This is a genomic window from Campylobacter concisus, assembly GCF_003048985.1.
GTDB classification, from domain to species: domain Bacteria; phylum Campylobacterota; class Campylobacteria; order Campylobacterales; family Campylobacteraceae; genus Campylobacter_A; species Campylobacter_A concisus_AY.
The window spans coordinates 1-57,671 of record NZ_PIRS01000010.1; the positions used below are offsets into that span (position 1 = coordinate 1).

General features: G+C 37.0%; 43 protein-coding genes, 6 tRNA genes and 1 pseudogene (1 of these 50 running past the window's edge). 38 read left to right on the forward strand and 12 right to left on the reverse strand.

What is annotated here, in order from left to right; all coding sequences use genetic code 11:
- Nucleotides 1-58 precede the first annotated feature (58 nt).
- From CVS91_RS07320 to CVS91_RS07345, 6 genes are all read left to right on the forward strand, one after another.
- Nucleotides 59-134 (forward strand) — tRNA-Lys (locus tag CVS91_RS07320).
- Nucleotides 135-148: 14 nt separating this feature from the next.
- Nucleotides 149-224: transfer RNA gene (locus tag CVS91_RS07325), tRNA-Glu, on the forward strand.
- A gap of 16 nt (nt 225-240) precedes the next feature.
- Nucleotides 241-316: transfer RNA gene (locus CVS91_RS07330), tRNA-Val, on the forward strand.
- Between the two features lie 11 nt (nt 317-327).
- Nucleotides 328-404 (forward strand) — tRNA-Asp (locus CVS91_RS07335).
- Nucleotides 405-520: 116 nt separating this feature from the next.
- Nucleotides 521-596: transfer RNA gene (locus CVS91_RS07340), tRNA-Lys, on the forward strand.
- A 5-nt stretch (nt 597-601) separates the two neighbouring features.
- Nucleotides 602-676, forward strand: a tRNA-Glu gene (locus CVS91_RS07345).
- 588 nt (nt 677-1,264) lie between these two features.
- Here CVS91_RS07345 and CVS91_RS07350 read toward each other — a convergent pair.
- Nucleotides 1,265-2,017 (reverse strand): DUF4198 domain-containing protein, encoded by a 753-nt coding sequence (locus CVS91_RS07350; protein ID WP_107831311.1) that lies wholly within the window; start codon nt 2,015-2,017, stop codon nt 1,265-1,267.
- A gap of 412 nt (nt 2,018-2,429) precedes the next feature.
- On the opposite strand from CVS91_RS07350, the gene CVS91_RS07355 reads away from it, so the two are divergent.
- From CVS91_RS07355 to CVS91_RS10330, 17 genes are all read left to right on the forward strand, one after another.
- Nucleotides 2,430-4,202: a ShlB/FhaC/HecB family hemolysin secretion/activation protein gene (locus tag CVS91_RS07355; RefSeq protein WP_107831313.1), complete on the forward strand. Its 1,773-nt coding sequence runs from the start codon at nt 2,430-2,432 to the stop codon at nt 4,200-4,202.
- A gap of 9 nt (nt 4,203-4,211) precedes the next feature.
- Nucleotides 4,212-8,849 (forward strand): hemagglutinin repeat-containing protein, encoded by a 4,638-nt coding sequence (locus tag CVS91_RS07360; protein WP_107831315.1) that lies wholly within the window; start codon nt 4,212-4,214, stop codon nt 8,847-8,849.
- Nucleotides 8,850-9,466: 617 nt separating this feature from the next.
- Nucleotides 9,467-10,597: a hypothetical protein gene (locus CVS91_RS07365; protein WP_107831317.1), complete on the forward strand. Its 1,131-nt coding sequence runs from the start codon at nt 9,467-9,469 to the stop codon at nt 10,595-10,597.
- 8 nt (nt 10,598-10,605) lie between these two features.
- On the forward strand, nt 10,606-10,926 hold the full coding sequence (locus CVS91_RS07370) for a hypothetical protein (RefSeq protein ID WP_012001138.1): 321 nt from the start codon (nt 10,606-10,608) through the stop codon (nt 10,924-10,926).
- 335 nt (nt 10,927-11,261) lie between these two features.
- Nucleotides 11,262-11,630, forward strand: coding sequence for a hypothetical protein (locus CVS91_RS07375; RefSeq protein ID WP_107831319.1), 369 nt, complete (start codon nt 11,262-11,264; stop codon nt 11,628-11,630).
- A gap of 270 nt (nt 11,631-11,900) precedes the next feature.
- The gene (locus CVS91_RS07380) at nt 11,901-12,383 is read left to right on the forward strand and encodes a hypothetical protein (protein WP_107831321.1); all 483 of its coding nucleotides are present in this window, start codon (nt 11,901-11,903) and stop codon (nt 12,381-12,383) included.
- A 70-nt stretch (nt 12,384-12,453) separates the two neighbouring features.
- Nucleotides 12,454-12,765 (forward strand): hypothetical protein, encoded by a 312-nt coding sequence (locus CVS91_RS07385; RefSeq protein WP_159071406.1) that lies wholly within the window; start codon nt 12,454-12,456, stop codon nt 12,763-12,765.
- A gap of 190 nt (nt 12,766-12,955) precedes the next feature.
- Nucleotides 12,956-13,750, forward strand: coding sequence for a hypothetical protein (locus tag CVS91_RS07390; protein WP_107831325.1), 795 nt, complete (start codon nt 12,956-12,958; stop codon nt 13,748-13,750).
- 1,843 nt (nt 13,751-15,593) lie between these two features.
- On the forward strand, nt 15,594-15,932 hold the full coding sequence (locus tag CVS91_RS07415; protein ID WP_107831335.1) for a DUF2614 family zinc ribbon-containing protein: 339 nt from the start codon (nt 15,594-15,596) through the stop codon (nt 15,930-15,932).
- A gap of 123 nt (nt 15,933-16,055) precedes the next feature.
- Nucleotides 16,056-16,505 carry a hypothetical protein gene (locus tag CVS91_RS07420; RefSeq protein ID WP_107831337.1) on the forward strand — a complete coding sequence of 150 codons (450 nt, stop codon included), beginning with the start codon at nt 16,056-16,058 and terminating at the stop codon, nt 16,503-16,505.
- 5 nt (nt 16,506-16,510) lie between these two features.
- Complete coding sequence (locus CVS91_RS07425) at nt 16,511-16,906, forward strand: hypothetical protein (protein ID WP_107831339.1); 396 nt, start codon at nt 16,511-16,513, stop codon at nt 16,904-16,906.
- A gap of 49 nt (nt 16,907-16,955) precedes the next feature.
- Nucleotides 16,956-17,783: a hypothetical protein gene (locus CVS91_RS07430; protein ID WP_107831341.1), complete on the forward strand. Its 828-nt coding sequence runs from the start codon at nt 16,956-16,958 to the stop codon at nt 17,781-17,783.
- Between the two features lie 74 nt (nt 17,784-17,857).
- The gene (locus CVS91_RS07435; protein ID WP_107831342.1) at nt 17,858-18,616 is read left to right on the forward strand and encodes a hypothetical protein; all 759 of its coding nucleotides are present in this window, start codon (nt 17,858-17,860) and stop codon (nt 18,614-18,616) included.
- On the forward strand, nt 18,607-18,729 hold the full coding sequence (locus CVS91_RS10580) for a hypothetical protein (RefSeq protein ID WP_257784944.1): 123 nt from the start codon (nt 18,607-18,609) through the stop codon (nt 18,727-18,729). The genes CVS91_RS07435 and CVS91_RS10580 overlap by 10 nt, the downstream gene beginning before the upstream one ends.
- 237 nt (nt 18,730-18,966) lie before the next feature.
- The gene (locus CVS91_RS07440; protein ID WP_107831344.1) at nt 18,967-20,196 is read left to right on the forward strand and encodes a lysozyme inhibitor LprI family protein; all 1,230 of its coding nucleotides are present in this window, start codon (nt 18,967-18,969) and stop codon (nt 20,194-20,196) included.
- Complete coding sequence (locus CVS91_RS10325; RefSeq protein WP_199906248.1) at nt 20,196-21,314, forward strand: hypothetical protein; 1,119 nt, start codon at nt 20,196-20,198, stop codon at nt 21,312-21,314. The genes CVS91_RS07440 and CVS91_RS10325 overlap by 1 nt, the downstream gene beginning before the upstream one ends.
- Nucleotides 21,268-22,980, forward strand: a complete 1,713-nt coding sequence (locus tag CVS91_RS10330; protein ID WP_199906249.1) for a hypothetical protein — start codon at nt 21,268-21,270, stop codon at nt 22,978-22,980. Before CVS91_RS10325 ends, CVS91_RS10330 begins: the two co-directional genes overlap by 47 nt.
- Nucleotides 22,981-23,040: 60 nt before the next feature.
- Here the strand turns inward: CVS91_RS10330 and CVS91_RS07450 are convergent, their stop codons facing one another.
- The 3 genes and pseudogenes from CVS91_RS07450 to CVS91_RS07460 all read right to left on the reverse strand — a co-directional run bounded on the left by CVS91_RS07450 (nt 23,041) and on the right by CVS91_RS07460 (nt 25,903).
- Nucleotides 23,041-23,796, reverse strand: a complete 756-nt coding sequence (locus tag CVS91_RS07450; RefSeq protein ID WP_107831346.1) for a DUF4198 domain-containing protein — start codon at nt 23,794-23,796, stop codon at nt 23,041-23,043.
- A gap of 16 nt (nt 23,797-23,812) precedes the next feature.
- Nucleotides 23,813-24,733 (reverse strand): annotated as a pseudogene (locus tag CVS91_RS07455) (TonB-dependent receptor); the annotation flags it as partial.
- A gap of 18 nt (nt 24,734-24,751) precedes the next feature.
- Nucleotides 24,752-25,903, reverse strand: a complete 1,152-nt coding sequence (locus CVS91_RS07460; RefSeq protein WP_159071407.1) for a TonB-dependent receptor plug domain-containing protein — start codon at nt 25,901-25,903, stop codon at nt 24,752-24,754.
- Between the two features lie 437 nt (nt 25,904-26,340).
- Here CVS91_RS07460 and CVS91_RS07465 point away from each other — a divergent pair, with 437 nt between their 5' ends.
- Nucleotides 26,341-28,860 carry a pentapeptide repeat-containing protein gene (locus CVS91_RS07465; protein WP_107831352.1) on the forward strand — a complete coding sequence of 840 codons (2,520 nt, stop codon included), beginning with the start codon at nt 26,341-26,343 and terminating at the stop codon, nt 28,858-28,860.
- A gap of 138 nt (nt 28,861-28,998) precedes the next feature.
- Here CVS91_RS07465 and CVS91_RS07470 read toward each other — a convergent pair whose 3' ends face one another.
- Nucleotides 28,999-29,520: a DNA-deoxyinosine glycosylase gene (locus CVS91_RS07470; RefSeq protein WP_107831354.1), complete on the reverse strand. Its 522-nt coding sequence runs from the start codon at nt 29,518-29,520 to the stop codon at nt 28,999-29,001.
- A 65-nt stretch (nt 29,521-29,585) separates the two neighbouring features.
- Nucleotides 29,586-33,164 (reverse strand): pyruvate:ferredoxin (flavodoxin) oxidoreductase, encoded by a 3,579-nt coding sequence (gene nifJ, locus CVS91_RS07475; RefSeq protein ID WP_107831356.1) that lies wholly within the window; start codon nt 33,162-33,164, stop codon nt 29,586-29,588.
- A gap of 157 nt (nt 33,165-33,321) precedes the next feature.
- Between nifJ and CVS91_RS07480 the strand changes: the two genes are divergently transcribed.
- From CVS91_RS07480 to fldA, 4 genes are all read left to right on the forward strand, one after another.
- Nucleotides 33,322-34,488 carry a sugar transporter gene (locus tag CVS91_RS07480; RefSeq protein ID WP_107831358.1) on the forward strand — a complete coding sequence of 389 codons (1,167 nt, stop codon included), beginning with the start codon at nt 33,322-33,324 and terminating at the stop codon, nt 34,486-34,488.
- Between the two features lie 136 nt (nt 34,489-34,624).
- Complete coding sequence (locus tag CVS91_RS07485; RefSeq protein ID WP_002939277.1) at nt 34,625-34,936, forward strand: DUF2325 domain-containing protein; 312 nt, start codon at nt 34,625-34,627, stop codon at nt 34,934-34,936.
- Between the two features lie 3 nt (nt 34,937-34,939).
- Nucleotides 34,940-35,653 carry a UDP-N-acetylmuramate--alanine ligase gene (locus CVS91_RS07490; protein ID WP_107831360.1) on the forward strand — a complete coding sequence of 238 codons (714 nt, stop codon included), beginning with the start codon at nt 34,940-34,942 and terminating at the stop codon, nt 35,651-35,653.
- Nucleotides 35,654-35,664: 11 nt separating this feature from the next.
- A complete protein-coding gene (fldA, locus tag CVS91_RS07495; RefSeq protein WP_107831362.1) occupies nt 35,665-36,156 on the forward strand; it encodes a flavodoxin FldA in 492 nt (163 codons plus the stop codon).
- Between the two features lie 169 nt (nt 36,157-36,325).
- On the opposite strand, the gene CVS91_RS07500 is transcribed toward fldA, so the two are convergent.
- From CVS91_RS07500 to CVS91_RS07515, 4 genes are all read right to left on the reverse strand, one after another.
- Nucleotides 36,326-37,267, reverse strand: a complete 942-nt coding sequence (locus tag CVS91_RS07500) for an ABC transporter permease (protein ID WP_159071408.1) — start codon at nt 37,265-37,267, stop codon at nt 36,326-36,328.
- Nucleotides 37,260-38,006 (reverse strand): ATP-binding cassette domain-containing protein, encoded by a 747-nt coding sequence (locus CVS91_RS07505; RefSeq protein WP_107831366.1) that lies wholly within the window; start codon nt 38,004-38,006, stop codon nt 37,260-37,262. The genes CVS91_RS07500 and CVS91_RS07505 overlap by 8 nt, the downstream gene beginning before the upstream one ends.
- Nucleotides 37,993-38,946 (reverse strand): substrate-binding domain-containing protein, encoded by a 954-nt coding sequence (locus CVS91_RS07510; protein WP_107831368.1) that lies wholly within the window; start codon nt 38,944-38,946, stop codon nt 37,993-37,995. The genes CVS91_RS07505 and CVS91_RS07510 overlap by 14 nt, the downstream gene beginning before the upstream one ends.
- Before the next feature lie 172 nt (nt 38,947-39,118).
- Complete coding sequence (locus tag CVS91_RS07515) at nt 39,119-42,571, reverse strand: acyl-[ACP]--phospholipid O-acyltransferase (protein WP_107831370.1); 3,453 nt, start codon at nt 42,569-42,571, stop codon at nt 39,119-39,121.
- Between the two features lie 171 nt (nt 42,572-42,742).
- On the opposite strand from CVS91_RS07515, the gene mnmG reads away from it, so the two are divergent.
- From mnmG to CVS91_RS07535, 4 genes are all read left to right on the forward strand, one after another.
- Nucleotides 42,743-44,605: a tRNA uridine-5-carboxymethylaminomethyl(34) synthesis enzyme MnmG gene (gene mnmG, locus CVS91_RS07520; RefSeq protein WP_107831372.1), complete on the forward strand. Its 1,863-nt coding sequence runs from the start codon at nt 42,743-42,745 to the stop codon at nt 44,603-44,605.
- Between the two features lie 362 nt (nt 44,606-44,967).
- The gene (gene petA / locus CVS91_RS07525) at nt 44,968-45,471 is read left to right on the forward strand and encodes a ubiquinol-cytochrome c reductase iron-sulfur subunit (protein WP_103612822.1); all 504 of its coding nucleotides are present in this window, start codon (nt 44,968-44,970) and stop codon (nt 45,469-45,471) included.
- Nucleotides 45,472-45,481: 10 nt separating this feature from the next.
- Nucleotides 45,482-46,726, forward strand: a complete 1,245-nt coding sequence (locus tag CVS91_RS07530; protein ID WP_103558652.1) for a cytochrome b — start codon at nt 45,482-45,484, stop codon at nt 46,724-46,726.
- A gap of 2 nt (nt 46,727-46,728) precedes the next feature.
- The gene (locus CVS91_RS07535) at nt 46,729-47,769 is read left to right on the forward strand and encodes a c-type cytochrome (RefSeq protein ID WP_107831374.1); all 1,041 of its coding nucleotides are present in this window, start codon (nt 46,729-46,731) and stop codon (nt 47,767-47,769) included.
- A gap of 1,181 nt (nt 47,770-48,950) precedes the next feature.
- Here CVS91_RS07535 and CVS91_RS07545 read toward each other — a convergent pair.
- Complete coding sequence (locus CVS91_RS07545; protein WP_107831378.1) at nt 48,951-49,238, reverse strand: hypothetical protein; 288 nt, start codon at nt 49,236-49,238, stop codon at nt 48,951-48,953.
- A gap of 44 nt (nt 49,239-49,282) precedes the next feature.
- Entirely contained in the window at nt 49,283-50,368 is a 1,086-nt protein-coding gene (locus CVS91_RS07550) for an MBL fold metallo-hydrolase (protein ID WP_107831380.1), read from the reverse strand.
- A 417-nt stretch (nt 50,369-50,785) separates the two neighbouring features.
- Between CVS91_RS07550 and CVS91_RS07555 the strand changes: the two genes are divergently transcribed.
- The 6 genes in view from CVS91_RS07555 to CVS91_RS07580 are tightly spaced (at most 9 nt apart) and all read left to right on the forward strand, a layout consistent with a single transcriptional unit that may run on beyond the window.
- Nucleotides 50,786-51,355 carry a 4Fe-4S dicluster domain-containing protein gene (locus CVS91_RS07555; RefSeq protein ID WP_009294859.1) on the forward strand — a complete coding sequence of 190 codons (570 nt, stop codon included), beginning with the start codon at nt 50,786-50,788 and terminating at the stop codon, nt 51,353-51,355.
- A 1-nt stretch (nt 51,356) separates the two neighbouring features.
- On the forward strand, nt 51,357-53,324 hold the full coding sequence (locus CVS91_RS07560) for a proton-conducting transporter membrane subunit (RefSeq protein WP_009294858.1): 1,968 nt from the start codon (nt 51,357-51,359) through the stop codon (nt 53,322-53,324).
- A 9-nt stretch (nt 53,325-53,333) separates the two neighbouring features.
- On the forward strand, nt 53,334-54,254 hold the full coding sequence (locus CVS91_RS07565) for a respiratory chain complex I subunit 1 family protein (protein ID WP_002939300.1): 921 nt from the start codon (nt 53,334-53,336) through the stop codon (nt 54,252-54,254).
- Between the two features lies 1 nt (nt 54,255).
- The gene (hyfE, locus tag CVS91_RS07570; protein ID WP_012001181.1) at nt 54,256-54,900 is read left to right on the forward strand and encodes a hydrogenase 4 membrane subunit; all 645 of its coding nucleotides are present in this window, start codon (nt 54,256-54,258) and stop codon (nt 54,898-54,900) included.
- Between the two features lie 2 nt (nt 54,901-54,902).
- Nucleotides 54,903-56,384: a hydrogenase 4 subunit F gene (locus tag CVS91_RS07575; protein ID WP_103612818.1), complete on the forward strand. Its 1,482-nt coding sequence runs from the start codon at nt 54,903-54,905 to the stop codon at nt 56,382-56,384.
- Nucleotides 56,381-57,671 carry the 5' portion of an NADH-quinone oxidoreductase subunit C gene (locus CVS91_RS07580; protein WP_009294856.1) on the forward strand. Its footprint extends 446 nt past the window's final position, so the window shows 1,291 of its 1,737 coding nt (coding positions 1-1,291); the start codon lies at nt 56,381-56,383; its stop codon lies off the right edge, out of view. The genes CVS91_RS07575 and CVS91_RS07580 overlap by 4 nt, the downstream gene beginning before the upstream one ends.

Below are 57,671 nucleotides of genomic sequence, written 5' to 3' on the forward strand. Positions count from 1 at the left end.
TTTTCTTGACATATAATAATGTTTTTTGTATAATCTCAATTCTTTTTTAAATAATCATGTCTTGCTAGCTCAGTCGGTAGAGCATCTCACTTTTAATGAGGGGGCCGTTGGTTCGAATCCAACGCAGGACACCATTTTTTGGGTTTATGACCCTTTCGTCTAGTGGCTCAGGACTCTACTTTCTCTGTGTAGGAACAGAGGTTCAAATCCTCTAAGGGTCGCCAGATATTTTAAATTTTAGGTCGCTTAGCTCAGTTGGTAGAGCGCCACCCTTACAAGGTGGATGTCATAAGTTCGAGTCTTATAGCGACCACCATTGCTTTAGGTGCAGCGGTAGTTCAGTTGGTTAGAATGCCGCCCTGTCACGGCGGAGGTCGCGGGTTCGAGCCCCGTCCGCTGCGCCATCTACTAAGCCTTAGGTTAAGGTTCTTGATTCTATTTTTCTTGTTTTTTGAGTGATCAAATTAAATTTTAAGATTATAAGTTCTAAGATAACACTTTGTTATTGATATTTAATCTTGCCTCGTTAGCTCAGTTGGTAGAGCATATCACTCTTAATGATGGGGTCGTAGGTTCGAGACCTACACGGGGCACCATCTTTGGCCCATTCGTCTAGCGGTTAGGACACCAGCCTCTCACGTTGGTAACACGAGTTCGAGTCTCGTATGGGTCACCATTTTTATTCTAAATTTAACTCAAATTTTGAAATTTACTGGTAATGCGATAAATTTGACTAATAAATATTTAACCTGTAATAAATTGAACTTTGATGTAAAAATGTGTAAAACATCTTTTTTCTTTATAAAAGGTGAATTTGTGTTAAAAACTACCAGAGTACCCATATAGAAAACGACGAAACGCTCGTTTTTTACATCTATGGATTATGATACTTTCTTGATTGCTTGCTGGTATGCGAAACAATTTTGGTATTTAGATAGCAGAAATTATATTGAAATACTGTATTCAAAAATCTCAGAATTCTTTACTGAAGCTCTAAAAACTTGTTTTAATAACTAGGTGCTTGAGTTTAGTAAAAGGTTTTAGGCGAAAACGGAACAGTAATTTATAAAAGTTTAGAGATTACAAATAATGATGACATTATGACTGCTGGAGTTTGTCATTTCAATTTTTAGAAATACATAAATTTGATACATTTGCTGATTTTGTCTTGATAAATTTGACTTATAAGGTAAAAGAGCAGGGCGCATTTGACTACGCCCTTTTATAAATTTAAGATGAAAACTTGCTTGATCTTAAATTTGATCTATTTTAGCTCAAATGCAAGCGTTGCAGCAATCGTCTCATCATCGCAAATTTTTGAGTCGGCAAATGGCATTTTATGCACTGTTTGTAGCAGCCATTTTCCAGGTTTAAGTGCAAGTACTTCTATCGTGCCGTCTGGCTCAGTTTGGCCGTGAAATGCGCTTTTTTCTTTTAAAAATCCATCAAATGTTCCATCAAGCGTGGCATTTTCTAAAGGTTTGCCTTCAAATAGAATTTTTACTTTAAATGGCACGCCAACTTTGAAATTTGCTGGATTGTCAAGCGGGACTATCTCTAAGCGCTGCTGTGAAGGCTTTGTTACAGAGTCGTCCTTGGCGTTTTTGTTTATGATGCCTTTTGCGCTCATGCTCGCTTTTTTGCAGTATTTGGCGTCCTTGATGTCCTCTTTGGTTTTGCCCATGTGCCATGTGCCATCGCTCGCTTTTGTCCAAAACGTAGGCTTATACTCGCCAGCTATAAGGTATGAGCCGTCTTCTAGTTTGGCCCTTTCATAGTGGTAGTTTTCGCCGCTTTGTTTTAAGCTCAGTTTTTCGCCATTTTTGTTTATAACGTATGGGGCTTCAAAAAGGGCGATCCTATTATCTGGTATCTTTTCAACAGTTGGGAAGTCGTCTGCGTAGCCGATATCAACGCTAGTTACGTCCTTGCTGCTTCCAAAAAGCCAAAATTCGTGAGCTAAAGAGTGGCTGCTAAGTGCTGCCAAAGCCAAAAGTGCAAATAAATGCTTGTTCATTGCCTATCCTTTCAGATTAAAATGTCTATTTTCTATTTCTAATATATATCACAAAAATATTGTTAAATTTTTATAGATCTAAATTTTGTTAAGTTTTAGAAAATTTATAAAAACAGCACGTCTATAAAAATAGTTTAATCACTGAAATTACGAAATATAAATCAGTTGCGCAATTATATCAAAATAATAATCATTGTCAATATAAAATTAAATTTTACATACAAGAGGATAAACCAAGATAAATTTATTTTTGCCGTTTATGCAGCCAAAAAAGTTTCATTTTTGAAATATTTTGTATAAAAATTATTTTTTCTCATTATATTTTAATATTATATTAAGATTAGCTCCTTTATAATGTCACTAAATTATTTTAAAAAATATAACTTTATAGTTATTTCCAAGGAAGGTTAAGATGAGAACTCTCTTATCTTTAAGCATGGTGTGTGCTGCGCTACTTGCTAATGAGACTAATCTAAAAAATGAGTTAAACAACGAAGAGATTAGGGCGAATATGGCAAGCTCTTTTAACGAAAGCTCCAACATAAATTTGCTTAACGAAAAACCAACTTCAGAAGGTAAGCTAAATTTAAACGAAACCCCATGCTTTAAAATAGATAAAATTTCACTCTTAAATGAGAACGAAGTAGCTAGCTTTAACGCTAGTAGTGGTGCTGATGAGGCTATAATAAGAAAAGCATATCAAGATAACTTTTCTAAATTTAGCTCTATTTTAGAGGCTAGCTTAAACAAGCTTGACTTTAAACCAAGCAGCTGTCTTGGCAAAAACTCTATCAATCTAATCATAAACTCTTTTAACAACGAGATAATAAAAAGTGGCTATATCACTTCAAGTGCGAGCCTAGTTACAAAGAGTCTAAAAGATGCCAAGCTAGAGTTTGTGATAAATCTTGGTCTAATAGATGATATAAGCATCAATGAGCTTGACACTCAAAGAAATAGAGCTAGCCTATTTAGCGCATTTGGTGAGTACTCTCATAAAAATAAAGTGGCAAATATAAGAGATATCGAGCAGGCTCTTGAGTCACTACAAAACGTCTCGAAAAATGATGTTAGCATTAAATTCTTACCTTCAAATAGAGCTGGCTTTTCAAACATAGTGATCACTAGAGTTGATAGCTTCCCACTAAAGGCTGCTATTAGCCTTGACAACCTTGGCTCAAAACAAAGCGGCAAGTACCAAGGCATGCTAAATTTAAGCATACTAAATTTACTTGGATTTAACGAAATTTTTAGCTTCTCGCGTGGCAAGGATGTGCTTAAAAAGTATGAGGTTACAAATAAATTTAATGGCGCCACTGATCACGGGGCTTCAAATAACTACTATTACGGCTTTAGCATCCCGTTTGGCTACTTCATGCTTGAATACGAAAAGAGCAAATATGACTACGCCCAGATCATAAACGCAGCCTATAACCTCTACACATATAAAGGTAGAAGCGAGAGTGACTCACTAAGCCTTGCTTATACATTTTATAGGGACTCAAATTTTAAAAATAGCGCTTATGTAAAGCTATTTAAGAGAAAAAATAAAAACTACCTAGAGGACTACGAGCTAGATAACCAAGCTAGAAGAAATGCTGGATATGAGGTAGGCGTAAAATCAAGCTGGAATTCTTACAACCAAGCTTTTAGCGCCAAGCTAGCTTATAAAAAAGGCACTGGGATATTTAACTCACAGCCTGATCCTTTGGAGGATAGCGGGGAGGCTACATCTAGGTTTGCTCTAATAAATTTAAACCTAAACTACAAATATAAATTTAAACTTCCACTAAGCTATGATCTAAATATCAACGCAAGATATGGTCTAAATAAACTAAGCTTGCAAGATCGTTTTAGCATAGGTGGATACTACAGTGTTAGGGGCTTTGACGGGGAGAGCTCGCTTGTTGGAAACCACGGAGTAAGCGTAAGAAATACCCTCTCATATAACTACTATAAGAGCAACTCTGTCTATGCAGGGCTTGACGCTGGCATGGTAAGAGCCCCAAGTAGCGGCATAAAGGATAAAAACACCCTTGCAGGATACGCCATAGGTCTAAGAGGCAGCATAAAAGCCTACAACAACCTAAACTACGACATATCAGTCTCTAAACCTCTTTATAAACCAAAGAGTTTCGAAACTAAATCAACAAATGTAAATTTCATCATAAGCTACGAATTTTAAGGATAAAATATGCTAAAGAACAACCAAATTTCAAATGCACAAAAACCTAGCCTTTTAAAAAAACCTAGCCTTTTAACCATAGGCTTAAATTTCTACGTAAGTCTCTCTTTGCTACTTGGCACTATGCCAGCATTAGCAAATGAGCCAAGCATCATAGCTGACCCAGGTGCTAGCAACCGCCCTGATATACTAAAAGCTCCTAATGATACGCTAATAATAAACATCACAAACCCTGATAGCAAAGGCGTTTCCATAAATGAATATAGCAGGTTTAATACGCCAACCACTGGCACTATCCTTAATAACTCTAATAAAAATATAGATACAAAGATAGCTGGTCAGATAGATGCAAACTATAGACTTACAAAAGAGGCAAGCCTTATTATCAACAAGGTAAATTCGGCTGAGAAATCATCTCTAAAAGGAAATTTAGAGGTTGCAGGTAGTAGAGCCGACGTAGTCATAGCAAACCCAAATGGCATAAGCGTAGATGGTCTAAATATGATCAACTCTCGCTCACTCACACTAACAACAGGTAGTATCAATAAACTAAGTCCTAAAGAGATAGAGCTAATATCTAATAACTCTATCGACATCGTAGGAGACGGCCTAAACGATAAGAGCAGCGACTATACAAATGTCATCTCAAATGCTGTAAATTTAAACTCAAATATCCACGCAAATGAGCTAAACATCATCGGTGAAAAGGCGGTTGCTTCAAGCAATGGCAAACTATATAACGACGTAAAAACTAAAAACCAAGAAAACAGCTTTAGCCTAGATAGTAGCGCGCTTGGCGGTATGTATGCTAATAAAATCAAACTAGTTGGCACAAGTAACGGCGTAGGCGTAAATAATAACGGCCTAGTTATAGCAAATAATAACATAGAGATAAGCCTTGATGGCGATATAGTTAATGCTGGCGCTATCGCTTCTAATAAAGATACAAGCATAAAAGCAAATACTATAACAAACAAAGATGAAGCGCTAATAGCAGCCAAAGAGAACCTTAATATAAAAGCAGATACTTTGGTAAATACATCTAGTCAGATTTATGCTAAAGATATAAACGTAGAGGCTAAAAAGCTGGTAAATAACTCAAGCTCGCAGGCTAGGGTAGATACAGTGCATAAACAAGGCACTATGCACCTAAAAAAAGAGGGTGTCAATAGATATAAGCTTGGTGTAAATTTAAAAGAACTAAAAGAAAAAATAATCACCAGACTAGCTAAAAAACTAGGCAAAGATATAAGTGAGCTAGATGAAAACGAGGTAAATGAGCTAGTATTAAAAGAGGCTGCAAATAAAGATGGCGCTCTATATGCTCTAAATTTACACAAAGACTCCCATCTAGTAGGCACCAGTCAAAAGATATTTCACAACCTAAGACTAGACTATGATACAAACGAAGTTCTAGTTGATACTAGTAGAGCAAAGAATAATGAACAAAAAAGAACCATCACATATAGCATAGTTAAAGATGTTCTAAACGAAGATGATAAAGCTAACTTCATCCCAGGCAGCATAATAGCTAATAATGATATAAATTTAAATGTAAATGATGTCTTAAACGATAAGAGTGTTATATATGCTGGTGGAGATTTAAAACTAAATAGCGATAATGTAGAAAACATAGCTCTAATGCTAAATAACAATGTAAATAGCTATAGCGTTTATAAATGGAAAGAGAAAAAGAAATGGTATAGAGGTGGAGGATGGAAAACTAAGGGCGGAACAGGAAAAGTTTTTAACTTCTCATACACTGATGTTGGCCTGCCAGCAGTCTTTGCAGCGGGTAATAACATAGTAGGAAGCACTCAGGACTTTTCAAGCTACGCACTAAATGATGATATAAAGCTAGCAAATGTTGATCTGGATAAATTCTCTGAGCCAATATTTAATAGCCCAGTTATTAAAAACCTAAATAGAAGGGTTAAAAACCAAGGGTATTACTACAGCCTTGATAGTATAAACTCTGCTTATATAGCAAATATCCTTGATGGCCTATATGAAGCAAGAAACGAGAGCATAAGCAAATTTAAAAAAGAAGCAAAAGATAAAAACGTAAAAGCCTCAGCTCTAGTAATGGCTAACAACATAGACCTAGACGCCAAAGGCAACATAAGCCTAGCTGGCAGCGTAGTGGCTGATAATATCAATCTAAACTCACAAAATTTAAACCTAAATCACCTAGAGCTAAACTCTAAAGATCTAAATTTAAAAGCAGGCGCAGCAAGTATCAACTCAAGTGAAATTTCAGCCAAAAGTATAAATGTAAATGCCAATAATATAAGCTTAGACAAAGAGTCATCTCAGTTTAGCAAGGCTTCAAATTTAAAAGCAGACGAGAGCCTTAACCTAAACGCTAAAGAAAATTTAAACATCACTGGCTCAAATTTAGAGGCTGATAAGATAAATTTAAACGCAGATAATATAAATATAAACGCCAAAGAGTTTGCCTACAGCCATAGCGCAAAAGAAAAAGGTGTGGAATTTAACCAAAACATCCAAACGCTAAATAGCGCAAACCTAGACGCAAAAGATATAAATTTAAACTCTAAGTCAAATACACAGATAAGCTCAAGTAACTTAAGAGCTACTAACAAGCTAAACATAGAAGCTGGAAATGATATATATGTAGTTGGAGCAAATACAAACGAGAGCACGGAGACTAAAGAGAAGTCAAAGGGCTTTTTCTCTAAAAAAGAGTCACAGCTAATGGCTATAAATCAAAAGGTAATTAGCTCAAATTTAAATGCAGGTGATATCAGTCTAAAGGCTGGTGGTAATGCAATAGTAACTGGCTCAAATTTAAGTGCCAAAAATGATATAAATATAGATGCGAATAATATAAGTATAAATCCTAGCGCATATGAGAGCTTAGAGTATTCTCAAACTAATAAAAGAGGCTTTGGTGGGCTTAAAAGATCTATTGATATGCACTCTTTATCAAATTTAAATCTAACCTCTTCATCGCTATTAACAAATAGTGGCAACATAAATTTAAATGCAAATAAAGATATATCTATCATCTCTTCAAATATAAACTCAGCATCAGCTCTAAATTTAAATGCCTTAAATACCATCTCTATACTAGCAGCCAAAGAGCAAAGCAAAGAGATAAGTATTCACAAAAGCTCCACTTTTAATCCTCTTGGAATTTTAACCTATGTGGCTACTCTTGGAACCAGTGGCGGTAAGATATATAGTGCAAAACATAACGAACAAGGCACTCTTGATGGTATATCAAAGCTTTCAAATATATCAGCTAAAGATAACATAAACTTAAACACATCTGATGCGACTATCACAGCAAATTTAAGCTCAGATAAAAATATAGAGGTAAAAGCAAACCAAACCACCATCTTAAACGCTACTAATACTCATGAAAGCTACAGCATATCTAAAAGCAAGAGTGTAAGCATAGCTAGATTGCAAGATATATTAAAAGATATTAAACCAAAAAGCCTAAGTGAGCTTAAAAAAGATACTAGCATAAAGCTAAGAGTAGCAGACGCTAAATATAAAGAAGCTACCAATAACACCTCTTCTTTAAATTCCATCAGTTCTACCCTAAATGCCAATAATATCAATATAGATACTAACTATGATATAAGTGTAAAAGGCTCAAACCTAAACGCAAAAGAAGATATTAGCTTAATTAGTAAAAATGGCAACATCTACATCTCAAATAGCACAGATACAATCGATTCCACCTCCACTTTAAAAGAGGCACAGGCTGCCCTCTCCATCACTGCACAAAACGAATATGCACAGATCGCTCCAGCCACTATAGCCCTACAAGAAGCCGTCAAACAACTAAATAGCGTAAAAAAAGAATACGAACAATATAAGAATGAAAAATCAAATTTACAAACCAAACTAAATGAACTAAAGCAAAGATATAAAAACAAAGAAGTAGGCATCAATGCTTCTGACATAGAAGATCTAAGTGATATATTAGATAATATAAAAGATGAAGAGAGATACTACATAACAAACGTAGCACTAGCTACTACAAATGTAGCCTCTAAAACAACAGCTCTAATATCTCAAATAGCAGCAGCATCTGCAAGCTCAGGAACATATGGCTTTAGCGTAGGAGTAGCGGCTGATATTAGCGGTAGCGATACAAAAAGTAGTAGCAAGCAAATAACTTCCGTCGCTTCAAACCTATTAGCTAATAACATAAATATCTCGACTAATACACATAAAGATACTAGCACTAACATAACTGGCTCAAATCTACTAGCTAATAATAATATAGATATAAACACTAAAGATCTAAATATAAACTCTAGCCAAGATAGATTTGAATCAGATGAAAATAGTAAGGCTCTTAGTGGAAGTGCTAAATTTACTGTGTATGGTGGAGGAGGTGGAAGCCTAGGTCTAGATCACTCACAATCAAACAGCTATAGTGAAAGCATCATCAATAATAACTCAAAGCTAATATCTAATAAAGATATGAATATAAACACAGCCAATGACACAACCATAAAGGGGGCAAATTTAAGAGCTGATGGAACACTAAATTTAAAAGTAGGAAATAATCTACTCTTAGAGAGTCTAAGAGATAAATATACTTCTAATCAAAAAGACTTTAGTATATCAGCAGGAGTTGGCTTTAGTGGTAAAATACTATAGCCAAGAGTAATGGTATAACTACAACAGGATTATTTGATAAAAACCATTTCGTAGATATTAACACCATAGATAAATCTAGCACCAATGCAAATTTCTCTAGATCAAGATCAAATACAATAACCAAACAAACCATTCTCTCATCTATAACAGCAAATGAGCTAAACGTAGAGGTAGGTAAAAACACTCATCTAAAAGGATCACTACTAGCAGCAGGAGAGTATGATAAAGATAATACCTTTATAGATAACCACAACCTAAATTTAAAAACAAATACCCTAAGCTATGAGAACCTATCAAATACAAGCTATAACAAAGGAACAAACTTTAGTATAGGAGCTAACTATATCCTAGAAGATAAAAACAATAAAGATAGCAAATCAAATAACAATCAAGAAGATAAATTTACAGGTCTTAAATCAATAGATCTATCTAACCATAGAAATTTAAGCTACAGCTTATCTAAAAACCTAGCAACTCTAGGTAGTGGCAACATAGAGATAGCAGATAAGCAAAACTCTGATGATCTAACAAGACTAAATAGAGATACTACTAAACTAACAAAAGATCTAATAAATACTAGCATAAGCTCAAATGTAGATGGTAGTATGGATGCTAGGGTGCTAACTAAGAGTGGGCAAAAGGATATAGCTAAAGAGATAACATCAGTGGCTAATAGCCTAGATAACCTAAATAGATATATAAAAGATAGTTTACCTAGAAATAAACTAAGTGAAGAAAAAGCCAATGAAATTTATAAAGAAATAAGTAATAATGGGCTAAGGGAAACTATAGTAAATATTTTTAAGCAGCAAGGACTGGACAATGAGCAGATAGAAAATTTAATGTCCGATAGGGATATTATTAGTCTAATAAAAAGCTACAACACCATATCTAGTAAAACATTATATTCTTCAACAGACAACTTGGTAACGTTCGATAAAGATGGTATACCAACTATAAAAGTTACTAATACGAAAGAAGAGAATTTCTATGACTTTGTTATAAAAGGTGCAAAGGCTGTAGACACTATATCTAAGGCGATAGGCGAAAGTAATGCAGTAGCTGGTATATTTGTAATACAAGTAGCAACACAAGGACTACTTAAAACAGCTATATCGGTAGCTAGTAATGAAGTAAAAGATAGCTTTACAAGGGGGATAAAAGAGGGGCTTAGTGAATATATAGCCAATGATTTATTAGATATAAATAATAAAGGTAATGATGAACAAAGAAAAAAAGATATAAAATTAGCTTCTGATTTATCAGCTAGCGTTAGTATAGATATATTCGTTGGTGGAGCCTACTCTATAGTAAAAGGCTCAAAAAATGTAGTTAAGGCTGATGAGAAGTTAAAAGAAAGTAATGTAAATAGTAATACTATTGCAAAATCTAATGCCGATTTAAAGCGTAACGAGCATAATTTAAATAATAAAAATAGTAGTGATGGGGTTGCTGAAAGTGATATTAAGGCAACTAGTGAAAAAATAGTAAATGAATTTTTTGATATTAAAAATATAAATACATTTAAAAATGCAAATATCAAAGATGTTGAAAAATTTTTAGACAAAGAGTTACAAGGTTGGACAAAAGAAGCCCTTAAAAAAGGTGATGGTGTGAGATATACAAACGGTAAAGGCGGTTCGTTTGAATTAAATAAGGGATATGCAAATCCAAAAGATGATATTCATGGTAATCCGTATCTGAAAGCAACAGTCGGTAGTGAAAAAGTAAGAATTCCATTAAAATAAGGAAAAATATGAGAAAAGAACATATTATAGAGTTGTTATCTTCGGCAATAGAAGGCGACGGAATTATTTCGGTTGTTTTTAATTTTTTTCACAATGAGTGGCATTATTCATTAGATGAGTTAAACGAAATAATACATTTTGGTGTAAAAAATGGAGATTTAACAATAGAGAATGTAAAGAATGCAAACATACGCTACGACACAATAGATTGGCGATTAGATAATATTTATCAAGAAATTGTAATGGTCGATATTTATAAATATATGCCACTTTTATTTAATAAAAACCCACAAGTGCCAAAAGAGTATGAAAAATTTATAAGTGAGTAGGTATTATGAGCAGTTATATAGGAATTGGTTTTATATCTAAATGGACTACCAAAAATATTTTTATTTCACTAGACTAAATGATGGTAGTTACAATATTGAAAGGATAACAATTGTCAAATAGTGCTAGGCATATTAAAAAATGAAAAATTATTGGTGGATGTTTTATTAAAAAACAAAAATGATTTTTATAAAAATATAGATTTCATCTATTTGGATTTAATAGTAGAATGGGTGATAAAAGCGGCAGTTTTGATTATTTTAGGGATAGTTTATTATAGTAAAATGGTGCGCACATAGTGCCTAGCAAACCAAATTAATATTGATAAGGATTAATTATGGACACCAAAATTCTATCGTCAACCAAAAGAGCACTACAAGGTGAAATTACGCAAAATATGCGTGCGTTATATGTAGCGTTGGAAAATTTTACTATTAAACTATTATTTATATATAATGGTGAAATAACAGACGACGATCAGGATAATATAGGATATATTAGTAGTTTGATTATCGCAGATTTTAACGAATATAAAATCGATGAAAAAGCAATTAGAATAGATTATCCAAAATCATTTATGCTATCAAAGAAATATGTTTTAGCATATGAAAGTCAAGAAAATATTGCATCAAATTCTGATAAAATTTTTGTGGATTTGGATAAATTAAAATTGGATAAAGATTGGTGCATTTACAAACTAGACTAATAGCTGTTGGCACAAGATATATAAAAGAGTAAAATTCTTAATGTAGATAGTTTTATGGTCTGACTAAAATCAATAAACTACCCAAACAATAGAAATTTAAGCTACACACTATCTAAAAACCTAGCAACTCTAGGTAGTGGTAACATAGAGATAGCTGATAAAGAAAACTCTGATGATCTAACAAGACTAAATAGAGATACAACCAAACTAACAAAAGATCTAGTAAATACTAGCATAAGCTCAAATGTAGATGGTAGTATGGATTTAAGAGTGCTAACTAAGAGTGGGCAAAAGGAGATAGCTAAAGAGATAGTAGATACTAGCACCATAATAGACGCCATAAAGCAAATATCAACTACAGATAGAGCAAATATATTCTCATTCTTTAAAGAAGTAAGCAAGCAATACAAAGTATTAAATGGTGTTAGAGAAGAGGTGGCAAACTCACCAGAACTACAAGCATTTTTATCTAGCAGCACTACAACCGAAGTACAAAGAAAAGAGACTATGACACTAATAACACTTGCTGTTATGAAGAATTTAGGATATCTACCAAATGATATAAAGTCTATATATACAGATGAAAGAGGATATAATGGCGAAGAAGTAAAAGGTTTTACAAGCTTGCAAACTGGAGCTAGCTATATAAATTTCAAAAACATAACCAATATGAAAGATCTTGTAAAGACCATAACTCATGAAAACCAAAGATCTATGGATATAAGAGATAAATTTAGTAAAACAAAAAACTAGAGAATATGCAAATTTAAAAGGCATTTCACAAGACGAAGCGTTAAAGCTACTTTTAATGGCTGTTGCTAGCATGACAGATATGCTATGGAATAACTCGTTTGACGCAAATTCTCAAGATTTAGCACAGGCAAAAGAGTATCTATCGCAGTTTAAAGATCAAACCTATATAGATAAAGAGGGAAAAGTTCAAAACTACTTCGTAGCTAAAGAAAATGACTATACAAAGCCATATATAAATTTATACGAAGCTGCATTTAGCGGAGTTTTAAATGTTTCTGATTATCTAAAAAGTGGCATAACTCAGTCTCCTTATCAGGGCATAATGGATAAAATAAAAAATGCTACTGACCATGCTTTAAATAATAAAGCAGTAGGAAGTTAGATAAAAAAATCTCTAAGAAATTGTTCTAATGGTTTTATGCTTTCAACTGAAGGTGAATGGAAAGAATATACTGGGAAGAAATTCAATGAGCCTAAAGGTGCTATTTTATTTAATCTACTTGAAGCCTAATTTTAGTACAATGATGTAGAAAAATCTAATTTAGAAAGGTACTTAGGGTAAGGGGATTAAAATGAATAAATTTAAGTTAGCAATGTTAGCTGGAGTTGTCGTAGTTGCTATAACTGGATGTGGTAGAGAGCCAGTTGTATTAGATGAGACTAATACCTATGCGTTTTATAATGACTTTGGTCTAAATATTCGTATGATAGTTAAAAGAGAGAAAAAGGAGATTAAGGATAATTGCCCTGAATATATCTTAGTTAGTGAGGTATCTAAGTATATTGAAAAGGACCCTAAACATAGAGACCCTAAGATTACTTGTTCAGTTATTTCTTTTCCAGGAAATGCATTTTATTTCCCATATAACTTCAAGGATGGTAAATTCGTTAGAGGTGATTTATTATCTTCGAAGGCACCTACAATTCCTATATTTGAACAGGCAGTAGGTTTTGATAAATCAAATAAATATCTGATAATCAAACTTACTGCATACGAGTCATATGCAACTAAAGTATATGACGATACTCCAAATAAACCAGTTAGTGTGATTAGACCATTAAATGAAAATAATCAGATGCCACTAATTGCACTTAAGGAACTTGAAAACCTGTTTGTTGACTATAATGATAAAGTAGATCCAGCTGATTGGAGACTCTTAATGGTTACGTCAAGTGGAAAAAGAGAATGGTTTAGGATAGAGATTAGTGAAGTTAGAAAAGTATTTATTATAGTTCCAGATGACTCAGTTGAAGGAAGAGAAGATAAATATTTTAGAACACTTAATGATATTTATGGATTAGATAGATATTTCAATAACGAGTATTCAGCACCTAAAGAAAGAACAACTGCAGATAGGATGAAATAGACAAAGGATATAAAATGAGTAAGATAATATTCTTAGATGTAGATGGTGTATTAAATATCTATAGTGAATCATATAGAACAAATGACACTAAATATGATTACCATTTTCCAACTGATATAACTAGACTAGAGTTTCACTTAGTTAAGAGACTTGAATACATTAATAGATAAAACTAATGAAAAACACTTCATAATTACAAAAATGCCCGAGTAATGCAAATTTTAGTTTTATAGCACCAAAATCCAAAAATAGAAATCAAAAAAAGAAAATCAAGAATTTGCTAAAGGTTAAAAATGTAAAATTAAAGGATAAAAGCAAAATGTTGGTGGATTTTGAGCTAATGGGCAAGGTTTGGAGTAAACCCATTTTCAGCTTACAAAGTGGCAGGATAATAAGTGGAAGTAATATCTATTTTTTTTTAATATCAAATTTAGTGCTTTATCTAATACTATATATAAGTAAGCGATTTATGCTAAATTTCATATATAAATTTCTGAGATTTTTATCTATATTATGTATTGTTATAGGTTTTGCCATACTTATCTATTTTGCTTGCCATATTGTCTATTATCACAACAATTGGTCAGAAATGAGAACTGGAATATTCATGGCTGTGATAGTTGTTTTTTTTATGAATATGATCTGGCCAGCCATTATATTGATAGATTGGCAAAATAATCCTAAGCACTTTTCTGGCTATTATCAACTATTTTTGAATATATTTCTGATAGTTACTGTTTTTTTGATGGGGGATAACGTTGGCTTTTAATAATATTGGTCTAATTTTCGGATCTATTGCAAGTTTTATATTTTTGATTTTTTGGCTAAAAGAGTCTAAAAACAAGGGTCGAAAATTTATGATTAGATACTTGTTTGTTTTTGTTGGTGCTATAATGATCATCCTGACAAATTTTATAAACATTCCTCAATTTTTTGCATACGACCTAGGTGATAGAAATTTACTCTATATCGCATTTGCTTGTTTATGTCTCCAGCTCATAGTTGATATTTGCTATGTTATCTGTGCTATTTTTCGTAAAGTTAAACAAGTTGATTTATGAATATAAATAATTCTTTTAAATTTGGCAATGATGCGTTTTGAAATATTTTAATGGGTAGTTTTATTGGCAGGATAATCGACATTGGTTTTATGCCAAACGCTCCGTGGCTGTATTGGCTGGTATTTGACACTGTAGGATTACTATTTTTAAAGATGTTTATAGAGGATGTTATTTCAAGTTTATATTATTTCAAATTTAATACAAGGGGTAATATCCAGTCTATTTTATATATCTTGTTTGACCTAGTGATTATATTCTTGATCGCTTTTTTGTTTTATAGGCTATATTTTAGTGTCACTAGATCGGATGGCATTTTGCTCCTAACAGCAAATTTCTCACTTTTTCTTGTTGTTGCGGTTTTCATTTATGCTATTGTTGAGGCAATTAGACATTTAGCAAAACCACAAAACAATGCTATAGAAGCCAAACCTAAATTCTTTAGAATTTCTCGATTAAAAAGCCATAGGGAGAAATTTAGGGAATGGATATGATAGTAAATAAAAATGATAAGCAGCACCGTCTAACAAATGGACAGTTAGTGGAAAAGTGAAAAATAAATGAATTATTTAATAGGTTTTATTATTTTTGCCGGAGGGCTGTCTATCCTAGTGGATCCGGCCCCACCGATAAATATTTTTGGTCTGCCAAAAGGAGATGTTATCCCTCATGGTCTAAATATACCAGTGGGATCTGTCATGGTGCTGTTTGGCTTGCTTTTTATATACAGGGAGCTAAAAAAGTAGTTTAAGGGCTACAAATTTGGCTTTTAAAGGCAATGAAAAATGAGTAATTTCTTTATATCTATTGGATTTTTGATAACTGCTATTCAAATTTTTACTAGCAAGAAAATAGCAAGAGCATATGATAGTGCCGACTACTCTTTGATGGGAGATTTCTACTTGCTTTCTGGTGTGACGGCATTGGTGGGCGCCATATTATTTTTTTGGCTCGGATATAGGTCTCTTAAATTTAAAAATATCAAGAAAGAATTTGAATACAAATGGTGTAATAGCTGTGGCAGAGCCATTAAAATCAGCAAAGATACCTCTTGGTGTCCAGATTGTGGCAAGCCACTAACTAAATTTAACGACAAGCACGGTAAAAAAGCATCTAAAATATAGCACTCCTTCATTGGCTCTGTAAATTCCATATAAATTCATTTAAAATTTAGGCGATATTGCCAAGATAGGAAGTGGTTTAAGGTTTATATTTGCCGATCCGTTTGGTTAAAAAAGGAAGTTTGGTTGGGTATATTTTGGGATGTTTTCATAAATGTCTTAATTGAAATAACAATAAAAAGTGGATCGCCACTATTATATTGGGTGTTGTTTGATGCGGTCGGGCTAGTTCTTTTTAGTGTTCTTTTGAGTATGATTGTGTTTGACCTGTGTTGTTTTGTTAAATACAGATCTGTTAAATGGTTTGATAAAAACATAATAACATCTTTTATTTTTATATCTGCCATTTTTGGTGTGTTTTGTTTTTTGTATATTAATTACAGCTATGGAACCTTGCGATATGTAGCAAATTTTTCACTTTTTCTAGCTGGAGCGGTTCTTGTTCGGACTATCTATAAGGAAGTAAAAGCAATGTCAAGGAATTACGACAATACCACAAGAGCTAAACCAAAATTCTTTAGAATGTCTCGATCAAAAAGGCGTAAAGAAAATTTGAAAAATAATGCTAGAAAGTAGAAAATATGTTTAATCGCATAGGTGGCTTTTTTATAGGATTTATGTGCTTACTTTACTGTATCTCTATGCTAGCTAACAAAAATGTAAAAGTTGGTGAGAAGTTTTTTAAATTTGACGATACTGGTTATTTATACTTGCTACCAGCATTTGGATTTTTGGTGCTAAGCATCTATGGTTTTTGGATGGCTTTTAGAAAAGAGCCGCCAATAGTGCAAAGGCTAGAGGGCATGTGGTGCCCTGACTGCATGAAATTTTATAATATAGGTGAAACTACATGTGAAAAGTGCGGACAAGAGCTACTAAAATGCTACAACACGCACTATGAAACAAGGCCAAAACCAAAGACCGAGCCGCTATTTAGGTCAAAACCTAGAAATAAAAAGCGAAAGTTAAAGAGATAGGAAAGCAATAGCGATCGAGAGGATGTTATAGTAAAGCGAAAGAGAATAGATGAAATTTAGAAATTTTATATTATTTATAATCACTCCGTTTGATGTATTGGTTGCTACTTTAAAACCGCAACTTACGAAATGTTTATTTATTATCTTATTTTTGTCGGGATGCGGTATTGTTACGAGTGTAGATGATGACAATAAAGAATCTAAAATTTTGAGTGTAGATCAAATAATATCTACCAAAGAGGGATTGCTCTCTTTGATGGCACCTATACATAAGGATATAGGCGTTTTTTATGGAGTATATAAAGTAGAGGAAGGCATGGCGTTGACTTGGGCTGTAAAAAATATGATGGCTTCAAAGCTTATTATTTCGACAGAGTCTTATCCTGGGCATACTTTTGAATCTGCAAAATATCTCAATCCAAAAAATCTTAAAATTTTTGAAGAAGAGACAAAAACTAAAGAGAGTTTTTACAATACTACTACTAGTGCTATATATAAAAAAGCATATCTTGATTATATAGATGGAGTTAAATGCAGGACATTTGTCCATGCGGATTTGAGACAGATTTATCAAAATGTAATTGATGGTGAAAAGACATATACGCAATACTATGATACATATTGTTCATTTTATCAACCAAAAAACATTAAAAAACCAACAAATATGGTTAGACTACAATATGAATATAGTTTTAATCGCCAATCAAAAGCTTTTACAGATAGCAACAAAACAGAGCAGGAAGTCTTAAATGATATACATAATATATTTAGGCAAGACATACAAGCAATATTTTCTACCATAAAGCTTGGCATGGATAGAGAGAAGATGAGAAAAGAAGGGCTTTTGTTTGATAAACCATATAGGGTTCAGTTTTAGATAAAATTACAACTGCAAACTATATGCAAAGAATTTGATAAAAATAGTGGCTATACATAAAGGAGTGTAGTAAGGTGAAGATACTAATAATTTCATTTTTAATAGCTTTCATAACAGGATGTAGTTTTGATAATACATATAAAAGTGATATATATGATCGCGACTATATAAAAATGGATGCAAACACTACACTTTATAGCTCAAATAAAACATTTTCAGTAAAGGCGCCGATAAATAGAGGCATCTTATTTGAGGGTTTAGACAAATATGATGATTTTACAGTGTTGCAGCGCCGTATCATCGGGGAGATAGTTGAGATATTTTATCTTGAAATAGATAAGATAGATACATTCGATGGAGAAAAGTATCTTGACTTGGAAAATATAAATTCTTTTGAGCTAAATACTAATAATCCAAATATAAAATATAAAAATGAAACATTTGGACAGTATTATGATAGGGCTTTTGTCAATATCATAGATGGTATAAAATGTAGAAGCTTTCCCAAAGAACTAAATAAAAAATATAATCATCAAAACAAGGGTGATGGCATAATTCAGACGCAAGAGTATGAGACATATTGTAGCTTTTATGGTGCCAATGGTGTGCCAAAGGTGCTTCGTATAAGATCTGAGTATAGTTTTAACTTATCAAGTGAGGTATTTAAAAAAAGCACCCTCTCAGAAAAAGAAAAGTTAAATAAAATAACAAGACAATTTAGGCAAGATACGGAAGAAATTTTTTATAATATAAAAATCAATATGGATAGACAAAAGATGCGTCAGCATGGGTTATTATTTAATACAAAATCAAAGGAGATAAAATGGAAATAAAAAAATTAATCATGTTTGCTTTGTTGGCATTTGTTTTTACGGCTTGCGCTGAAAAAGAATATATATGTCAAGACCATGAAAAAGATGGCGCAGTATGTGGCTATAGACCATAAGTAGCCATAAATATTTAGAAATATAGAATTTAAATTTATAGGACGGACTCAACAAATCCTTGTTTGCATGGAAAGTTAGATACAAGCTGGAGCTGAGCCATTTAACGAATTATAAAAAATGTAACGACAAATACGAAATAGTAGATGATTTGCGTTAAAATAAGCTTTTAAATTATAATAGATAAATCCCATAAAAGATACAATAACAAGATTTTATTACCATAAAAAGGAACTCTAATGAAAAATTTAAAACTTATTTTTATATTCACACTACTAACCACATCAAACCTCTACTCAAGTGAAAAAATTCAGCCTAGCTTTGATTGTTCTAAAGCTAAAACAAGAGTAGAAAAGTTGGTATGTTCTGATGAAGATATATCAAGAGTAGATAGAGATATGCAAAAAGCTTATGATCTAATGATGGGAAAATATGACATCCCTTATATGAATGAAGAGGCCAAAGAGGAGATAAAGCCATATTTAGAAAAGCTAAAACAAAGTCAGATTGACTGGGTTAAGTATAGAGATAAGTATTGCAACACAGAAAAAGATAAAGAAGAATTTAGAAGGTGTGTCCTTAACAAATATTATAATAGGATAGAATCTATAGTTCCAAGCTACGATTGGAGAACAGGTTTTTCAATAAATGATAAAAATAGCACAAATGATCTATGCTATAACTACTTTACGCAAAAATTCTGGATGGACTCTCCAAAGCCTGTAAATAAAGATAATCCACCTTATGGGGAAGATAAAGAGTTTTATGAGAAATTTCTAATAGATGCTCTTGATGAAGATGTTGCAAAAAGAGAGCTAAACACCACCAAGAACTACTACTACACTAAGCTTGACTTTGCTCCAGTTGGAAGCTTTATTATGTGCGTAGGTATAGGTGGAGAGGAAAAAGATATATATGATCTAAGAAGTAAAACATATAAACCTTATTGCACAAATTCTAGTATGCAGTTTGGTGATTTTTTAAATGGTGAGTACATAAAGCCTGGAAAAAAACCAGAATCTGGACTTAAATTTAAAGAGGTAGAAGAGACCAAGGAAGAGTTTAAAAAGAGAGGCTTAGATTATTTTGTAAAGGAAAATTATGCTGATTTTGCAACAGAAGTCTATAAAAAGACAATAAAAAATGATATAGGTGGCTTTAGTAATGCAATATATAATACTAATGATAAAAGCTATGATGCAAATATACTTTCAGATGGAATAGTTAGAATACTGTATGCTTCAAATTTACATGGAAAAGAGAGAAAAGATAAATTCGGAAGATATGCATATCCTGATGGCTATTCTAGTTCACCCACTTTTATAGTTGCTGATAAATTCTTCTTTAGGGTCTATATGAATAAATATGGAAATTATCTGGTTTGTAGAATGCCTATCCAAAGCAGATTTAAAGATAGAAATGATACTAAGCTTGTAAGAGAGTATCTTAATCAGTTTAAGGAGTTTTAATGCCAATCAATGAGAGAAATGCTAGTAATTTTAAAAATGAGCTTGGGAGTACATTAAAAAAAGCTGAAGGCTTTATATATGAGCTATATTACGATACTAATAAAATAGCGACTATAGGTTGTGGTTTTAATGTAACCTTAAAAGAGATACTAAAAGAAGTTTGTGATAAGAAATATTCTGAACCTAAAATGAGTGAAGAAGAATTTGCTGGGTTACTTAATACTATTAACGGGATAGGGGTAAAAACTAATGGAAATTTGAGATCTAAGGTATCAGAGTATCTAGAGAGCATAAAAACAGAAGACGGAAAAAGTACGAAATTTGGCGAATTTAAGTTAGATGATAAACAAATCGGCGATATATTGCCAGAGGTTGTTGAAATATTTAGAGATGGTCTAAATAAAAAACTAGCTTATACCTCTATAAGCCCACAAGAGAGTAAAATAGATAAATATAGCATAGGTAGTAGAGAATATATAGCTCTAATGAGCATGACATATAATAATCCAAGCCTTGTAGGAAATGGACTAAAAGCTCACTTAAGAGCTAAAAACCGCTTTGGAGCTTGGTATGAGATAAGATATAAGAGTAACGCAGATAATGATATAGGTATAGCTAAGCGCAGATTTGCAGAGTCAAATGAATTTGGGCTTTTTGAAAGTAATGAAAACAATAACGCGGTCAAAGAAAACGAACTAGGAGATATAAGCATAAACGCAATATCCTTTGAAGAGTGTTTGGATCTATTCTCTCTTTTAAATGTAGCAAAGATAAAAGAGAAAGATGAGCCATCTATAACCTATCTACAAAACGCTATAGCCTATGAGACTACTAAGGAATTTAAAGGCAATAGAACTATAGCTGGCTACTCAAATGGCAATGCTGACTTTAACGAACACTACAGAAAATACAACACTATCTTGCAATTTTTTGCAGATAAGATAAATGCTCTTTTAAAAAATGTCACCTCAAAGACCTTTAAGCTAGAAGATATCTATGTGATCACCACAAAAGATGATAATAGTCATAATATCTCAAGGATAAATAAACTTTTAAAAATAAGAGCAGAAAATGGTGAGTTTAAGCCTGAAGCTAAAAGAGATATCTTGCTTATATAATCCAACAGCCTCAGCCCTTCCTGTAATGCCTATCCAACCAAAAAACACAACCTTTACTATCGTTTTAGCAGATAATACATCGCTTGATTGTTCAAATTTAAACCCAGATGGGAATAGCAATGAGAGTGAGATAGTGCTTATGAACTATAAGCAAGATGTAAGAGAGCCTAATAAAAACTCAAGAGATGAAGAGATAAGCTTTATAAAGCCCTCTACAAATGGTGAGACTATCATATATAAAAATGCTAATGGAATTTTTATATCACAAGATGAGAGATATGCCTTTAATAGCGGCAATGTAATAACTCTTAACTTCTTTGAAAAAATGAACTTTAACCTCTTAAATTTTGCTAAAGAAAACAGCTATAGCATAAGAAGCGACAAGGCTTCAAGCATGTTTGATATAAAGCTAAGGCTACCAGACGCTACTGATAGTATCTCTACAAAAAATGAAGGAAATTTCAACATAGTAGTGAGTGATCTGATCATAAAAGATGAAGAGGGCAAAAGCTGCGACATAAAAGAGGTGTATCTTCATAATGGTGAAGATAAAAGGGTCTATCCCTCATACTACCTAAAGAAAAACGATGATAAAGACTCAGATAGTAATAGTAGCTCTAAAAACTCATATACGGCTAAATTTAGAATAAATATAAATTTAGATAAAAACTTTTCAGGCTTTAAAAAGACTTCAAAATTTATCATAGCTACATTTGATCTAAGCAAAGAGTATGACACTGGCGAGATACATGCCAAAGAAGATACTGCTGTTGTCACTTTAGCTAGCAAAGATAAAAAAGATGGAGGTGCTGAGTTTGATATCAAAGTATCTACAGTCGCTTATCAAAAAAATATAACTGAGATCAGGCTAAATACTTCAGAAAACACTAACGCTACAAATCTAAGCATAAAGGATACTTTAAATTTAGAGGCTGTTTATCTACCAAACAAGGGAGATGATGACTACAAAGAGGTAAACTGGGCATATAAGGTGATAAAAGAGGATAAATATAATAGTGAGGTTATGGTAGATAAGCCAATAGGGACAATAAATTTAAGTGAAGAGAAATTTAAAGGCAAAAAGATCACCTTTAGCCCAAAAGATGATATAAAAGATAAAGAGCTACTAAAGAAGCTAAATCATGGCAACCATATCATAATGTTTTTTGCCTATCTAAAATCACCTGCGTTTAATACTAATTTTGGAAAGACGCATATTAGAGTAGATATAAAAGCACCTATATATTTAAAATACTCTAATGGCAAGCTTTGTATATATGAGTTTGGGCATACTGATGCTACTATGTGCTTTGATACAAGCTTGTCTGATGATATCTTTGGTAAAGAGGGCAAAGATGAGAAAGTAGAGCATATGCCTAATGGGGTTTATTATATAAACTCAAATTTAAATAGCGGGGATATAGATATATATGAAGATGATAAGCTAAGTGAGACATGCTACCAAAGCATAGATGGCAAAGATAGATCATATATAGAGCCATGTAAAATTTATGCAAGAGATAACAATATACAAAGAGCATCATCTACAAAAAGTGGGATAAATTTGATAAATAGCGAGAATAAAAACAGATTTATCCAAAAATTTAACGAAGTAAAGCAAAGAGTTGGACTAGACAGCAAAGAGGTTAAGCTAGAAGTTGGGTAGGGATGCGATACCATAAATATATAAAAAGAGCGCACCAAACTGATACGCTCACTGCTAAATTTACTCTTTTATCTCAAATGCAAATGTAGCTTTTGCTTTTTCTTCATCACATATCTTTGGATCACTAAAGGCAAATTTATAGACCGCTTCAAGCATCCACTTGCCTGGTTTTAATGCTAGTACCTCGGTAGTGCCATCATCTTCAGTTTCACCATGAAAAGCACTCTTTTCTTTTAAAAATCCCTCAAACGTTCCATTTACAACAGCTTCTTTTAGCGGCTTGCCCTCAAAGAGCACCTTTACTTTAAATGGCACGCCCACCTTGAAATTTGCAGGATTATCAAGTGGAACGATCTCTAGGCGCTGATGGGCTGGATTTGTGACAAAAACATCTTTTGCATTTAAATTTATTATGCCCTTTGCACTCATCGTCGCATGCCTGCAAAATTTAGCCCCTTTTATATCCTTTTTATTCTTATTCATGTGCCAAGTACCATCGCTAGCCTCCGTCCAAAAAGTAGGCTTGTATTCGCCTATGATAAGATAGGTGCCGTCCTCTAGCTTAGCTCTTTCATAGTGGTAGTTCTCGCCACTTTGTTTTAGGCTGAGCTTTTCACCGCTTTTTGTAAGGATATAAGGAGTCTCGAAGTTGTTCACCCTTTTTTCATCGATCTTTTCAGGATTTGGAAAGTCATGCCCAAAGCCGATATCGACACTTGTCAGCTCTTTGCTATCTCCTAGCAGCCAAAAGTCGTGAGCCAAAGCATGGCTAGAAAAAGCCGCCAACACCAAAAATGCAAATAAATTTCTCTTCATAAATTCTCCTTTGGAATTAAAATGTATATTTCACGCCGATGCCAAATACTCTGCCGTCGCCATAGGTCGCAAGGACGTTTCTACCCTTGTCTCTAGCGTAAGAGAAGTACTCTTTGTTGGTTAAATTTTTTACATAAAAGTATATGTCAAAGCTGTCTTTCAAGTAGCCGACCTTTGTATCGATCGTGCTGTAGCTCTTTTGATAAATTTCATTTTTTGCATCAAAAAATGTCTTACCGATCAAATTTGTATCAAGCCTCGCATAAAGCCCAAATGGCGCGTAGTATGATGCGCCTAAAGAGAGCTTATACTCAGGGTTGCGCTCAATCCTATTGCCTTTATTATTTGAGCCATCTTTGTTGAGGTAGTCGCCGTATTTTGTCTTAAGCAAACTAGCCGCAAAATTTAGTTCAAGCTCATTTGTCGCCCTTAAGACGCTCTCAAGCTCAACTCCCATTGATTTGGATTTTTTAGCGTTTGAAGTGGCATAAGAGTTTGGATTGGCTGGGTCGTTGTAGATGATGTGGGTATTTTTGATATCCATATAAAATACATCAGCCAAAAATCTCAAATTTTCATAAGCGCCCTTCACTCCGATCTCGTAGTTATCACTTGTTTGTGCCTTAAATTTATTATCTTCTACGCTGCCACCCATAGTGTAGAAGTTAAATCCACCAGCCAAATAGCCTTTTGAATACATCGCATAGATGTTTAAATTTTCGTTTATGTCGTATCCTAGTGCGACTTTTGGCAAAAAGGCGTTAAATTTAGCTTTTTCATCTAGCGAAAATTGCGGCGCGCCTTTGTTTGAGCCCATGTTATAAGAGTAATAATCAACCTTTGTGTGTTTTCTTATTTGTTGAACCCTTGCGCCAAGCATTAGATCAAGCCTGCTAGTAAGAGGGTAGGTTATCTGACCAAAAGTAGAGGCTGTTTTGGAGCTGGTAGTTGAAGGCTAGTCTTCGATCACTGTGTTGCCAGTGTCTTTATACTGATCGCCCGAGCTTTTAAAATTTTGCTTCTCATCTTCTAGGTAAATTCCTCCGACCCATTTTATCTCTTGCTCGTCATTGCTACTTAGCCTAAGCTCTTGCGAGAGTGTATTGTCTTTTAAATTTAAAAAGGTGATTAAGCCGTTATGGTCAGGGTCTAGGTAGGTTTTCTTGCTACCAAAATCCTCATCATAAATGCCATCTTTTCTAACTTCTCGGTAGGTTGTGGTTGATGTTAGATCAAATTTGTCAAACTCGTATTTAAGATCGATCGCGCCTTGGTTGGATCGCTGTTTAACGTAGGCGTCATTTTCAAGATCGATGTGCTTAGCGTCATTCTTTTTTATGCTAAAAAACTGAGACTTTGCTATCAAAAGATCATCAAGGGATTTGTCTTTGCGATTAAAAAAGTCGCCGTAAAGCTTGATGCTTAGCCTATCTATTGGAACGATCTTTAAATTTAGTCCAAGATTATAGTTTTGCTTGCCGTTTGCGTATTTAGAATTTAGATCGTTTACGATCCAGCCATTTTGCTTTGAAACTGATCCATTTAAGCCAAGAAATAGCTTATCAGGGATGAGAGCACCACTTGCGTCAAATGTTGCTAGGCGGTATTTTCTAGTGCCATACTCCAAGCCAGCGCCACCGTGCCAGTCATTGCTAGGCTCTTTTAATACGACATTTATGACGCCTCCTATTGAATCTTTACCATAAATCGTACTACTTGGACCTCTTAAAATTTCAACTCTTTCGATGTTTGAAAGAGGGATGTAAGAGGCGTCTTTATTGCTTTGAGCCACACCCCCAACATAGATAGTCACTGGGTTTGAGCTAGTAAATATCGAAGGATTAAGCCCTCTTGTGCTGATGCCCTCATACATTCCAGTTTGCCCGTTCATGTTTGGCACGGATTTTAAAAGCTCGCTTACATTTTTTATCCCTTTTTCCTCAAGCTCGGTGCCATTTATCACATCGATACTTTGTGGGACGTCTTTTAAATTTTGACTGATTTTATTTGCTGTTACCTCCACGCCCTCAAGCGTGACCTCTTGTGCCTCAAGCGCCTGGCTCGCTGTAAAAGCTACCAATAGAGCCGAAAAATACAAAACTTTCAAGATAAACTCCTAGTTTTAAATTTAACAAACAATATAAATAATTAAAAATAAAGAACGCTAAAAAATACAAAATGCAGAGACAACAAAGTTATGAAATTATATCAAAATAATAATCATTGTCAATATAAAAAATTTAAGATAAAATTTATTTTTACAAAAAGTTTTTAAATTTTGTACTTGGAATTAATTTAATTTTTATATTTTTGGCTCCAGCGCCTGCGCGCCGATGGCTAGAAGCGGAAGTAAAAATAGAAATTTTAGGATTTTCACGGTTTTTCCTGCTTTGTTTGATTTGGGTAATTTTAAAATTTGAAGCTAAATTTAAGATGAAAACAGGCTAAAATCCGTTATCTGTTTTTGTTTCTTAATAATTAATTCGCAAGTTGGTTTTTGATAATATTTCACAAATATGTATTTAAAATGTAAAGGTGCCAAATATGGATGTAAACATAGAAGAGCTATTAAATTCAAAACGAGATTTGAGCGAAGAAGAGTTTAATGAAAACCCAGAGCTAGCATATCTTGTAGACAATTTCGGTTTTGATGTTCTAAGGGACAAAATTTTTATTGCGGATGACTGGTATATTTTGGATCAAGTTACGTTAGGGAGTCGTGTTAATAAAATTACGACTCCTTATTTTAGTAATCCATCATATGATAGTGTTAATTTTATTGACTATATAAAAAATGCAAAAACAAAAATTTTATTCGATAGTTGTACTCTACATTGTTCTCCAGTAGCTGATACGGTAGTAGAAATTAATACAGATATTATTTTTAATAATTGTATTAGCACAAGTACTAATGTAAAAGCAATTCACGGGTACATATTTAAAAAAAGGGTTTATCTAAATAACTCAAATATTAATTTTACAGATTGCACCTTTGAAGATGATTTTAAATGCGAAAATGCAAATTTTGATGTTGATTTTTCTCAAAGCAAATTTCTTAAAAATTTTACGTTTCACTTGCTACAAAGTCACAATATAAACTTTGAAGGCGCTCTATTTTATGCAAATGCATCATTTAAAGTAATACAAAAAATCGAAAGCGCAAATTTTTACCAAGCAAATTTTAAAAACACGGTAAGTTTTTCACCAATACGATTCGGCGACGGTCTTGTCAATTTTAGCAAAGCTAAATTTGATAAAGCTGTGTCATTTTATAGATGTACCTTTGGCGGCGAGACTAAATTTAATGGCGCCATATTTGGCGGTATAGCAAAATTTACTAGAGTGACATTTAATAATACAGTAAATTTTGATAAAGCAAATTTTAAAAATGAATCACGATTTTGTAAAACACAATTTAGTAAAACTGCGATACTAAAAGAAACAATATTCAAAAATAAAGCTAACTTTTCAAATGCAGTATTTAACGAAAAAACATATTTTACAAATGCTATTTTTGAAGCAGATACAGACTTTAGTTCTACTGCTTTTAACGATGAGGCACGGTTTTTTGATACGGACTTTAAAGATATAGCGACTTTTGAAAATACAAAATTTGAAGGGAAAGCAAACTTCAAAACAGACAAAAATCTTACTTTTGGGAAAGATGCAAATTTTAGCAATACGACTTTTCAAGATAATGCTTATTTTAATAATAGAGTTTTTGAGGATTTTGTCGATCTTCGCGAGAGTGATTTTAAAAGAGTTGCTTGCTTTTACGGTGCGATTTTTAAAAAGCCAGTTAATTTCTCATCAATTATTTTTAATGGTGCTTTAAATTTTGTAAATGCAAAAACAGATTTTACTTACGAAGAGCTTAAAAAGTTTATCGAGGATACAAGTACCAATAATATAGAAAAATGCATAAGTGCAACAAATGATTTTAGGGACGGGTTTAGACTCATGAAACACGCTTTAAATAACAAAGGTAATGCGCTAGACGCAAGCTTGTTTCACCGCCTAGAGCTATACTGTAAAGAGCTGGAGCTAGAATTTGCTCTTGAAGACATAAAGGCTAAAAATAGTAAAACTTGCAATGAAGTAAAAGCTACAAAAGAGCCAAAAGATACAACTAAAAATAAAAATAGTATTGAGCTCTTTTTTGACTTGATAACGCTAAAGTTATATAGAAATACCAGTGATCATCACACAAATTTATTTAAGATAATAAACTTTACTATTCTAAGTATTGCTGTGTATGGATTGTCTTTTTGGGTTTTAGATGATTTTTTGTTGAAAGCAATGATTGATAGTCCTAAAATATTGATGCTGTTGTTACTGTCTATTTTTCTAATTGGATTACTAGTATGTTTATTGTATTTTGTTGTGAAATATAAAATACTGTGGGTAACTGTACCGATAGGAATTGTTGCATATGTAAGTTTCATTACACCAGGCTTAGTTAGTGCTTTTGACTATTCTATTTATGTTATTGTTTTTATACTTTTATATGTGACATTATATGCTTTGTCGTTTTATTTATTTAGATTTAGCTTTGTGCGTTTTATGACATATCTAATTTTTATGGCTATCTTTTTGGATAAACCCGTATTAATAACGCCGTTTATTGGTATTTTTACATCAGAAAAAATAGCAGAAAGTAAATTTGAAGAATACATAGTAAAATACAATAATAATAGCTTGGATGATATGCTTCTGGATGCAAATTTTATCAATATAAAAGCAGAAAATAAGATCAATTTTATAGCTAAAAATAGAAAAATGATTTTAGAAAGATTGGATAATAGCAGAACAAACACTCCGTTAATTGATTTTGTGAAAAAATACATCAAATGCTCCAAAGAATCTATGGATCATAATGCTAGCTGTAAAATTTTACATGAAACTACTAAAAAAACGTATGAAAAGGTTCTAAATGCTCTAAAATACGATGAAGCAATGCAATCAATACAAAAAAGCGCAAATTTACTTTATGCTTTTATTATGCTACTTGTCGTTTATTCACTTACAAAAACTGCACGTAGAAATTCTATAGTGCCTAGCTAGAGATTTATGTAGCTATTAGTGGCAGTAATAAAGGGAATAATCCTTTTGCTTGCTTCTTAAATATATATTGGCGAAATTTGGCGGCTTCTTTATTTTAGATTTTGCCGTTTGCGATAATAGACAAGTAAATTGGGCTAATTAAGAGAGATAAATTTGGCCATCTCTTAATGTATCCGCTACAGCTCGCCATTCGCACATGAGCCTTTCAAGGCTAAATTTAGCATTTGCAGGGCTAGTTGATGGTAGTTTTATCACTTCATTTTTTGTCGCTTTTATGATCTCATCTTCTAAGTATTTTTTACAAATTTCATAAGCTTTGCCACCGTTTGCATAAACTTGCCTGATCTTTGCCTCTTTAAATAAAGGCTTTAAATTTACAGGTATGATCTTGCTCATTTTTGCGTCGCTTGAGCCCTCTATCTCGCACGATATCGCAGCGTCATATATCGCGATGTGGTGAGAGAGTAGAAATTTTATCTTTTCATCCTTACTTTTTGGCACAGCAGCGTTTAATATCCCAGCCAGCACTCGCCAAAAGCGGTTTTGCGGATTTGTATAGTAAAAGCCAAATTTACGAGAGATGACAGATGGAAATGAGCCTAGGATCAAAATTTTAGAGTTTTTATCAAAGATTGGCTTAAAAGGGTGCATTTGGCTCATATTTCACCTTTTAAATTTAAAGAAATTTTCTCTTGCCGCTTAAATTTGGCAAGAGAAATTTAAATTTATTCAGCACTTTGCGCAGCTTCGCTGCTCTCTATTTCGTCGCTAAAGTCTGCTAGGCTTAGGCGTTTTAGCTGGCGGTAGCGTCTTTGTGCGTCAGCTTTGTTTTTAGCTAGTAACTCGTCTGCGTGCTCAGGGTTGGTCTTCTTAAGCGAGTTGTAGCGAACTTCGTTTAGCAAAAACTCTTCATAAAGCGACCAGTCAGGCTCTTTTGAGGTGATTTTGAGCGGATTTTGCCCCTCTTTTAAAAGGCGCGGATCGTATAGATATGTCGGCCAGTATCCGCATTTTGTGGCGAGCTCGCCTTGGCCGCCTGACTGCGATAAGCCGCCTTTGATGCCGTGAGCGATGCACGGAGAGTAGGCGATGATGAGGCTTGGGCCATCATACGCTTCGGCCGCTGCGATCGCTTTTATCACGTTTGCTTGGCTCGCGTTTGAGTTGATCTGCGCTACGAAAATGTTACCGTAAGTCATCGCGATGTAGCCAAGGTCCTTTTTCTGAGCTGGCTTGCCACTAGCCGTAAATTGCGCTATCGAGCCTGCGCGGCTTGATTTTGAGCTTTGACCGCCAGTGTTTGAATAAACTTCGGTGTCAAGCACTAGCACATTTACGTTCTCACCGCTTGCTAGCACGTGGTCAAGTCCGCCAAAGCCGATGTCATACGCCCAGCCGTCGCCACCGATAATCCATTGCGACTTCTTGACGAGAAATTTCTTAAGCTCTAAAATTTCTTTAACGCCTGGTGCGCTTAAATTTTGCTCTAAAATAGGCAATAAATTTTTCGTGATCTCTTGCGTTTTTTCGCCGTCATTTTTGAAATTTATCCAGTCGTTGTAAAGCGCTGAAAGTGCGTTTGGCACGCTATCTATGTTATTTCTCATTATATCTTCGATGCGGTGGCGCATGGTCTCCATCGCTACGTTCATACCCATGCCAAACTCTGCGTTATCTTCAAATAGCGAATTTGCCCAAGCAACGCCCTTGCCTTCGTCATTTGTGGTGTATGGAGTAGATGGGGCTGAGCCGCCATATATCGAGCTACAACCAGTCGCGTTTGCCACGATCATGCGCTCGCCAAAGAGCCTTGTTATAAGCGTGATATACGGAGTTTCGCCACATCCCGGGCAAGCGCCGTGGAATTCAAAGAGCGGCTTAGCAAAGCCAACGCCTTTAACGCTCTCTTTGTTCATTAGATCGTCTTTGTAAGCGACCTTTTTAAATAGATAATCAGCGTTTTCTTGCTCGTTTTTGCCTAGCTCTTCTTCAAGCGGCACCATGACGAGCGATTTTTCTTTGCTTGGGCAGTTTTGCGCGCACAGCTCGCAGCCGGTGCAGTCTAGCGGGCTTACTTGGATTTTATATTTTAGTCCCTTGACCTCTTTGCCTTTGGCCTCTAGGTTATGCTCTTTTACGCCATCTGGGGCTGCGCTAAGCTCGTTTTCGTCTATTAAAAATGGCCTGATTACAGCGTGCGGGCAGACAAATGCGCACTGGTTGCACTGGATGCAGTTTTGCTCGATCCATTTTGGCACCATTACGCCAACGCCGCGTTTCTCGTAAGCCGTCGTGCCAGCTTCGAAGTGGCCATCCTCGTAGCCTATGAAGGCTGAGACTGGTAGGCTGTCACCGCGAGCCGCATTTATCGGTTTTACGACGTTTTCGATGAAGCTGTTGCCGATATATTTTTCATCTTTTTGCTCATCATCTGCTAAATTTGCCCACGCAGGATCGACTGGCACCTTGATAAGGCCATTTGCGCCAACGTCGATAGCGTTATAGTTCATCTGCACGATCGCCTCGCCTTTTTTAGCGTAGGCTTTGTGCGCGTACTCTTTCATATATTTTTGCGCATCTTCAAATGGTATGATGTCTGCAAGCTTGAAAAATGCCGACTGCATTATGGTATTTGTGCGGTTTTTAAGTCCGATGTTGTGTGCTAGCTTTGTTGCGTTTATGATGTAGAAATTTATATTTTTGCTAGCTAAAATTTTCTTAACTTTATTTGGCAGTTTGGCTATGGTCTGCTCCGCGTCCCAGATAGAGTTTAGTAAAAATGTGCCGTTTTCTCTGATGCCGTCAATCACATCGTAAATTTCAAGATATGCGGCGACTGAGCATGCTACAAAGTGCGGGTTTGAGACGAGATAGGTCGAGCGGATCGGCTTTTTGCCAAAGCGAAGGTGCGAGCGTGTGTAACCGCCTGATTTTTTACTATCGTAGGCAAAATATGCCTGCGCGTAAAGATCAGTCTTATCGCCGATGATCTTAATAGAATTTTTGTTTGCGCCCACGGTGCCATCAGCTCCAAGGCCGTAAAATAAGCACTCTTTAACGCTCTCATCGCTTAGTGAAATTTTCTCTCCAGTCGGTAGCGAGGTAAAAGTGACGTCATCGACGATACCCACTGTAAAGCCATCTTTTGGCTCACTTTGGTTTAAATTTTCAAATACAGCTAGCATCTGTGCAGGATCGACGTCCTTTGAACTTAGGCCGTATCTGCCGCCAACTATGATCGGGGCGTCCTTTTGGCCGTAAAATGCAGCTTTTATATCAAGATATAGTGGCTCGCCAAGGCTGCCAGGCTCTTTTGTGCGGTCAAGAACGGCTATTTTTTTCACGCTCTTTGGCATCACGTCAAAGAGATACTTCGTGCTAAATGGGCGGTACAAATGCACCTTGATGATGCCCACATTTTCGCCTTTTGCGTTTAGATAATCAACGACCTCTTCAAGAGTTTGCGTCACTGAGCCAATAGCTACGACGACACGAGTAGCCTCAGGGTCGCCGTAGTAGTTAAATGGCTTGTAGTCTCTACCAGTGATCTTTGAAATTTCAGCTAAGTAGTTTGCTACGATGTCTGGCACTGCGTCATAAAAGCGGTTGCTTAACTCTCTTGTTTGAAAGTAGATATCATCATTTTGCGCTGTGCCTCTTGTTTTTGGGCTCTCTGGATTTAGCGCTTCGTCTCTAAATTTTTGTAGCGCCTCTCTGTCAAGGAGTCTGTCAAAGTGCGCGTAGTCCATCACTTCTACTTTTTGAATTTCATGGCTCGTTCTAAAGCCGTCAAAGAAGTGTAAAAATGGCACTCTGCCCTTGATCGCTGCTAAATGCGCTACGCCAGCGATATCCATCACCTCTTGCACTGAGCCGCTTGCTAGCATAGCAAAGCCAGTTTGGCGACAGGCGTAGATGTCTTGGTGGTCGCCAAATATTGAAAGTGCCTGTGCCGCAAGCGAACGAGCTGAGACGTGGATGACGCCAGGGAGGAGCTGGCCTGCTATCTTATACATATTTGGAATTTTTAAAAGAAGGCCTTGAGAAGCTGTGTAGGTCGTAGTTAGGGCGCCAACTTGTAGTGAGCCATGCACCGTGCCAGCTGCACCGCCTTCGCTTTGCATCTCGACTACTTTTACCGGCATACCAAATAAATTTTTCTTGCCCTGCGCTGCCCAAAGGTCAGTGTAGTCAGCCATAGGCGAGCTAGGAGTGATAGGGTAAATTCCAGCTACTTCGGTAAATGCGTATGATGCGTAAGCTGCGGCCTCGTTTCCGTCCATAGTTTTCATTATTTTTGACATATTTCCGCCTTAAAATTATCTTAAAAATGGCTTTATTATAAAGAAATAATCCAAAATTTGTCATTAATCTCTATCATTAAAAAATTAAAATTTATAAATAACTAAGATGTAAGTCAAATTTTAATATTGTAAGGGTAAAGTAAAAAAGGATGAAATTTTGATAAATATTCATAAAATAGCCTATCTAAGGGTTATTGCGCTAGCTTTTGCAGCTTTTATATTTAATACAACTGAGTTCGTGCCGGTGCCGCTTTTGAGCGACATAGCAAAGGATTTTGGCATGAGTACGGCTGATACTGGGCTCATCATCACGATATATGCGTGGAGTGTGACGATACTTTCGCTACCTTTTATGTTGCTAACTGCAAATTTAGAGCGAAGGTCGCTACTTTTAAAGGTTTTTATCATTTTTGTCGCTTCTCACGCACTTTGCGCTGTTGCTTGGAATTTTACTGTTTTAGTCATAGCTCGCGTGCTAATAGCCATCTCACACGCCATATTTTGGTCGATCACCGCCTCGCTTGCTGTTAGGGTGGCACCTATCAATAAAAGCTCGCAAGCCCTGGGACTTTTAGCACTTGGCACATCAATGGCGATGATACTTGGCTTGCCACTTGGCAGGATTTTAGGTGATAGCTTGGGCTGGCGTGTCACATTTGGGCTCATAGGGATCTTTGCTGTGGGCGTTGGCGCTTGGCTATATAAAATTTTGCCACTTTTGCCTAGCAAAAACTCAGGCTCGCTAAAGAGTTTGCCAGAGCTTGCAAGAAATGGCTTCTTGATGGTGATATTTTTGCTAACTGCTATCGTTATCAGTGCGCATTTTAGCACTTATAGCTACATTGAACCATTTGCTAAAGACATAAGCGGCTTTGATGGTAAATTTATCACCATATTTTTGCTTTTATTTGGCGTAGCCGGTATCGTAACAAGCGTGCTTTTCTCTAAATTTTATAAGCTCATACCAAATGCTTTTACAGCTACCTCAATAGCTATCATTTTAGCTTGCCTGCTGACGTTAAATTTTATCGCTACAAATGAGAGCTTTATGCTTGCGCTTGCCTTTATCTGGGGGCTTGGCATAGCTGGGATAAATATGAGCTTTCAGATCAAGGTGCTAAATTTAGCCTCAAATGCCACGGACGCTGCGATGGCGATATATTCAGCCATTTATAATATCGGCATAGGAGCTGGCGCGCTAATAGGACATCAAACGATAGTTCATCTTGGCGAGCAAAATATCGGCAACGTTGGCAGCCTTTTTGCAGCGGCTGGACTTGTCATCTTTCTCGTTGCAGCGGTTAAATTTAAAAAGGCTGAGTAAATTTAGCCTTTTTTAAAAACCAAAAACGTTACAAATTTCTACAAATAAGTGATAATAAATATCATAACTAAGAATAATTTTAGCTAAGCTTTTTTATAATCGTTATCAGAAAACGAATAAATTTTAGGAGCTTGTTATGTCAGTTTTAGTTATCGGAGCAGATGAGATCACGCCTATTAAGGCTGTTTTGCATGATTTGGGAGCTGAGAAGATAGAGCACTGGGACGCTAGAAACGAAAACCGCGTAAATCGCAAGCCGATCCCACAAGATACTGAGTGCGTGGTGATGCTAACTAGCTTTTTAAACCACAATACGATGAAGACTATTAAAACTCAAGCGAAAAAGAGAAATATCCCTATCGTTTGTGCAAAAAGAAGCGTTAGTTGCGTATTTTGCGAGTATTGTAAGGTCTTTGGCCTAGATAAGGAATTTGGATGCAAAGAATAATCGATGAAGTTCGGATTTTTATCAGATATTGGCGAAATAACTCCAAGTATTTTTGCAAAGCTTGACAAGCTTTCGCGTGCAAAAATTTTTATCGCACTTTATAATGTTGGCGTAGAGAGCGAGCTAAAGATACCGCTTTCTTACGCTAAATTTCTAAATTTCAAAGACATTTTTGAGGCTAGGATAAATTTCTTACTGCGTGATAAATTTTTAAATTTCAAACCAGTTGATAGCTTTTGCATACCTTCAAACGTCGTTATAAATGCTTATTTGAAAAATAATTTTAAAGGGTTGAGATTTGTAGCAAAAGAGCCAAAGATGGCAGCTGCAAAGATGATAAAGATGCTTTATAGAAGCGGAGAATTTGAGTTTTTCATTGATGCAGCGCAGATGTTTTGTCAGTTTGTTTATGATAAAATACGCCTCCGCCATCAGGACAAAGAGATCGTGCTAAATGGTGGTGTCATCTCGGTCAAAAAAGATGGCAAAAATTTACTCAGCGTCATGCCAAGCTTTAAAAAAGTGAGCTTTGATGATATGAGAAATTTAAACGACGACATCGATGCAGCCGTTTGCGCGCTTGGTCACGAGTGCGAGATGGTCTATATCGTTTGCCCTAGAAATGAGGAATTTAGGCGGCACGTTGAGGTTAGACACTGCTTTGCAAGAGGGTGCATAAAGCTCGTGCCTTATACGATTATTAGTAAAATTTTTTAAAAAGGATAAAAATGATAGGTATAGTTTATGGAAGCAGCATGGGAAATACTGAAGATGCAGCAAAACTTATAAGCGAGAGCTTGGGACTTGAAAACGAGCTTTTAAACGTCTCTGACGTGGACGCAGCAAAAATAAATAGCTTTGATAAGCTCATCCTTGGCACATCGACTTGGGGTAGCGGCGATCTTCAAGATGACTGGGACGCGTTTGATTTTAAAGCGTTAAATTTAAGCGGCAAAACGGTCGCTGTTTTTGGCATGGGCGATAGCGAGAGCTACTCTGATGAGTACTGTAACGGCATGGCAAAGCTTTACGATGAGGTCGTAAAAGCAGGTGCAAAAGTAGTTGGCGAAGTTAGCACTGATGGATATACATTTGATGGCTCTGATGCCGTAAGAAATGGTAAATTTGTAGGTCTAGCGCTTGATGCTGATAACCAGAGCGACAAAACTGAGGGTAGAATTTCAGCTTGGATCGAGCAGATAAAACCATACTTTATTTAATTCAAATTTAGCTAGATCTTCTAGCTAAATTCTCTCTTTAAATTTAACAAAACAAATTAAAAAAGCGCCTCACCCCTCTAAAAGTGAGACCGCTTCGCCATTTTTGCTATCTGGCACGTTTGCAAGCTTGTCTAGCGCTTTATTTATCTATATTTAAGCTTGTCGTGAGCTATTTTAAATTTGCTTTGCCAACACGGTCAAATTTAGCGTAGATAATCACAGAGATAACGATGATCGCGCCGTAAATCATACGAGTATAAAAGGCGTCAAAACCCATAGCCACGATACCACTCTCCATTATGCCTATGATAACCGAGCCTATTAGCGTGCCATAGACGCTTCCACTTCCGCCATTTACGCCAGTTCCTCCCAAAAATATCGCCGCAAAGACAAGGAGCATATATCCATCACCCTGCGTCGGCCACCAGTTGATAAACTCTAAGCTCAAGATAACGCCAGCTAGTGCGCTCATCACTCCTGTGTTGATAAAGAGTAGGTATTTTGCCTTGTCTACGTCCACGCCTAGCATTTTGGCGGCCTTTTGGTTGTCGCCGGTAAAGAGTATGCCATCGCCAAATTTATGCCTAAATATCACTATATATGTCAAAAATGCTATCACTACGGCTATGATGGACTGAGCTGGGATACCAAATACACGCCCTATTAAAAGCTCTTTTATCGCTCCTTCAGCTGTGGCTAAAGATAGGGCTAGTCCGCCGCTAGCCACGGTAGCTAGGCCTCGCCAGAAAAACTGAGTGCCGATAGTGGCTATGATAGATGGGATGCGCGCGTTTATGACTAAAAAGGCATTTAAAGCACCGCAAGCACCGCCCACAGCCAAACTTACCACTAGAGAAAGAGCCAGACTGGAGCTAAATTTAAAGATATAGGCAAAGACAAAGCCGCTTATCGCCATAACTGACGGAAAGCTCATATCAAATTCGCCCGCAATTATGAGCGGCAAGAGTCCAAGCGCCAAAATAGCAATGATGGGTACACTAACAAGGTAGCTAAAATATATATTTTTTGACAAAAATACATCTGGGGCAAATGCTGCAAAGACGCCTAAAATAGCAAATAAAATTAGCGTGATGATCAAATTCTTACTCATAAAAGGCCTTATATAGCTCATCTATGCTAGATATATCGCTTCTTATCAGCACTTTTTGGCGTTTGCCACCGCGTAAAAATAGAAATTTATCCGCTAGATTAAAGGCTTGATGTAGGTCGTGAGTGATGATGATCGTGCTTAAATTTTGCTCTTTTAGTGACTTTAGATAGTCCATAAAGCGCTTGCTCTGATCTACCCCAAGCGCTGTTGTGGGCTCATCTAAGATCAAAATTTTAGAGCGAAAGTATATCGCCCTAGCGATCGCAAGCCCTTGTTTCTCGCCACCGCTTAAATTTTTTGCCTTGCTTGTGGCATCTAGTCCAACACCGCTAAATCCTAAAAATTCTTTTAAAATTTTATTTGCGATCTCTATCTCTTTTTTGGTATCTATGAGTCCAAATTTAGTTATGTGGCGAGTGGCGAAGATGTTGCGATAAATTTCTTGTTCGCTACCTAAAAAGCCCTCTTGAAAGACCACTTCTATCCCCATATTTCGCGCTTTTAGGAGGTTAAATTTATCCTTTTGGATAGGAGTATTTGAAATTTCAAATTTATCAAAACTATCAAATTTCTCATATCCGCAAAGGCATTTTATCAGAGTGGATTTCCCAGCTCCATTGTCGCCCAAAAGCGCTATAGTCTCGCCACTTTGCAAGTCAAAATCAACGCCTTTTAAAATTTGCGTGTTGCCAAAACTTTTAAAGGCGTTTTTTAGCTTGACTATCTTATCTGATGCCATTTTTTACTAGTGGCTCGATAAGATCGATGTTTTTAGATGTTATGAAACCGCCACCTGTATCTAGCGTAAAGCCAGAAAATGAGTATTTTTTATTCATCACGATCTGAAGAACACTAAAGTATCCTTGAAAAAATGGCTGAGCGTCAGCAACTAGGTCGATCGAGCCATCTTTGATACCAGCTATCGTTGCAGGTGAGAGCGAAAAGCCCGCGACATTTAGCTTCTCTTTGTCTAAATTTAAGCTTTTTAAAAACTGCGGTGATTGTGCTGTAAGTGCGCCGTGGTCAAGAACGACTAGCTTTGTGTCAGGGTGTTTTGCCATATATGCGCTAAATACGCTAAGCCCTAGGCTAGGGTCTTTGTTGATCTCAGGTGAAATTTCTATATATTCTACATTTAGTCCATTTTCTTTAAAGACTTCAAGCATGGCTTTTGCTCTAAGTCCGCGTGTTGGCTTGCTTAAAAGCCCCCAAACCATCACTTTTTCGCCTTTTTTGAGGTCAAATTTTCTGATAGCTTCGTTTGCCATAAGTTGGCCTGCTTTGTAGTTGTTGCTTCCTGCGTAGCCAAAACCATCTGCTTTAAATTCATTAAGGCTATTTGGTAGCTCGGTATCGATGCTAGTTACTGCTACTTTGCTCTCAAGCGCTTTTTTGATAAGTGGCTTATATAGCTCGTCGCCTGGGTGGCCCATGACTACGATGCCGCTAGGAGATGCAGCAAGAGCGGTTTTGAAATTTTCAACCATCTTGTTTGGATCCCACTCAGAGTACATAACTTTTAGATCGACGTTTAGATCTTTAGCCGCCGCTTTTGCGCCATTTGAAATGACCGTAGAGAAGTTATCTCCGACACTGCCTGCTTCAAAATATATCTTTATCTTATCTTCTGCACCGCAAATGCTGAGCAAAACCGCCAGTAGTAAAAACAACTTTTTCATTATTTTCTCCTTTTGTGAAAATTTAATCTCAAATTTAAATCAAAAAACTGCCCATAAAAAAATGAAATTTGCAAAAAGTAAAATTTAGAATAATTTATGCAAATGTTAGTCGCAACTGCGACCTGGGTAATATTTTGGCGCTATTTTATCACAAAAATAAAAGGGCGGCGTCTCACTCCGCTAAAAGTGAGACCGCTAGAGCTTTTACTCCCTTAAAATCAACCTTGCCGCTTGCAAGCGTTGGGATATCATCAACGATGAATATATAGCTTGGCATCATTATAGGAGCTAGGCTGCTCTCTTTTAAAATTTGCTCGATATTTTCAGGCTCTGTGCCACTTTTTACTAAAAGTGCGATCGCTTCGCCTTTTTTGCTATCTGGCACGTTTGCGCTGCTAAAGACAACGTCGCCCCCAAGTACCTTTGCAAGCTCTTCTTCGACGCTTCCAAGGCTTATCATCTCGCCGCCAATTTTAGCAAATCTCGAATATCTATCGACGATAAACACAAAGCCGTTTTCATCGATGTGGCCTTTATCGCCAGTTTTATAGTATCTTACGCCATCAATGTGTGTGATGACCTCGCTTGTTTTGGCTTCGTCGTTTAGATAGCCCTTCATCACCTGCGATCCGCCGATGACGATGAGTCCGTCTGTGCCAGTTTCTAGCTCTTCAAGCGTCTCTGGGTCGATTATTTTTATGATGGTGCCAGGTAGAGGCATGCCAACGCTGCCAGGTCTATTAAATGTAAGCTCTTTTAGGCTCTCTTTTTCTAGGATATTTGGCATATTTACAGCAGCTACTGGCGCCGTTTCGGTCGCGCCATATCCTTCATAAATTTCTATGCCAAATTTGAGCCTAAACTCGTCTTTTATCTCAGGTTTTAGCTTTTCAGCCCCAGCTACGACCATTCTGGCACTTTGAAACATCAGCGGATGAAGCTTTTTGTTTCTGGTGTAGAGCCTAAAAAACGTTGAGGTGCCAAAGATAATGCTAGCGCTGTGTCTTGCGGCCATTTTGCCGATAGTCGCTCCGTCTGTTGGGTCAGGCACACTTACCATTTTTATGCCCTCACAAAGCGGCATGAGTGTGGTGACTGTTAGGCCAAATGAGTGAAATACTGGGAGTGAATTTAAGATCACGTCATCTTTTTTGAAATTTAGAAGTTCGCTTATTTGCTTAATGTTTGCAAGTAAATTTTTATGGCTTAGCTCGATGCCTTTTGGCTCGCCTTCGCTGCCGCTACTAAATAAAATGGTAGCTGTATCTTCTAAGCTTACACGCTTAAAATAGCAAAGCTTAATAAGCCAAGTTGGAGCAAAAAAGGCAGTTAAAAGTGCAAGAAATTTCTCTTTTTTTGAGACGCTAGCTGAGAGATCTTCTGCAAATTTAGCTTTGCCACTCATCGCATCTTTTAGATCAAAGCCCTTAAGTGCGAGCTTTTCAAGAAATTTGCTAGAGGTTATGACCGTGTTTATATCTGCCTTTCTTAGGGCGTGATTTAGCGAGGTAGCATTAAGCGTATAGTTTAAATTTACGCTCACTTTGCCCATGGCAAGAAGCGTCATATTGACGATAGCTGCGACGCTTGAGCTAGGTAGCAAGATGCCTATATTTTTCTCATCTTTTAGCTCGCGTTTGAAAATTTTGATAAAGACTAAAACAGCTGTTATAAATTTCAAGTTGCTTAAATTTAGCCCAGTGCTGTCGCTCACGCACTCTTTAAATTTATCCTCTTTTGCGTTATTTAGCCACTCGCTCGTTAGTGGTTTTTGCCTTGAGATAAAGCTCTCCCACGATGAAAAGCTAAGCTCAAGCACCTTTTGCTTCATCTTTGCAGCGTTTATAAATGTGGTTATTGGCTTGCCAAAGGCGACGATGATGTCGCGTCTGCCGTTTTTAGAAGTGAGGTCTTTGTAAAATTTACTAGCTCTTGAAAAGCTAGATCCCCAAAGGCCACGAAGATAAAATGGCACGATACAAATTTCTTCTAGATCTCTTATGATAAGCTCAAAGCCCTTTTGAAATTCATTTATCTGGCCGTTGTAGCTGATGTGGCCCTCTGGGAAAAGTGCGACCACTTCGCCATTTTTTAGGCACTCTCTAACTAGCTCTATGGACTCTTTGCTAGCGCCTGCGCCTATTGGGATCACTTTAAAAAATTTAAAAATTTGCTTTAGATACCATTTGTTATAGATAGTTCTATACATGACAAATCTTATGCCCCTTGGGCTTGCAGCTTGAAGCACGAGCCAGTCGATCCAGCTGATGTGATTGCCAAGAAGTAGTGCGCCGCCACTTTGTGGTAAATTTTGAAGTCCTTCAACGAAAAATCGGTACTTTGTCTTTAAAAATGGCAATAAAAGCAGCCTTGTAAAAAGGTGTGGAAGCTGCAAAATGGCGTAAAAACTGCCGAGCAAGCAAACAAGCGCTGTAAAGACAAAGAGTCCAGTGGTTGAAATTTCAAAATATACTAAGCCTATGCCAATGGCTAGAAATAGCAGCATTGAGACGTTTTGCAAGAAGTTGTTTGCCGCCATTATCTTGCCGGTGGTCTTTTGCGGGGCGAAGTACTGGATCATCGCATTTAGCGGCACTATAAAAATTCCACCAAAAAAGCCAAATGCAAATGAGCTAAGGCTCACTACGCCGATGCTTGAGCCAAATGCGAAAAATAAAAGCGAGAAAAATATACCAATAGCACCCATTGGCACGATGCCAAGCTCGATGTGTAGCTTTGACATAGAGCCAGCCACGTATGAGCCAAATGCTATGCCTATGGCACTTACTGCAAGGATGGCCTGCACTGCTAGAGAGCTGTCGTCATTAAAAACTGCCTTGTAGTGAGCTGGAAAAGCTGCGATGATGATCTGAGAAATTCCCCAAAATATGCTAAGACCTGCGATGCTTAGCCAGATATTTTTATCTGATCTTACCTCTTTTAAATTTTCTCTCAAGTAGCTAAGGCTGATGTATTTTTTAAGCTCAAATTCTCCGCTTTGTTCGTTTGTTTCGCTGATATAAGGTAGCTTGTAGGCAAAAAATGCTTCAAGTGCGCTAAATACGACTAAAAAGATGCCGATAGGATAGACACTTTTTAAAATTTCTTCCGAGTTTTCGCCTTGGATGTATAAATTTTCAAATATAAATGAAAACAAAAATGAGCTAACCAAGATAGCTACGATGGTAAGTGCTTGGATGACGCCGTTTGCTGTGCCAAGTCGCTCAGTGCCGACAAGTGCTTTGATGATGCCGTATTTTGCTGGTGAGTAGATCGCACTTTGAGCAGCTAGTATGAGCGTGAGCGCAAATGCCACGCCAAAGGCACCCAAAAGGTAGCTAATAAGCACCGCAACGCTGATAACAACGCCAAAGACGGCGCAAATTCTAATAACCTTTGTCTTTGCAAATTTGTCATTTATAAAGCTTGAAGGCGAAAATAAAAATATAAATGGAAGCAAGATCATCGCATTTATAACGGCTGTTAGGATAAAAAGCGTATCGCCTGAGTAGGTCTTTAAAAGGACGTTTTGGATGGTTATTTTGTGTGCTAGATCGACACTTGCGTTTAAAAATGCGATCGCAAGGTAGGGCAAAAAGCCAGTGACTTTTAGTAAATTCCTCATGAATAAAGCCTTTTTGGATTTAAAATTTTGTAAATCTAACAGCAAAATATTTAAAATATCATTAATAAAAAACTCTAGCCATAAATTTTGTGGTGAAATTTCTTTGAAAAAATTTAAATTTTATATGCTTTTTGATAAAATCTGCCCATCAAAAATAAGGAAAAATTTATCATGGACTATGAAATCATCGTCGTTGGCGGCGGACATGCTGGCATTGAGGCAAGTCTTGCGGCTGCTAGAATGGGCAAACAAACTTTACTGATCACTATCTTAGCCGAGCAAATAGGCGCTGCAAGCTGCAACCCAGCCATCGGAGGCCTTGCAAAAGGGCATCTTGTAAAAGAGATCGACGCGCTTGGTGGTCAGATGGGGCTTACAACTGACGCCGTTGGTATCCAGTTTCGCGTGCTAAATGAGAGCAAAGGCCCAGCAGTACGTGGTAGCCGCGCTCAGATCGATATGGATAGATACCGCGTTTATATGAGAAATTTGCTTTTAAACACTCCAAATTTAGAAATTTCTCAAGAGATCGCCACTGAAATTTTAAGCGAAAATGGCGAAGTAACTGGCGTTAAAACCCACCTAAATAACATCTATAACGCAAAAAAAGTGATAATTACAACTGGCACATTTTTAAACGGGCTAATCCACGTTGGATTTAATAAACTTGAAGCTGGTCGCGTGGGCGAGCTAAGCGCAAAGGATCTAAGCTCTAGTCTAAGAGAGCTTGGGCTAAATTTGGGCAGGCTAAAGACTGGAACATGCCCAAGGATCGACGCAAAAACGATAAATTTTGAAATTTTAGAGAAGCAAGATGGCGACGCAAAGCCAGTTGCATTTAGCTTTAGAACTAAAAATTTCTCCCCAACGCAGCTACCATGCTACATCGCCTACACAAACGAAACCACCCATGAGATAATCCGCTCAAATTTCGATAAAGCGCCACTTTTTACAGGTCAGATCGAGGGTATCGGACCAAGATATTGCCCTAGTATCGAGGATAAGATAAACCGCTTTGGCGACCGCGACAGACACCACCTTTTCATCGAGCCTCAGACCCTTGAAGCGACAGAGTACTACATAAACGGCTTTTCAACTAGCTTGCCTTATGAGGTGCAAGTGCAGATGCTCCGCTCTGTAAAGGGCTTTGAAAATGCTAAAATAGTAAGGCATGGATACGCCATCGAGTACGACTACGTCGAGCCAACGCAGCTAAAACATAGTTTGGAGACCAAAAAGGTAAAAGGTCTTTATCTAGCTGGGCAGATCAACGGCACGACTGGATACGAGGAGGCCGGTGCTCAGGGGCTAATGGCTGGCATAAACGCAGCGCTTTCGCTTGATGATAAAGAACCGCTCATCTTGCGACGTGATGAGGCGTATATCGGCGTTTTGATAGATGATCTTGTCACAAAAGGGACAAAAGAGCCATATAGGATGTTTACGAGTAGGGCGGAGTATCGCTTGCTTTTGCGTGAGGAAAATGCCATTTTAAGGCTTGGCGGATATGGTCATGAGCTTGGGCTGCTTGATGATGAGACTTTTAACGAGATCGAAAATATAAGAAGAAATTTAAAAGAGGGTTTAGAGTTTTTAAACGAGACTCAGATCACGCCAAGTAAGGCAAATTTGGAGCTTTTAGCAAGCCTTGATGAAGAGCCGATCAGCCAAAACGTGAGCCTTCAAAAGATCGTAGCTAGAAAGAGCTTCACGGCTGAGAAACTAAGAAAGCTTGATGAGAGATTTGTAAATTTAGACGATGCGAGCATGGATCAAATTTTAACCGAGTGCAAATATCAGCACTACATCAGCGAGCAAAAAAATCAGATAGAAAAAATGAAAGATATGATGGATGTGAAAATCCCTGAAAATTTCGACTTTAGAAGCATAAGCGGACTTAGCAACGAAGTGGTCGAAAAGCTTGAGAAATTTGCCCCGCCAACGCTCTTTGCGGCGAGTGAAATTTCAGGTATCACGCCAGCGGCGATCGATATCTTGCATATTTATATAAAAATGAGCGAGAAAAAGGCTTAAATTTAAGCCTTTTATGGTTTTAAAATTTAACTGGCGTTTAAAATTTAAAACAAAGTTGCTCATTTTTAATAGTTGCTATTTATAATTTTTTAAGTTTAATAAATTTTATTATTAAAATTTCTATTTTACGAGAGCTAAAATAGAAAAATTTTTTATCTTAACGTTTAGACATTAGATCAAATTTATCTTTTATAAAAAGCTTAAAATCACGATATATGGATATTTCTGGGTAAATTTACGTCAAATTTTAGTGTAAAAAAAGCTTAAATTCACTTTATTTTTACAAACTATATTGTGAGATTATAGTTTTTTAATTTTTTGAGAGTATAATCGTTTAAATTTTATTTATAGAAAGGAAATTAATGTCAGTAAAGCAAGAAAGACGAAGCTTTATCGGCCTTGCGTTTGGTGCCGTGGCAGCTGTTGGTGGCGCGATGTCACTAGTTGCCATGAAAAAGACCTGGGATCCGCTCCCTAGTGTAAAAGCTGCTGGTTTTACAACTGTCGATCTAAGCCCGATCAAAGATGGCGAGATGAGACAGGTTGAGTGGCGTAAAAAGCCTATTTTCATCCTCAAAAAAAGCCCAGATATGGCTAAAAACGACAAGAGAGATGTAGTCGTTGGAGATGCGAGGTATGTAGTTCTTATCGGACTTTGCACGCACCTAGGATGCATCCCTGAGTATAAAGCGAGCAAGCAAATGTTTGTCTGTGCCTGTCATGGCGGCGAATTTAACGTTGATGGCATACAAACATACGGACCTCCACCAAGACCGCTTGATATCCCACCATTTAAGATCGATGGTACCAAGCTAGTTCTAGGCGAAACAAGCCCAGAATACGAAAAATTAGTAGCTAAAGCTTAGGAGGTTAGTGATGTCTTTATCTCATAAATCAACTGGCGTTATTGACTGGCTTGACCAACGCCTAGCTTTTACAAAACTTATGAAGGTTCTAGTTAGCGAATACTGGATCCCAAAAAATATAAATTTCCTTTGGGCGATGGGCGTTATCCTAACGACGCTTTTCTTGCTTTTGATCATCACTGGCTATTTGCTTATGATGTATTACAAACCAGATGTAAATTTAGCCTTTGATAGCGTAAATTACACTATCATGCAAGAGGTCGAGTATGGCTGGCTTTGGCGTCATATCCACGCAGTTTCAGCTTCTACGATATTTCTTATCATGTATATCCACTTGCTTACTGGACTTTACTACGGCTCATACAAAAGAGGCAGAGAGGTCATTTGGGTAAGCGGTATGGTGCTATTTATCTGCTTTTCAGCAGAGGCATTTAGCGGCTATATGCTCCCATGGGGACAGATGAGCTACTGGGCGGCGACTGTTATCACTCAGCTTTTTGGTGGTGTGCCAGTTATCGGCGATGCTTTGGTTGAGTGGATCAGAGGAGACTATGCAGTTGGCGACTCAACGCTTACAAGATTTTTCATGCTTCATGTCTGCTTGCTACCACTTGTGACTATCGTTGTTTTGGTTATTCACTTCTACTCATTAAGAGTTCCTCACGTAAATAACCTAACAAGCGAAGATATTGACTTTGACGTAGAGGCGCAAGAGTATCTACACGGCGACAGAGCAAAAGCTAAAGTTATACCGTTTTGGCCAGGATTTTTGGCAAAAGACTTCATGTATGTATCATTTTTCATGATCTTTGTCATATATCTTGTTTGCTATCACTTCAACTTTGCGATGGATCCTATCAACTTTGAGCCAGCAAATCCGCTAAAAACTCCACCACACATCTACCCAGAGTGGTACTTCTTGTGGCAATATGAAATTTTACGTGGTTTCTTCTTTGATATAGCTGGAATTTCAGCTTATAACATCGGACTTATCGCATTTGCCTTTGCAGGCGTTGCGTTTATGCTTATACCACTTTTTGATAGAAGCGGTCTTGTAGCTCCAGCTCATAAAAGACCACTATTTTTTGTATGGTTTTGGGTGCTAGTTGCTGACCTTATCGTCTTATCTATATATGGCAAGCTCCCAACAGGTGGCATCAACGACTGGATAGGATTTTATGCTTCATTGCTATTTTTAGTGCTATTTATAATCGCACTTCCAGTTATCACAATACTTGAAAGAAAAAGGGGCTAATCATGAAAGAGCTTAAAATTTTTGCCATCGTTGTTATCCTTTCAGGTATTTTATACTGGGGTATCGAGCCTTACGCTCACACAAAGCTTCATCCGCACACTGCAAATGCCGAGTACAACTTCTCAAAAGAAGATACTGACTACGCAAAGCACTTTTTAGAGCAGAAAAAAGAGGCGCTTGAGGCTGCAAAAGCTAGCGGCAACAAGGCTAGCATCGATGCAGCTACAAAAGATGTTGAGACAGCACAAAAAATTCTTGATGACTATACAGCTTTTTGGGCTGATATAAATTCGATCGACCTTGCAAAAGGTGACGCTGCAAAAGGCGCTGAGACATTTGGCGCAGCTGGATGTACAGGATGCCACGGCATCGAAGCAGCCGGCACTCCAGCTAGTATGGACGCTGAGACAGCTAGCCAAAGCTTTGGCGTAGTGCCACCAGATCTTAGCACAGCTGGTAAAATTTATGATGAGAGATTTTTGGCTGCACTCATCAAAAATCCAACTATGGCTGTAAAACTATCTCATAAATTTAATGACGAGCATCCTTATCCGATGACTGCATTTATGGGTGCTGGCGGCGATATAAACGCTGAGATCGCTGACATAGTTGCTTACCTTAAAAAGGTATCAGCTGACGCGGATGCAAAGAGCAAGATTACTGAAGAAAAGGTATTTGCTGATGCATGTCAAAGATGCCACGATATGAAGTATGATAAAAAATATACTCTTAGCAACAAAGCAAGCCTTGCAGCATATATGGGCTCAAACCCACCAGATCTATCTATGATGATCCGCTCAAAAGGTGCTGATTACTTGCATAAATTTATAAACGATACTCAAAAGATGCTTCCAGGCACTGCTATGCCTAGAGTTGGCTTAAACAAAGCTGCTGAAGATGACATAGTATCTTACATAGAAAAAGTAGGCGATAGTAAAAAGGCTGAGCGCGAGAGCACTGGCATTTACGTGATGATCTACTTCTTCATCTTAGGAATTTTTGCTTGGCTTTGGAAACGCAAAGTCTGGAGCGAACTCCACTAAAATTTAAGAGCCTTCTTGGCTCTTAAATTCTTTATAGTAAATTTACATATACAAATAGGTATGTAAATTCCTTTTTAAATTTATTCTTTTTTCAAATTTTAAACTTTCATTCACTCACAAGAATCGACTACTAAAATTTGGCTTCGCTTACCGCTTAGCTCAAATTTTAGAGCCGAAATTACTCGCTCATGAAATTTTAAAATTTACTTATTACTCATCTGATTTAGCAAAACAAATTTGCAAATTTTAAAATCTTATTTACTCGCCTTAGCAGACTACTAAATTTAGGCTGCACTTCGTTTAGCACTAAATTTAGAGCCGTGATATGCTCGTTCATAAATTTTAAAATTTGTTATAAACTCCTTTGGCATAAAACACATGCGGCGCAAAGCGCTATCGCATGTACTTTGAACGTGCGAGGGGATTGTGGGATCTAAATGGAAATAAGGGGACGGCTTTGCTTCGCTAGCTCGCAACTGCAAGCAGACCGTAATTCAAGCCCCCCCCTGTCTCCCTTTTGGATAAAAAGAAATTTACAAATTTAATAAAGCTATCTTTGCAAATTTTAAAACTTTCACTCACTCGCAAGAATTGACTACTAAAATTTGGCTTCGCTCACAGTTTAGCTCAAATTTTAGAGCCGAAATTACTCGCTCATGAAATTTTAAAATTTGTCAGAATTTTCTAAAAATAAACCGCATGCAGTGTGAAGCACTAAAGCATGCCCCTCTAACGTTGTCGGGGTTAGGGGATCGTTAAGGGGGAAGGGAGCCTTCTTTGCTTCGCAAGCTCGCAACTGCAAGCAGACCGTAATTCAAGCTTCTTCCCCCTTAACAAAGAAACAAAACTTTAAATTTTTAAAAAACTATTCTGTAAATTTTAAAATCTTACTCACTCGCCTTAGCAGACTACTAAATTTAGGTCTCGTTACCACTTGCCACTGAATTTGGAAGCGTGATATGCTCGCTTATAAATTTTAAAATTTGCCGGATTTTGCGCTTTGATAGTGTCGTACGTGCCCAGTGTGCAACAGGTATTTGGCAAAAGATGCGGCAAATGTGAGGATATTAATAACTTGCAAGCGAGTAAATTTACATTTTCTGGCAAATTTACTCAGCAAAAACCACATAAATTTACGCAAAGCAGCCAAATTTAGCTCGCCGTAAAGCCACACTAAACGGCTAAATTTCTTTGGCGATCTTGCTCATTTTGTTTATCAGCTCTTCACGCTCGCTTGATTTTAGGTTGCCGTATTGAAGCTTTGTCATCATCTGCATGAAGTCAAATTGCTTAAACATCTGCGCGTCGCTCTTTAGCTCTTTTTCAAGCTTCTCGTAGATCTTCTCTGTCTCTTCGTTGGCTTTTTCTAAATTTTGCAAAAAGCTTCCAGTCGCACTTGAGTCAAGGTCGTTTTTCGCTGCCTTGTCAATGGCGTTTTTTAAATTTGATAAATTTTCAGAAATTTTCATCTGCACTTCCTTTTGGATTTTAAAATTTAGAGCAAATTTTATTCCTAATTTTCATCCCACCACTTTTTTCTAGGTGGATTTTGCACGGTGAAAACCTCTCCGATCATCGGCGTTGCATATTTTAGCTCAAGTTTTGTAGCTGCCTTTTCAAAACGCTTGATCGGCTCGTCCCAAGCGTGATAAGAAAGATCAAATTTACCCCAATGCACCGGCACGCCAAGCTTAGCTTCAAGATCTTTTAGTGCTTGCGCTGACTCCTCTGGCTTCATGTGCACGTAAGGCCAGCCATCGCTGTAAGCGCCATTTTCTATAAAAACTAGGTCAAAGCCGCCAAATTTTTCATTTATCATCTTAAAATGCTTGCCATATCCGCCATCACCGCTAAAGTAAAAGCTAAAGCCAGCCTCCTCTACCGCCCAGCCGCCCCAAAGAGTGGTGTTTCTTTTAAATGTGCGCCCGCTAAAGTGCCTTGAGGGGCAAAAAGTGAAGTTTAAATTTCCTATTCTCTGCTCATTAAACCAGTCAAACTCGTAAATTTTGCCTTCATCCACGCCCCATTTTACGAGGTGAGCTTTGACGCCAAGTGGCACTAGAAATTTGGCTATCCTATCCTTTAGCTCAAGGATCGTTTTATGGTCAAGATGGTCGTAGTGATCGTGCGAGATGAGGGCGATGTCGATCACCTCTGGGTAGTCGCTAACGGTGATGGCGTGCTCGTAGGCAAAGGGCTTGCCGCCAACTGGCAGAGGGAATGCTCGGTGCAAAACTGGGTCTGTGATGATGATTTTGCCATCAAGCTTGCAGATTAGGCTAACGTGTCCAAGCCAGATAAACTCGCCATTTTTGAGGGCGTTTGCGTCAAATTTTAAATTTGGCAAAGGGCGCTTTGGTAGCTTGCCTTTTGGTGGAAAGAGCGCTTGGAGGGTGAAATTTAACATAGATGCTTGCGGACTTTTCTTTACCATATCAATCGTTGGCTCTAAATTTATAAAAACTTTGCCGTTAAAATTTGGCGAAGCCTCTATCAGCCTTTGGCTCTTGGCATCTGGTCTGCCGCCAAAAACAGGGACAAATTTCATAAAAGCAAAAACTGAAGCGATAAATAAAACTATGACTATAAAAATTTCCATCAATAATCCTTTTAAATTTAAAGGTTGGATTATATTTTAGATTTTTAAATTTCAGTTTCATTTAATTAACCCAAGCTTAAAAAACTAATTTTTAAGTTTAAACTTAATTAAGATAATTTTACTCTTTTTACTAATTATCTGTTATGAAATATTAATCTTTTTTGATTAATCACACGATAATAACGCTGTTTAATAGCATATCTTAAACTAATATAAAATAAAAATTTAATTTCAAAAATACAAAATTTGTCAGATAGCTGACGGAATTTAATCGCCAGAAGTTATAGAATTGTTTCAAAAATTTCAGGAAGGAGCGTTTGAGATGTTAAATAAAAATTTAACTATCTCTATTCATGTGATTAACAATCACTCTATTAGTGAGCAGGGCGGTCTTGCCTTGTTTTTTAGGAGGAATTTATGAAAAAACATAAATTTGTGATTGCCGATTCTAAACGCTGCATAGGATGTGCGACCTGTATGGCTGCATGTTTTAAAAGTGCTTATGAACGCGGCAAACTATCACGTGCAAGGCTAAGCGTCTTAAGAGAAGCTAGCGGTGTTATGCCGACTCAGTGCAGACAATGCGACGATGGCCCTTGCGCAAATGTATGCCCAACTGGAGCGTTGCGATTTAACGATAATTGCATCGAGCTTCACGAGGAAATTTGTATAGGTTGCAAGATGTGCACGATCGCTTGCCCTTATGGTGCGATAAGCTCAAGTGCAGAGCTTATGCCTTCAGTAAATTACGCTGTCGAGCCAAAATACTATCTTGAAGTAGAGTCACAATCAGGCGCAAAAAACATCGCAGTAAAATGTGATATGTGCTTTGGCCGTGAAAATGGACCAGCTTGCGTTGATGTATGCCCAACAAGCGCTCTTATAATGGTTGATCCAGAAGAGGGCAAACATAAGCTTGGCAAGAGGATAGACTACGATGCAGCGAATAAATTTGCTACTAAAATTTTAAACGGACAAGGAGCATAAGATGACTACGGTTTATATGCTATTTCTTGTAAGTGCCGTCGTTAGTATCTTGCTCTACTGCGCTCCAAAAGCCGCTGTTAAAGTTGGTTTTGGACTAAGTGCTATAAGCTGCTTTTATGCGATGTGTCACTTCGTTGCAAATATGGGAGTAAGTGATAGCTTTGCTCTTATGGATGGCTTTTTGTATTCGCCAAAATTTGCGCTAAATCCACTTGGAAATTTCTTCAGCTTTGTCGTTGTTTTCATCGGATTTGCAAGTAGTGTTTATGGTATGAGCTATGCAGAAGAGTACATAAAAAAAGCAAATGTTGGTGTGTTTGCATGTTTGTTTAACACATTCATCCTTTCAATGCTTCTAGTAATCAGTGCTGATAATGTATTTTGCTTTGTTGTTTTATGGGAGCTTATGACTCTTGTATCATCATTTCTTATCATCGTCAATGACGGTAAAAATACACTTAAAGCGGTTATGGTATATCTTGGTATCGCACAAATTGGTGCATTTTGTATAACCTGTGGCTTGCTTATCACAGCTTACTATGCAGGAAGCTTTGAATTTAGCGCATTTATGGGTGTTAAGATGCCATTTGGCGCTTCTGCTGCTGTATTTATACTATTCTTGGTTGGCTTTGGTAGTAAAGCTGGTATGTGGCCATTCCACGTTTGGCTTCCACAAGCTCACCCAGCAGCACCATCAAACGTTTCAGCTCTTATGTCAGGCGTTATGATTAAAGTTGCTCTATTTACTCTAGTTAAATTTACACTTTACCTACCACTTAGCACATACTTTGGTCTTACAATACTCGCTCTTGGTGCAGCTAGCTCACTATTTGGTGTTTTATACGCTCTTTGCCAACACGACTTTAAGGCTTTGCTTGCTTACCACTCAGTTGAGAACATAGGCATCATCTTGCTAGGTCTTGGTACTGGCATCTACGGCGTTGCAGCTGGAAATTTAACACTTGCAGCAGTAGGTTTTCTAGCAGGTTGCTACCACGTAGTTAACCACGCTATATTTAAAGGTCTGCTTTTCCTTTGCGCTGGTTCAGTTATCCACGCTACTCATACACAAAATATGGATATCCTTGGAGGTCTTGCTAAAAAGATGCCATGGACAAGCCTTGGTATGTTTATAGGTATCATGGGTATCGCAGCTTTACCTCCAGTAAATGGCTTTGTTTCAGAGTGGTTTACATATCAAGGTATGCTTCAAGGTGCGATGGGAGAAGGAACATTAGTTAGATATGCATTTACACTTGGCGTCGTAGCTCTTGCGCTAACAGGCGTTTTGGTCGGTATGCACCTTAAACTTTACGCTGTTATCTTTGCAGGTACTCCAAGAGATCAAAAAATTTGGGAAAATGCTAAAGAGAGTCCGATAGGTATGGTTCTTGGTATGATCATTCTAATGATAGGCTGCGTTGGCTTTGGTCTTGGCGCAAACTACATAGTTGATTACATCATGCAAGCTGTAAATTCTATCGCTATAAGCGACTATAAAGCTAGCCTTGGTGCTATAAATGTAACTTCACCTATGGGTAGCATGATCTCAACTCCACTTATCGCTTTAGTCCTATGTGCAACTATGATTTTGCCATTTATCATCCTTGCTGTTATGAAAGCAAACAGAGATAAACCACGCGAAACTGATCCTTGGGCTTGTGGCTTTAAATATAGCTCACGTATGCAAATGACAGGTGGTCCATTCACTGGCGACCTTAGAAAAATTATGCAATGGCTATTTAGAGCTGATAAAAAAGTAGTTACTAGAAATTATTTTGACGCGGTTGAGTATCACAACCATCCAAAAGATATTTGGTGGGGAATGTTTTATGAGCCAGTCATTAAATGGTGTGTGAAATTTGCTGATAAGCTAGGTATCGTTCAAAGTGGTTATACAAATGTATATGCACTTTATATCTTGCTATATCTTTGTGTCATACTTGCTGTGGGCTACTTTTTAGTTTAGGAGACGAAAATGCAAACTATACTTTTAATGATATTTCAAGTAGTCGTTATCGTTTTGGTAGCTCCTTTGTTTGATGGTATGGCAAGAAAACTTAGAGCTAAACTTCAATCAAAACAAGGTAGCGATTTCTTTCAAACATATCGCGACATTATAAAGCTTTTTAGAAGAGGAAGAACCGTCCCTGAGTGCTCTCACTGGGTATTTAGATGGGCTCCATTTTTCCTTTTTGCAACTTCAGCTGCAGTGCTAGCTGCTATACCTATCACTTATAGCAAAGACACTGTATTTGGAGCTTACTCAGATATATTTGTTATCCTCTATCTTGGTGCGCTACTTAGATTTGTATTTGGTGCAGCTTCAATGGATAGCGGCAACCCATTTGCAGCAACAGGTGGTGGCAGGGAGCAAATGCTTGGTGTTTATGTTGAGCCAGTTATGATTATGTGCTTAATCGTAGTTATGCTTGCAGCTAAAACATCAAATTTAGTTGAGATCCAAGAGATGGTAAGAACTGGCGTTATCGGATATCAAATTCCAAGTTTTGCCGTTGCTTCTATCGCATTTTTGTGGTGTATGTATGTTGAGACTGGTAGAAAGCCATTTGACTTAGCTGAAGCAGAACAAGAGCTTCAAGAGGGTGTTCTTGGTGAGTATGCTGGTAGCGACCTTGGCCTAGTTCAAGCATCACTTATATTAAAACAGTTTGCTATGATCGGACTTTTCCTAAGCATATTTGAGCCATGGAACTTTAGCAATCCTTTCTTAGCTATTATCGTTTTTGTGATAAAAACTGGAGTATTTTACGTCGCAGCTGTATTTATAGACAACTTTGGACCACGCTTTAAAATGACTTCATCTTTACGCAAAAATGCTCTTGGTGCACTTGCTATTTCGTTTGTTGCACTAACACTTTATGTAGTAGGAGCGTGAGATGCAAACACTAGATATATTAGCCATTTGCATGATCGTAACTTCGCTTGCGGTTTTTGGTCTTAGAAGCTTGAAACTCTCAATCATCGCTTATGCGATAGAGACACTACTTTTAGTTAGTATATTTTTCTTGCTATCTGAGAAATTTAACGCTGAGCAGCTAAAAACTTGGGCGATCGTTGCGTTTTTTACCAAAGTTCTTTTCGTGCCAGGAATTTTGTTCTGGCTTATCAAAAAACTTGGCGTAGTTAGCGAAGATGAGCCAGTTGGTGGATTTTTTGTAAGTCCTGTTATTGCTATGGGATTTTCTCTAGCTCTTTCAATGAGTATCCACCCTATATTTTTAAAATTCTCTCTTATCAAAGAAGAGATCATGTTGATCGCTGCTGGAACAGTCTTTATGATGGGAATTTTTGGCTTCATGCTAAGAAACTCATTTATAAAACAAATTCTAGCTTACTGCTTGTTTGAAAACGGTATCCACCTAAGCCTTGCTCTAATGGCTTACAACTCACATGAGCTAGTTGAGCTTGGAATTTTAACAGATGCGATATTTGCTGTTATTATCATGAGCGTTCTAGCGATTAGATTTTATAAAGCTTATGATAGCTTAGATACTTCTAAAGCTTCAAATTTAAGGGGTTAGAGATGGATAGTTTAGCTTTAATACTTATCTTACCGCTCCTTGGTGCTTTGATCTTGTTTTTAAGTCCTAAAAACTATGCAGTACTTAGCGGACTTCATGTCTTGTTTTCTGCTGCGACATCAGTGGCTTTACTTAACAATGTTCTTAAAGTTTTAAGTGGCGGAACTTTTTATAGTTTTGATAAATTTTTATTCTTAGATAGCTTAGGCTGTGTTTTCTTGGTGCTTATCGCCGTAACTGGATTTATAGTAAATTTCTACTCTATCCATTACATGAGATGGGAGCTTGAAGATGGACACATCCACTTAAGCGATCTTAAAAAATACTACGCACTAAGCCATGTATTTATCTTTACAATGACTTTAAGCGTTATTTGCAACAACGTTGCGTTTATGTGGGCAGCTATCGAGGCTACTACACTAGCTTCTGTATTTTTGGTTGCTATACACAAAGATCAAAAATCAACAGAGAGTGGTTACAAATACATCGTTCTTTGCTCAATCGGTCTAGCATTTGCTCTTTATGCAACCGTTCTTCTATACTCAGCTACATATAGCACACTAGGAGACGGCGAGGCTTCTATGCAGTTTTCAAGCATAATGGCTAACGCTAAAAATCTAAACCCAGATGCAGCAAAACTTATCTTTGTGTTTGCGCTAATTGGTTTTGGTACAAAAGCTGGTCTTGCTCCAACTCACACTTGGTTGCCAGACGTTCACGCTGAAGGTCCAGCACCTATCTCAGCATTGCTATCAGGCGTACTTTTAAAATGTGCGATGCTTGCACTTTTAAGATACTACGCTATTGCAGCTCAAGCAGTTGGATTTAGCTTTGTTGAAGGCGTAATGATCGTATCAGGAACTATCACACTTTTTGTAGCAGGATTTTTCCTAATAAGACAACACAACGTAAAAAGAATGTTTGCATACCACTCAATCGTTCACATGGGTGTTATCGCATTTGCACTTGGTGTTGGCGGTAAATTTGGTCTATTTGCAGCGATATTCCACTGCTTAGCTCACAGCTTTACAAAAGCTTTGGCTTTCTGCTCAACAGGTAATATAGCAAGAATTTACGGCCACAAAGATATGAGTAAGATGGGCGGCATGGTTAAGATCGCACCTATTACAACTATTATGTTTGGTGCAGCTGTATGCTCACTAGTTGGTGTTCCAGCATTTGCTATATTTGTTAGCGAATATAACGTCTTTGTTGGAGCTATCACAAGTGGTCAATACATCGCAGTTGCGCTATTTGCTATTGCACTTGCAGTTATTTTCATAGCTGACTTTGCGCACTTTAATATGGCAAGCTTTGGCGAGCCAAAAGGTGTGGTTGTTCATAATAAAGAGATGAGTTTATTTGAAAATTTACCTCTTATAGCACTCTGTGCCCTTATCATAATCTTTGGCGTATGGCACGTAGATAGCTTTTATACGCTAGTAAATAACGGTGTTAATATAATGATGGGAGCTTTAAAATGAGAGGCGATAAATTTGTTGAAATCCTAAAAACAAAGGTAAAAATTTTAGAAGTAACTCGTCAAGCAGACGATCAGATCACAGTTTTGGTTGATAGAAATGATCTTCCACTAGCTGTTAAAACACTTTATTATGATATCGGTGGCTTTATAAGCACTATGATACCAAACGACGAGCGCCAGATAAATGGCTGCTATGCGCTTTACTATGCTATCTCAATGGAAGGTAGCAAGATGACTGAGGCGGACGACTTTGCAGCTGAAGATAAGTGCTTTATCACAGTTAAAACTCTTATCCCAGGAAGCGATCCGACATTTCCATCAGTTACTCCGCTCGTACCAGCTTGTGTTTGGTATGAAAGAGAAGCTTATGATATGTTTGGCCTAGTAGCTGAGGGTCTGCCTGATAAAAGACGTCTAGTTTTAAGTGATGACTGGCCAGACGGACTTCATCCACTTAGAAAAGACGCTATGGACTACCGCTACCGCCCTGATCCGGTTGATCACAGAGATGAGCCTGATGCGGAGTTTTTATTTCCAACAGGCGACGCAGTAGTCGATGTGCCACTTGGACCACTACACGTTACATCTGATGAGCCTGGTCACTTTAGACTTTTCTGCGACGGCGATGAGATTATTGACGCTGACTACCGCTTGTTCTATCAACACCGCGGTATGGAGAAGCTAGCTGAAAACAGAATGAACTATGATCAAATGGGCTATCTTGCAGAGCGTGTTTGCGGAATTTGCGGTTATGCTCACGCTATTGCTTGTATCGAAGCAGCAGAAAAAGCTATTAAGCTTGAAATCCCACTAAGAGCTCAAGCTATACGCGTCATCTGTCTTGAGATCGAGCGTCTTCACAGCCACCTTTTAAATATCGGTCTAGCTTGTGAGGTTACTGGTAACTACAATGCTTTCATGCATATCTTTAGGGTTCGTGAGTACTCTATGGAGCTAGCTCAACTTGTAACTGGCGGACGTAAAACATACGGCAACGTCGTTATGGGCGGCTTAAGACGTGATATGACAAACCATGAGATCAAAAAAGGCTTAGAGATCATCAACAAACTTGACATTCAAATTTCAGAAATTTGGGATGCAGTTTTGGAAGATAAACGCCAAATCGGACGCTGGAAAGGTGTAGGTATATTGGATCGTCAAATAGCACGTGACTTTAGCCCAGTTGGTCCAAACATGAGAGGCTCTGGCTTTAAACGTGATAACCGCTACGATCATCCATACGACTTCTTCAAACAGATAGAATTTGAAGTAGCAGTTGAGCATGGTT

Bases quoted from the DNA above. Each gene is read 5' to 3' on its own strand.
- nifJ (WP_107831356.1), bottom strand. From the start codon at position 33,164: ATGTCAAAAATAATGAAAACTATGGACGGAAACGAGGCCGCAGCTTAC.
- CVS91_RS07550 (WP_107831380.1), bottom strand. From the start codon at position 50,368: ATGGAAATTTTTATAGTCATAGTTTTATTTATCGCTTCAGTTTTTGCT.
- CVS91_RS07425 (WP_107831339.1), top strand. From the start codon at position 16,511: ATGTTTAATCGCATAGGTGGCTTTTTTATAGGATTTATGTGCTTACTT.
- CVS91_RS07370 (WP_012001138.1), top strand. From the start codon at position 10,606: ATGAGAAAAGAACATATTATAGAGTTGTTATCTTCGGCAATAGAAGGC.
- CVS91_RS07440 (WP_107831344.1), top strand. From the start codon at position 18,967: ATGAAAAATTTAAAACTTATTTTTATATTCACACTACTAACCACATCA.
- fldA (WP_107831362.1), top strand. From the start codon at position 35,665: ATGATAGGTATAGTTTATGGAAGCAGCATGGGAAATACTGAAGATGCA.
- CVS91_RS07555 (WP_009294859.1), top strand. From the start codon at position 50,786: ATGAAAAAACATAAATTTGTGATTGCCGATTCTAAACGCTGCATAGGA.
- CVS91_RS07565 (WP_002939300.1), top strand. From the start codon at position 53,334: ATGCAAACTATACTTTTAATGATATTTCAAGTAGTCGTTATCGTTTTG.
- CVS91_RS07450 (WP_107831346.1), bottom strand. From the start codon at position 23,796: ATGAAGAGAAATTTATTTGCATTTTTGGTGTTGGCGGCTTTTTCTAGC.
- CVS91_RS07415 (WP_107831335.1), top strand. From the start codon at position 15,594: ATGAGTAATTTCTTTATATCTATTGGATTTTTGATAACTGCTATTCAA.
- CVS91_RS07485 (WP_002939277.1), top strand. From the start codon at position 34,625: ATGTCAGTTTTAGTTATCGGAGCAGATGAGATCACGCCTATTAAGGCT.
- CVS91_RS07575 (WP_103612818.1), top strand. From the start codon at position 54,903: ATGGATAGTTTAGCTTTAATACTTATCTTACCGCTCCTTGGTGCTTTG.
- CVS91_RS07355 (WP_107831313.1), top strand. From the start codon at position 2,430: ATGAGAACTCTCTTATCTTTAAGCATGGTGTGTGCTGCGCTACTTGCT.
- CVS91_RS10580 (WP_257784944.1), top strand. From the start codon at position 18,607: ATGGAAATAAAAAAATTAATCATGTTTGCTTTGTTGGCATTTGTTTTT.
- CVS91_RS07350 (WP_107831311.1), bottom strand. From the start codon at position 2,017: ATGAACAAGCATTTATTTGCACTTTTGGCTTTGGCAGCACTTAGCAGC.
- CVS91_RS07470 (WP_107831354.1), bottom strand. From the start codon at position 29,520: ATGAGCCAAATGCACCCTTTTAAGCCAATCTTTGATAAAAACTCTAAA.
- CVS91_RS07510 (WP_107831368.1), bottom strand. From the start codon at position 38,946: ATGAAAAAGTTGTTTTTACTACTGGCGGTTTTGCTCAGCATTTGCGGT.
- CVS91_RS10330 (WP_199906249.1), top strand. From the start codon at position 21,268: ATGGTGAGTTTAAGCCTGAAGCTAAAAGAGATATCTTGCTTATATAAT.
- CVS91_RS07530 (WP_103558652.1), top strand. From the start codon at position 45,482: ATGTCTTTATCTCATAAATCAACTGGCGTTATTGACTGGCTTGACCAA.
- CVS91_RS07385 (WP_159071406.1), top strand. From the start codon at position 12,454: ATGACAGATATGCTATGGAATAACTCGTTTGACGCAAATTCTCAAGAT.
- CVS91_RS07390 (WP_107831325.1), top strand. From the start codon at position 12,956: ATGAATAAATTTAAGTTAGCAATGTTAGCTGGAGTTGTCGTAGTTGCT.
- CVS91_RS07465 (WP_107831352.1), top strand. From the start codon at position 26,341: ATGGATGTAAACATAGAAGAGCTATTAAATTCAAAACGAGATTTGAGC.
- CVS91_RS07535 (WP_107831374.1), top strand. From the start codon at position 46,729: ATGAAAGAGCTTAAAATTTTTGCCATCGTTGTTATCCTTTCAGGTATT.
- hyfE (WP_012001181.1), top strand. From the start codon at position 54,256: ATGCAAACACTAGATATATTAGCCATTTGCATGATCGTAACTTCGCTT.
- petA (WP_103612822.1), top strand. From the start codon at position 44,968: ATGTCAGTAAAGCAAGAAAGACGAAGCTTTATCGGCCTTGCGTTTGGT.
- mnmG (WP_107831372.1), top strand. From the start codon at position 42,743: ATGGACTATGAAATCATCGTCGTTGGCGGCGGACATGCTGGCATTGAG.
- CVS91_RS07560 (WP_009294858.1), top strand. From the start codon at position 51,357: ATGACTACGGTTTATATGCTATTTCTTGTAAGTGCCGTCGTTAGTATC.
- CVS91_RS07545 (WP_107831378.1), bottom strand. From the start codon at position 49,238: ATGAAAATTTCTGAAAATTTATCAAATTTAAAAAACGCCATTGACAAG.
- CVS91_RS10325 (WP_199906248.1), top strand. From the start codon at position 20,196: ATGCCAATCAATGAGAGAAATGCTAGTAATTTTAAAAATGAGCTTGGG.
- CVS91_RS07505 (WP_107831366.1), bottom strand. From the start codon at position 38,006: ATGGCATCAGATAAGATAGTCAAGCTAAAAAACGCCTTTAAAAGTTTT.
- CVS91_RS07360 (WP_107831315.1), top strand. From the start codon at position 4,212: ATGCTAAAGAACAACCAAATTTCAAATGCACAAAAACCTAGCCTTTTA.
- CVS91_RS07500 (WP_159071408.1), bottom strand. From the start codon at position 37,267: ATGAGTAAGAATTTGATCATCACGCTAATTTTATTTGCTATTTTAGGC.
- CVS91_RS07490 (WP_107831360.1), top strand. From the start codon at position 34,940: ATGAAGTTCGGATTTTTATCAGATATTGGCGAAATAACTCCAAGTATT.
- CVS91_RS07375 (WP_107831319.1), top strand. From the start codon at position 11,262: ATGGACACCAAAATTCTATCGTCAACCAAAAGAGCACTACAAGGTGAA.
- CVS91_RS07515 (WP_107831370.1), bottom strand. From the start codon at position 42,571: ATGAGGAATTTACTAAAAGTCACTGGCTTTTTGCCCTACCTTGCGATC.
- CVS91_RS07430 (WP_107831341.1), top strand. From the start codon at position 16,956: ATGAAATTTAGAAATTTTATATTATTTATAATCACTCCGTTTGATGTA.